Annotated in this window: 52 protein-coding genes (2 of these 52 running past the window's edge); 24 read left to right on the top strand and 28 right to left on the bottom strand. The window is 62.3% G+C overall.

Annotation, left to right across the window (positions count from 1 at the left end; genetic code table 11):
- From A0W34_RS28920 to ggh, 3 genes are all read right to left on the bottom strand, one after another.
- Positions 1-4,628, bottom strand: partial view of an isopeptide-forming domain-containing fimbrial protein gene (locus tag A0W34_RS28920; protein ID WP_156888952.1) — the 5' portion only. The gene continues 1,804 nt to the left of window position 1, outside the view; only the first 4,628 of its 6,432 coding nucleotides appear in the window; its start codon is at positions 4,626-4,628; the stop codon falls past the left edge of the window.
- Positions 4,629-5,607: 979 nt separating this feature from the next.
- A complete protein-coding gene (locus A0W34_RS28925; protein ID WP_370334015.1) occupies positions 5,608-6,303 on the bottom strand; it encodes a glycoside hydrolase family 25 protein in 696 nt (231 codons plus the stop codon).
- Between the two features lie 107 nt (positions 6,304-6,410).
- A complete protein-coding gene (gene ggh, locus A0W34_RS28930; RefSeq protein ID WP_064689015.1) occupies positions 6,411-7,748 on the bottom strand; it encodes a glucosylglycerate hydrolase in 1,338 nt (445 codons plus the stop codon).
- A gap of 110 nt (positions 7,749-7,858) precedes the next feature.
- Here ggh and A0W34_RS28935 point away from each other — a divergent pair, with 110 nt between their 5' ends.
- From A0W34_RS28935 to A0W34_RS28945, 3 genes are all read left to right on the top strand, one after another.
- Positions 7,859-8,557 carry a haloacid dehalogenase type II gene (locus A0W34_RS28935; protein ID WP_007735269.1) on the top strand — a complete coding sequence of 233 codons (699 nt, stop codon included), beginning with the start codon at positions 7,859-7,861 and terminating at the stop codon, positions 8,555-8,557.
- 72 nt (positions 8,558-8,629) lie between these two features.
- Complete coding sequence (locus tag A0W34_RS28940) at positions 8,630-9,541, top strand: cation efflux family transporter (protein ID WP_007735270.1); 912 nt, start codon at positions 8,630-8,632, stop codon at positions 9,539-9,541.
- 119 nt (positions 9,542-9,660) lie between these two features.
- Positions 9,661-11,022, top strand: coding sequence for an HNH endonuclease signature motif containing protein (locus A0W34_RS28945; protein ID WP_081558705.1), 1,362 nt, complete (start codon positions 9,661-9,663; stop codon positions 11,020-11,022).
- Positions 11,023-11,071: 49 nt separating this feature from the next.
- Here the strand turns inward: A0W34_RS28945 and A0W34_RS28950 are convergent, their stop codons facing one another.
- Positions 11,072-12,073 carry a PHP domain-containing protein gene (locus A0W34_RS28950; protein WP_054782181.1) on the bottom strand — a complete coding sequence of 334 codons (1,002 nt, stop codon included), beginning with the start codon at positions 12,071-12,073 and terminating at the stop codon, positions 11,072-11,074.
- A gap of 60 nt (positions 12,074-12,133) precedes the next feature.
- Between A0W34_RS28950 and A0W34_RS28955 the strand changes: the two genes are divergently transcribed.
- Positions 12,134-12,544 (top strand): TIGR03668 family PPOX class F420-dependent oxidoreductase, encoded by a 411-nt coding sequence (locus tag A0W34_RS28955; RefSeq protein WP_030537452.1) that lies wholly within the window; start codon positions 12,134-12,136, stop codon positions 12,542-12,544.
- A gap of 144 nt (positions 12,545-12,688) precedes the next feature.
- Entirely contained in the window at positions 12,689-13,441 is a 753-nt protein-coding gene (locus A0W34_RS28960; protein WP_198035721.1) for a cyclase family protein, read from the top strand.
- On the opposite strand, the gene A0W34_RS28965 is transcribed toward A0W34_RS28960, so the two are convergent.
- From A0W34_RS28965 to A0W34_RS28980, 4 genes are all read right to left on the bottom strand, one after another.
- Positions 13,430-14,986 (bottom strand): GGDEF domain-containing protein, encoded by a 1,557-nt coding sequence (locus tag A0W34_RS28965; protein ID WP_081558707.1) that lies wholly within the window; start codon positions 14,984-14,986, stop codon positions 13,430-13,432. The genes A0W34_RS28960 and A0W34_RS28965 overlap by 12 nt on opposite strands.
- A gap of 119 nt (positions 14,987-15,105) precedes the next feature.
- The gene (locus tag A0W34_RS28970; protein WP_081558708.1) at positions 15,106-16,014 is read right to left on the bottom strand and encodes a metal ABC transporter permease; all 909 of its coding nucleotides are present in this window, start codon (positions 16,012-16,014) and stop codon (positions 15,106-15,108) included.
- 3 nt (positions 16,015-16,017) lie between these two features.
- Complete coding sequence (locus tag A0W34_RS28975; RefSeq protein WP_054186862.1) at positions 16,018-16,749, bottom strand: metal ABC transporter ATP-binding protein; 732 nt, start codon at positions 16,747-16,749, stop codon at positions 16,018-16,020.
- Positions 16,746-17,672: a metal ABC transporter substrate-binding protein gene (locus tag A0W34_RS28980; protein ID WP_081558709.1), complete on the bottom strand. Its 927-nt coding sequence runs from the start codon at positions 17,670-17,672 to the stop codon at positions 16,746-16,748. Before A0W34_RS28980 ends, A0W34_RS28975 begins: the two co-directional genes overlap by 4 nt.
- Positions 17,673-17,749: 77 nt before the next feature.
- Between A0W34_RS28980 and A0W34_RS28985 the strand changes: the two genes are divergently transcribed.
- The 3 genes from A0W34_RS28985 to A0W34_RS28995 all read left to right on the top strand — a co-directional run bounded on the left by A0W34_RS28985 (position 17,750) and on the right by A0W34_RS28995 (position 20,376).
- A complete protein-coding gene (locus A0W34_RS28985; protein ID WP_003942455.1) occupies positions 17,750-18,427 on the top strand; it encodes an SDR family oxidoreductase in 678 nt (225 codons plus the stop codon).
- A gap of 138 nt (positions 18,428-18,565) precedes the next feature.
- Positions 18,566-19,474 carry a TIGR04222 domain-containing membrane protein gene (locus tag A0W34_RS28990; protein WP_054186860.1) on the top strand — a complete coding sequence of 303 codons (909 nt, stop codon included), beginning with the start codon at positions 18,566-18,568 and terminating at the stop codon, positions 19,472-19,474.
- Entirely contained in the window at positions 19,471-20,376 is a 906-nt protein-coding gene (locus tag A0W34_RS28995) for a TIGR04222 domain-containing membrane protein (RefSeq protein WP_081558710.1), read from the top strand. The genes A0W34_RS28990 and A0W34_RS28995 overlap by 4 nt, the downstream gene beginning before the upstream one ends.
- Here the strand turns inward: A0W34_RS28995 and A0W34_RS29000 are convergent.
- Genes A0W34_RS29000 through pdhA form a run of 5 tightly spaced genes read right to left on the bottom strand, consistent with a single transcriptional unit; the run spans position 20,308 to position 26,184 of the window.
- On the bottom strand, positions 20,308-21,411 hold the full coding sequence (locus tag A0W34_RS29000; protein ID WP_081558711.1) for a Glu/Leu/Phe/Val dehydrogenase family protein: 1,104 nt from the start codon (positions 21,409-21,411) through the stop codon (positions 20,308-20,310). The genes A0W34_RS28995 and A0W34_RS29000 overlap by 69 nt on opposite strands.
- Positions 21,412-21,435: 24 nt before the next feature.
- Positions 21,436-22,830, bottom strand: coding sequence for a dihydrolipoyl dehydrogenase (lpdA, locus tag A0W34_RS29005; RefSeq protein ID WP_232329956.1), 1,395 nt, complete (start codon positions 22,828-22,830; stop codon positions 21,436-21,438).
- Positions 22,830-24,053 carry a dihydrolipoamide acetyltransferase family protein gene (locus A0W34_RS29010; RefSeq protein ID WP_081558899.1) on the bottom strand — a complete coding sequence of 408 codons (1,224 nt, stop codon included), beginning with the start codon at positions 24,051-24,053 and terminating at the stop codon, positions 22,830-22,832. The genes lpdA and A0W34_RS29010 overlap by 1 nt, the downstream gene beginning before the upstream one ends.
- Entirely contained in the window at positions 24,050-25,054 is a 1,005-nt protein-coding gene (locus A0W34_RS29015; protein WP_081558712.1) for an alpha-ketoacid dehydrogenase subunit beta, read from the bottom strand. Before A0W34_RS29015 ends, A0W34_RS29010 begins: the two co-directional genes overlap by 4 nt.
- A gap of 2 nt (positions 25,055-25,056) precedes the next feature.
- Positions 25,057-26,184 (bottom strand): pyruvate dehydrogenase (acetyl-transferring) E1 component subunit alpha, encoded by a 1,128-nt coding sequence (gene pdhA / locus A0W34_RS29020; protein WP_081558713.1) that lies wholly within the window; start codon positions 26,182-26,184, stop codon positions 25,057-25,059.
- A gap of 154 nt (positions 26,185-26,338) precedes the next feature.
- Between pdhA and A0W34_RS29025 the strand changes: the two genes are divergently transcribed.
- The 3 genes from A0W34_RS29025 to A0W34_RS29035 are packed head-to-tail and all read left to right on the top strand — an operon-like array spanning position 26,339 to position 28,003.
- Positions 26,339-26,809 carry an Lrp/AsnC family transcriptional regulator gene (locus A0W34_RS29025; RefSeq protein WP_058037572.1) on the top strand — a complete coding sequence of 157 codons (471 nt, stop codon included), beginning with the start codon at positions 26,339-26,341 and terminating at the stop codon, positions 26,807-26,809.
- 46 nt (positions 26,810-26,855) lie between these two features.
- Positions 26,856-27,680 (top strand): DUF692 domain-containing protein, encoded by an 825-nt coding sequence (locus A0W34_RS29030; protein ID WP_058037571.1) that lies wholly within the window; start codon positions 26,856-26,858, stop codon positions 27,678-27,680.
- Entirely contained in the window at positions 27,677-28,003 is a 327-nt protein-coding gene (locus tag A0W34_RS29035) for a hypothetical protein (protein ID WP_030537467.1), read from the top strand. The genes A0W34_RS29030 and A0W34_RS29035 overlap by 4 nt, the downstream gene beginning before the upstream one ends.
- Here A0W34_RS29035 and A0W34_RS29040 read toward each other — a convergent pair.
- The 8 genes from A0W34_RS29040 to A0W34_RS29075 all read right to left on the bottom strand — a co-directional run bounded on the left by A0W34_RS29040 (position 27,992) and on the right by A0W34_RS29075 (position 35,284).
- A complete protein-coding gene (locus A0W34_RS29040) occupies positions 27,992-28,786 on the bottom strand; it encodes a family 1 encapsulin nanocompartment shell protein (RefSeq protein WP_003942478.1) in 795 nt (264 codons plus the stop codon). The genes A0W34_RS29035 and A0W34_RS29040 overlap by 12 nt on opposite strands.
- A complete protein-coding gene (locus tag A0W34_RS29045) occupies positions 28,783-29,841 on the bottom strand; it encodes a Dyp-type peroxidase (protein ID WP_042447536.1) in 1,059 nt (352 codons plus the stop codon). Before A0W34_RS29045 ends, A0W34_RS29040 begins: the two co-directional genes overlap by 4 nt.
- Before the next feature lie 68 nt (positions 29,842-29,909).
- The gene (locus A0W34_RS29050; protein WP_081558714.1) at positions 29,910-30,866 is read right to left on the bottom strand and encodes an SMP-30/gluconolactonase/LRE family protein; all 957 of its coding nucleotides are present in this window, start codon (positions 30,864-30,866) and stop codon (positions 29,910-29,912) included.
- Positions 30,867-30,899: 33 nt separating this feature from the next.
- Positions 30,900-31,856 (bottom strand): alpha/beta fold hydrolase, encoded by a 957-nt coding sequence (locus A0W34_RS29055; protein ID WP_064688072.1) that lies wholly within the window; start codon positions 31,854-31,856, stop codon positions 30,900-30,902.
- Between the two features lies 1 nt (position 31,857).
- The gene (locus A0W34_RS29060; RefSeq protein ID WP_003942502.1) at positions 31,858-32,232 is read right to left on the bottom strand and encodes a nuclear transport factor 2 family protein; all 375 of its coding nucleotides are present in this window, start codon (positions 32,230-32,232) and stop codon (positions 31,858-31,860) included.
- A gap of 65 nt (positions 32,233-32,297) precedes the next feature.
- Positions 32,298-32,978 (bottom strand): hypothetical protein, encoded by a 681-nt coding sequence (locus tag A0W34_RS29065; RefSeq protein ID WP_063315356.1) that lies wholly within the window; start codon positions 32,976-32,978, stop codon positions 32,298-32,300.
- A gap of 54 nt (positions 32,979-33,032) precedes the next feature.
- Positions 33,033-34,463: an APC family permease gene (locus tag A0W34_RS29070; protein WP_051720950.1), complete on the bottom strand. Its 1,431-nt coding sequence runs from the start codon at positions 34,461-34,463 to the stop codon at positions 33,033-33,035.
- A 98-nt stretch (positions 34,464-34,561) separates the two neighbouring features.
- Positions 34,562-35,284: a FadR/GntR family transcriptional regulator gene (locus A0W34_RS29075; RefSeq protein WP_021332595.1), complete on the bottom strand. Its 723-nt coding sequence runs from the start codon at positions 35,282-35,284 to the stop codon at positions 34,562-34,564.
- Positions 35,285-35,485: 201 nt separating this feature from the next.
- On the opposite strand from A0W34_RS29075, the gene A0W34_RS29080 reads away from it, so the two are divergent.
- The 5 genes from A0W34_RS29080 to A0W34_RS29100 are packed head-to-tail and all read left to right on the top strand — an operon-like array spanning position 35,486 to position 40,454.
- Positions 35,486-36,292 carry a gamma-glutamyl-gamma-aminobutyrate hydrolase family protein gene (locus A0W34_RS29080; protein WP_225320216.1) on the top strand — a complete coding sequence of 269 codons (807 nt, stop codon included), beginning with the start codon at positions 35,486-35,488 and terminating at the stop codon, positions 36,290-36,292.
- Complete coding sequence (locus tag A0W34_RS29085; protein WP_063315354.1) at positions 36,276-37,049, top strand: SDR family NAD(P)-dependent oxidoreductase; 774 nt, start codon at positions 36,276-36,278, stop codon at positions 37,047-37,049. Before A0W34_RS29080 ends, A0W34_RS29085 begins: the two co-directional genes overlap by 17 nt.
- Entirely contained in the window at positions 37,046-38,422 is a 1,377-nt protein-coding gene (locus A0W34_RS29090) for a glutamine synthetase family protein (protein ID WP_054781549.1), read from the top strand. Before A0W34_RS29085 ends, A0W34_RS29090 begins: the two co-directional genes overlap by 4 nt.
- A 31-nt stretch (positions 38,423-38,453) precedes the next feature.
- A complete protein-coding gene (locus tag A0W34_RS29095) occupies positions 38,454-39,917 on the top strand; it encodes an aldehyde dehydrogenase family protein (RefSeq protein WP_197487706.1) in 1,464 nt (487 codons plus the stop codon).
- An 18-nt stretch (positions 39,918-39,935) separates the two neighbouring features.
- The gene (locus A0W34_RS29100; RefSeq protein ID WP_007729094.1) at positions 39,936-40,454 is read left to right on the top strand and encodes a hypothetical protein; all 519 of its coding nucleotides are present in this window, start codon (positions 39,936-39,938) and stop codon (positions 40,452-40,454) included.
- Positions 40,455-40,521: 67 nt separating this feature from the next.
- Here A0W34_RS29100 and A0W34_RS29105 read toward each other — a convergent pair whose 3' ends face one another.
- The 3 genes from A0W34_RS29105 to leuS form a co-directional block, all read right to left on the bottom strand.
- The gene (locus A0W34_RS29105; RefSeq protein WP_058037563.1) at positions 40,522-42,027 is read right to left on the bottom strand and encodes an MFS transporter; all 1,506 of its coding nucleotides are present in this window, start codon (positions 42,025-42,027) and stop codon (positions 40,522-40,524) included.
- 151 nt (positions 42,028-42,178) lie between these two features.
- Complete coding sequence (locus A0W34_RS33845) at positions 42,179-42,895, bottom strand: DedA family protein (RefSeq protein WP_442971953.1); 717 nt, start codon at positions 42,893-42,895, stop codon at positions 42,179-42,181.
- Positions 42,896-43,994: 1,099 nt separating this feature from the next.
- A complete protein-coding gene (leuS, locus tag A0W34_RS29115; RefSeq protein ID WP_081558716.1) occupies positions 43,995-46,841 on the bottom strand; it encodes a leucine--tRNA ligase in 2,847 nt (948 codons plus the stop codon).
- Positions 46,842-46,942: 101 nt separating this feature from the next.
- On the opposite strand from leuS, the gene A0W34_RS29120 reads away from it, so the two are divergent.
- Together A0W34_RS29120 and A0W34_RS29125 are read left to right on the top strand one after the other, a co-directional pair.
- Positions 46,943-47,434, top strand: a complete 492-nt coding sequence (locus A0W34_RS29120; RefSeq protein WP_081558901.1) for an SdpI family protein — start codon at positions 46,943-46,945, stop codon at positions 47,432-47,434.
- Positions 47,435-47,439: 5 nt separating this feature from the next.
- Complete coding sequence (locus A0W34_RS29125) at positions 47,440-48,399, top strand: DUF1648 domain-containing protein (RefSeq protein WP_232329957.1); 960 nt, start codon at positions 47,440-47,442, stop codon at positions 48,397-48,399.
- On the opposite strand, the gene A0W34_RS29130 is transcribed toward A0W34_RS29125, so the two are convergent.
- Complete coding sequence (locus tag A0W34_RS29130; protein ID WP_047272655.1) at positions 48,368-49,063, bottom strand: FadR/GntR family transcriptional regulator; 696 nt, start codon at positions 49,061-49,063, stop codon at positions 48,368-48,370. The two genes, A0W34_RS29125 and A0W34_RS29130, sit on opposite strands and share 32 nt — an antisense overlap.
- A 162-nt stretch (positions 49,064-49,225) precedes the next feature.
- Here A0W34_RS29130 and A0W34_RS29135 point away from each other — a divergent pair, with 162 nt between their 5' ends.
- Positions 49,226-50,395 (top strand): MFS transporter, encoded by a 1,170-nt coding sequence (locus A0W34_RS29135; RefSeq protein ID WP_003942549.1) that lies wholly within the window; start codon positions 49,226-49,228, stop codon positions 50,393-50,395.
- Positions 50,396-50,399: 4 nt separating this feature from the next.
- A complete protein-coding gene (locus A0W34_RS29140; protein ID WP_003942582.1) occupies positions 50,400-51,380 on the top strand; it encodes a bile acid:sodium symporter family protein in 981 nt (326 codons plus the stop codon).
- On the opposite strand, the gene A0W34_RS29145 is transcribed toward A0W34_RS29140, so the two are convergent.
- The 3 genes from A0W34_RS29145 to A0W34_RS29155 are packed head-to-tail and all read right to left on the bottom strand — an operon-like array spanning position 51,373 to position 53,001.
- Positions 51,373-51,591: a hypothetical protein gene (locus A0W34_RS29145; protein WP_058227431.1), complete on the bottom strand. Its 219-nt coding sequence runs from the start codon at positions 51,589-51,591 to the stop codon at positions 51,373-51,375. The two genes, A0W34_RS29140 and A0W34_RS29145, sit on opposite strands and share 8 nt — an antisense overlap.
- A gap of 55 nt (positions 51,592-51,646) precedes the next feature.
- Positions 51,647-52,252: a YqgE/AlgH family protein gene (locus A0W34_RS29150; RefSeq protein ID WP_003942572.1), complete on the bottom strand. Its 606-nt coding sequence runs from the start codon at positions 52,250-52,252 to the stop codon at positions 51,647-51,649.
- Between the two features lie 53 nt (positions 52,253-52,305).
- Positions 52,306-53,001 carry a TetR/AcrR family transcriptional regulator gene (locus tag A0W34_RS29155; protein ID WP_003942494.1) on the bottom strand — a complete coding sequence of 232 codons (696 nt, stop codon included), beginning with the start codon at positions 52,999-53,001 and terminating at the stop codon, positions 52,306-52,308.
- A gap of 134 nt (positions 53,002-53,135) precedes the next feature.
- On the opposite strand from A0W34_RS29155, the gene A0W34_RS29160 reads away from it, so the two are divergent.
- The 4 genes in view from A0W34_RS29160 to A0W34_RS29175 are tightly spaced (at most 54 nt apart) and all read left to right on the top strand, a layout consistent with a single transcriptional unit that may run on beyond the window.
- A complete protein-coding gene (locus A0W34_RS29160) occupies positions 53,136-54,077 on the top strand; it encodes an NAD-dependent epimerase/dehydratase family protein (RefSeq protein WP_081558718.1) in 942 nt (313 codons plus the stop codon).
- Positions 54,078-54,131: 54 nt separating this feature from the next.
- Positions 54,132-54,755, top strand: a complete 624-nt coding sequence (locus tag A0W34_RS29165) for a TetR/AcrR family transcriptional regulator (RefSeq protein ID WP_081558719.1) — start codon at positions 54,132-54,134, stop codon at positions 54,753-54,755.
- Entirely contained in the window at positions 54,739-56,376 is a 1,638-nt protein-coding gene (locus A0W34_RS29170; RefSeq protein WP_081558720.1) for an acyl-CoA dehydrogenase family protein, read from the top strand. Before A0W34_RS29165 ends, A0W34_RS29170 begins: the two co-directional genes overlap by 17 nt.
- Before the next feature lie 23 nt (positions 56,377-56,399).
- Positions 56,400-57,671 carry the 5' portion of an MFS transporter gene (locus A0W34_RS29175; protein WP_007729119.1) on the top strand. 36 nt of this gene lie beyond the right edge of the window, so the window shows 1,272 of its 1,308 coding nt (coding positions 1-1,272); its start codon is at positions 56,400-56,402; its stop codon lies beyond the right edge, outside the window.

Consider the following 57,671-nt stretch of genomic DNA (forward strand, 5'->3'; position numbering starts at 1 on the left):
AACGTGAGCGTGTACTTGATGTCCTGACCGGCAACAACATTCGAACCCGACACCGGATCAGAAGACTTCACCACAGCAATCTTCGGAGACAGAACCGGATGCTCCGTCGTCACGGGCGGAGGAGTTATCTCCGGACCCGTCGGCGGCTTCGCAGTACCGGTGACCTTGTTGTTGATCAGAACCCCGCCGGCAACACCGGCATTGATCTTCACCTGGTAGGTCAGAACAACCGACTTACCGGCTTCCAATCCACCGGTCCAGGTGAGCGTCGTACCCGACAGGGTCGGAGCAGCACCGTCGACACCGTCAACAGTCGCCTTCAGCGAACCGTCCACCAACGTCGCGTTGTCGAGAACCTTCGACAGATCATCGGTCAACACCACCGGATCAAGAGTCGTGTTACCCGTATTCGCACCCGTCACCGTATACGTGATCGTCTGACCCGCAGCAACATTGGTACCCGACACCGGATCAGCAGCCTTCGCGACCGTGAACCCCGGAACCTTCACCGGATGCTCGGTCGTCACCGGCGGAGGAGTGATCTCCGGACCCGTCGGCGGCTTCGCAGTACCGGTGACCTTGTTGTTGATCAGAACCCCGCCGGCAACACCGGCATTGATCTTCACCTGGTAGGTCAGAACAACCGACTTACCGGCCTCGAGAACGCCAGTCCACGAGAGCGTCGTACCCGACAGGGTCGGAGCAGTCCCGTCGACACCGTCGACAGTCGCTTTCAGCGAACCGTCCACCAACACCGCGTTGTCGAGAACCTTCGACAGATCATCGGTCAACACCACCGGATCAAGAGTCGTGTTACCCGTGTTGGAACCGGTCACCGTATACGTGATCGTCTGACCAGCAGCAACATTGGTACCCGACGCAGGATCGGCAGCCTTCGCGACCGTGAACCCCGGAACCTTCACCGGATGCGTCGTGCACAGCTGCGTCACCGGATCACACACCTCCGGAGGATCAACCGGCGGAGTCGTCCCCGGAACAACGAAGTTGTTCACGAACACCCCACCGACCACATCGGCATTGACCTTCACCGAATACGTCACCGTCTTCGTTTCGCCGGCCGCCAAGGTCCCCGTCACCGAGAAACCATCACTGCCGACCATCGTCGCAACCAACGGAGCATCAGCAGCCAAACCACTCAATGCACCCTTGTCCACAACCTGACGCAAATCATCGAAGTACGCGACCTCACCCGCACCGTTACCGGTGTTCGTGAACGTGAGCGTGTACTTGATGTCCTGACCGGCAACAACATTCGACCCCGACACCGGATCAGAAGACTTCACCACAGCAATCTTCGGAGAGACCACCGGATGCGTCGTGCACAGCTGCGTCACCGGATCACACACCTCCGGAGGATCAACCGGCGGAGTCGTCCCCGGAACAACGAAGTTATTCACGAACACCCCACCGACCACATCGGCATTGACCTTCACCGAATACGTCACCGTCTTGCTCTCACCGGCCGCCAAGGTCCCCGTCACCGAGAAACCATCACTGCCGACCATCGTCGCAACCAACGGAGCATCAGCAGCCAAACCACTCAATGCACCCTTGTCCACAACCTGACGCAAATCATCGAAGTACGCGACCTCACCCGCACCGTTACCGGTGTTCGAGAACGAAAGCGTGTACTTGATGTCCTGACCGGCAACAACATTCGAACCCGACACCGGATCAGAAGACTTCACCACAGCAATCTTCGGAGACAGAACCGGATGCTCCGTCGTCACCGGCGGAGGAGTGATCTCCGGACCCGTCGGCGGCTTAGCAGTACCGGTGACCTTGTTGTTGATCAACGTGCCACCGGCAACACCGGCATTGATCTTCACCTGATAGGTCAGAACAACCGACTTACCAGCTTCCAATCCACCGGTCCAGGTGAGCGTGGTGCCCGACAGGGTCGGAGCAGCACCGTCGACACCGTCGACAGTCGCCTTCAGCGAACCGTCCACCAACGTCGCGTTGTCGAGAACCTTCGATAAATCATCAGTCAACACAACAGGATTGAGCGTCGTCTTACCGGTGTTCGTACCTGTCACCGTATACGTGATCGTCTGACCAGCATTGACGCCGGTACCCGATGCCGGATCCGCAGTCTTCGCGACAGTGAAACCGGGAACCGAGTGATTCGTCTCCACCGGAGGAGGAGTGATATCCGGACCGGTCGGCGGCTTCGCAGTACCCGTGACCTTGTTGTTCAGGACCGTACCCGCAGCGACACCGTCGTTGACCTTCACCTCGTAGGTCAGGACAACCGACTTGCCGGCTTCGAGAACGCCAGTCCACGAGAGCGTCGTACCCGACAAAGTCGGAACAGCCACGGAAGCTCCGTCAATGGTCGCCTTCAGCGAACCAGGAACGACAGCAGCATTATTGAGGACCGCACCCAGATCGTCATTGATCTGTACCGGATCAAGCTTCGTCTTGCCGGTGTTGGTGCCGGTGACGGTGTACTTGATCGACTCGCCGGCCTGAACCGTCGAACCGGAGATCGGATCGGCAGTCTTCGCCAGCGTAAAACCTGGAACCGAGTGATTCGTTTCCACCGGAGGAGGAGTGATGTCCGGACCGGTCGGCGGCTTCGCAGTACCGGTGACTTTGTTGTTCAGAACCGTTCCCGCGGCAACGCCGGCATTGACCTTCACCTGGTATGTCAGAACAACAGACTTACCGGCCGGGAGATTCGCGGACCACGACAAAGTGCTGCCCGACAGAGTCGGAGCAGCAACAGGAGCACCGTCGATGGTCGCCTTCAGCGAGCCCGGTACGACAGCAGCATTGTTGAGAACCGCACTCAGATCGTCTTTGATCGTCGCGGGAGTCAGGGCCGTCTTGCCGGTGTTGGCACCGGTGACGGTGTACGTAATGGTGTCGCCGGCCTGAACCGTCGAACCGGAAACCGGATCAGCCGTCTTGGTCAGCGTGAAACCAGGCATGGGATGCGTCGTGCAGAGATTGGTTGCAGGATCACATGTTGTGGGGGGAGTTGTAGTCCCCGGAACCAGATAGTTGTTCAGAACTTTGTTGCCGCCGTCTTTGACAGTGACGGTGTATGTGACTGTCCCCTTGCCGCCGGCCGGCAACGTGCCGCCGACCCTGATCTTGTCGGCGCCGTTCAATGCGGCGGTGAGTCCGCCGGTTGCAGCACCGACCGCAACTGTTCCGTCATCAATGACGTCGGCGAGGTAGTCCGTGTAGTCGATCGTTGCCGGCGCAGTGCCCGGATTCTCGAAATTCAGAGTGTAGGTGATTGATTGGCCGATATTGACCGTCTCACCGGTAGGTGGTGACGACGACTTCTTCACGAGAACCGGGGTGTTCTTGACCTTGCAATACACGTTGTCACCCGGTGTAAGTGCTGCCTGCGCAACGTCACCGACCCTGAGGGCCTGGGTCACGCCGTTTACCTGGCAATCCCACGATGTCGCATAGTTCGCGGTCTTGGTCGCCGAGGTAGTTGGCTTCTCCCAGAACGTGACAGGGGTGGGCGTGGTATCTGCGAGGAGCGTCCGCCAGCCAGTCGATGCCGTCGTATCAGTCGCACCGGTCGTGGTGCTCTTGATCTCGGTTGCTGCAGCGGCGCCTGCATCAGCGTGGTGTCCGGTGCTCATGCCGATAGTGAAATCGTCACCGGGGGTGACGCGCGTGAGGTCCTTGTCGATCTTGACCTTCGACAGCAAAACACCGAACGCCAGACCCTGACGAGAGGTGTCCAGAACAGTATTTCCGAACGTCGCCGCGAAGTTGGTCGGAGCGGTCGATGCCACAACCAAAGTGCCTGGCGAATACTCCTTGTTGTTGACCAGGTTCCACGAATCGCATCGGACGGTGGTGGCGGGCATAGCCGTCAGCCCACCGTCACAAGCCCGAATTCCGGGGTAGCCGGGCGCATCCGCACCAACCGTGCGTGCGATCTGGCGGAGAGGCTTGTCAGAATTGAAGGTCAGGAACTCTTTGTCGGTCGACGTGTTGGCGTCAGTCGACTCGGCGTCAGCAGCGACGAGGCCGTAGTTGTAAATCGGGCCGTTCGGCCCGGTCATCACGATGTTCTTCAGCGACACCGTTCCGCCGGATTGACCATTGTCAGCGGACTTCTGATAGATCGCAGGCTTGATCGTCGACGGCACACCCGTGTACGCAGACGAGCCAAGAGCTGCGTAGTGCAGGGTGGGAAGTTCCCTGGTTTCGATCCCCTGGTGTGTCTTTCCCGCTACCGAGTCGGTGAGGAAAGCCTTGAAGTTGATCTTGTAACCGTCGGTGAGCTGGATTTCCATCGACTGCCCTGCCGCAGAAGCAGCCGTTGCCGCATCGAGCGTCGACATATCGATCCAGCAGATGTTCTGCGAGAACGGACCGGTGCCGGGGGCGCTGAATGCGCAGCCTTTTGCAGGCTGTTCATCCGGAAGAACAGCGGCGCGAGCCGGCGCCTGAGCCTGAACGGGGCCGCCGAGCGTCGCGGCCGGCTGCGCTGACGCAACCACTGCCGTCGCGCCGGAGATACCGAGAATCATCGCGATGGCGGTCCATACCACCGTCCACGCTCGCACCCAGGGCGGGAGCCCTGCGGTGAATATGGCCGACCTTGTCGGCGGTATGTCGTTAGGCATTTCTTACTCCCCAGGATGTGCCTGATCGATGTTCGATGGACGGAGATGCGAGAGCGCTGGCGCGAACTCCCGGTTGATCGGTTGGTTCGGGTCGATGCGCCTGTTTTCGGCTGATCGACCTCACACCGGACGCTGTTGCCGGTCCTGTCATTCGAGCTCCTCTTCGGAAACACCTGCGTGTTGGAAGAGCCGCCCTGAACAGGACCTTGGCCCTCGAAATCCGCGCAAATCGAGAGCAACCTTCCAGTTATCAGGAACAAGATAACAGATAACCGGGAGCTTGCCCATCGAAAGTCGGACAAAGCAGACCGATCGACGTTTTTGTTCGTAGATCGGACAAGCTTCGAGGAGCAGTGTTGTCCGAGCGGACAATTCAGCCCTCGGAGTGCGGCACCGCGGCGAACGCGATGACATTCAACGTTTCCGCTGACCAGATCGGGTGACGACCAACCTCGAGGAAAATATGGAATCTGGACAAATGCCCAATATGGATAAGGCCTGTTGGATGCGCCACAGACCCTCGAACGACGGTCGGAAACCCCGTCCTGAATGGAGTCCGATCACCCGTGCGAGCACGTCGAAATTGATCGAATTGATCCAGACCACACTCAGCGACGGCTGCCGGTAACGAAGCATCCCGAGGCTCCGATAATTGGATTGCGAGGCACCAACTTCGCCCGAAACCGGGCGGCCGCCTTCGATTCAAACCCAACTTCAAGTCCGTTTTGTAGCTTTTCAGGCAGAGCAGTTCTGCTCATTTTCTGCCATAGCTATTTTCTGATCCTGCTCAGCTAGTCGAAAGTTCAGCGACCGTGGCTACCGCCCGGCAGAATTCTCGTAACTGACGAGCAACAACCGGACTAACCAGCCAAGCGTCACAAGAGTGCCAAAAAGGGCCCTTCCGCGTGCCTCGAGGCAAATGCATCGAGGGCGAAAGGGCCCGAACCGGGCACCACGGAGCCGAGGGCCCCGCCGCAAACTAGCTGCTGCCGAACCCCACACTGTTGGCGTAGCGATCGAAATCGCCCTGGGCTCCGCTGTAGACGTTGATATCAGTGTTTCCGGTGATTCCGGGGATGCGTCCGGTGCTGGTGTACTGCCAGAAAGTCCAGTTGGACCAACCGCCGGGTAGCGGCCCCGGTGCGTTCTGCCCGTTGTAATCGGCGATCCACAGCGGGTAGTGGTTGAACTCGGTGGTGTTGGCCATCTGAGTACGCCAGAAGTTGGGATACGTGTAAATGATGGGCTGCCGCCCGGTAAGTGCCTGGACTGTATTCAAGTAGCGATGAGTCCAGTCGATGACCTGCCCGGCGGGCAGTCCCTTCGCGTCCTCGAGATCCAGAACGGGCGGGAGGTCACCAGGTCCGTTGATACCCAGGACGATCGCCGAATAGAAGGCGGCCTGGGCTTCGGGGGACTGGCGAACGTCTGCGTAGTGGTAGGCCCCGCGCGAGACGCCGGCAGCACGCATGACCAGGCAATCCTGGATGAAGTACGGATTGACGTAGTTGAGCGACTCGGTGGCCTTGACCATCGCGAACTCGTGCCCTGACGCCTTGACCTGGAACCAGTCGATTCCGGTTCCGTCCACATGCTGCCACGAAGAGACGTCCGGGCCGCGGGGAGCGTCGGCAGCGGCGAGGCCAGGTGCCGTGATCGCGATGGCAGCTGCCATCGCGATCGGGGTGAGCTTGCCCAATGTCCTGACGATCCGTCGCTCGACCATTTCCCGAGACTAAGGTCGACTAGTCCGTTTTGTCCCCTAATTCAGGGAATGTTCACTCAACCGAGCCAATCGAGAACAGCCGCAGCGGTCCACGACTGTTGCATACTGCCCAGCGGCTCACCGGTGAAAGGCTCGTAGTATTCGGCAAAACTGCCATCGCTGGCCTGCCGCAACCCCTCCGAACGCAAGACGTGCGATCTCTCGGCCCACCCCCGACGCGCGAACGCCCACGAGAACAACCACGTGATCACCGGCCACACCGGGCCACGCCAATACTCCCGAGGACGGAAATCGCCGGAAACCGGAGACGTCGACGGTGGGACAGCAAACCGCATGTCCGGGTGACCACAGAATTTGGGCCCCTCGAAAGTGCGCAACAGAGCGCGCTCGGCATCGCGGCTCAGGCCGCCGCACAGCAACGGCGCAAACATCGCGATGGTCTCGGTATGAACCCATCGCCCGGTGCGAAGATCGAAATCCTTTGCTGCACCTGATCGTTCATCGGTGGTGGCAATCACGCCCTGCCGGAATCGATCTGCCCAACCGCGCAGATCACGGACGTCGGAGTTCGGCCGCGAATGCTCCTCACCGATAGTTGCCAAGACGTCGCATGCCATCGAGAAAACCGCACTGACAAACACGTCCTCGACGGCAAAACTCATGGCAGTGGCGAGTTGAGAATCCTCGTACCGCACGGCCTTCATCTCTTCGAGAAGCCAAAGGTAGCGGTCGTATTCGTTATCCGTGGGCCGCTGAGACAGGTCCGTCACCACAGCGAGATCAGCACGCTGATACGCAGGAACTTGTCCCGCAACAACATTCGCGTACGCCAGATCCCACCGCGGAGAGTTGTCCATCCCAGATTCCCACCCGTGATAGAGCGCGATACGGCCGTTGCCGTCGAGATCGCGGGCCTCCGCCAACCACCGGTGCCACCGAACCAGATCGCTCCAGCGCCGGTCGAGGAACTCTTCCGCGACCGCACGCGTCGTACGTCCGTGCCGACGCGAATGATCGAGAATCCGCTGCACCGCGATCGCGTGAACGGGGGGTTGGGTGATTCCCGATGTAGCGGTACCCAAAGGAGCATGCTCTGCCAACGCATTGACATCCCACCGCGTCGGGCCGGGGAAGTAGCCGTCGACACCGTTCGCGAACACGATGTGCGGAATCATTCCGTTCTTCCACTGAGCCGAGAGCAAGGTATCGAGCTCTACTACCGCCCGTTCGACGCTGAGCGGCGCCAGACCTACCGCCACGAACGCGGCGTCCCAGCTCCACATGTGGGGATACAGCTTCGGGGCAGCGCTGGTCATCGTGCCCAGGTCGTTTCCGCGCAGCAAGTAGGCAGCTCGGGCGGCGAGCTGAGTCGGGGTAAATCCGCGGTCTGCCATAGATGTCTATTTTGCGACGCGTCGAGCCTTTGCGCTCACCGAGCACGAATCCGGCGCTGCAGCCGCAATAATGAAGGAAGTCCGTCAGGTGATCTCGGAGTGGAGGCCTAGTGCGCGAGAAGATCAAAGCACTGCTGTTCGACGTCCAGGGCACAGCGACCGATTTTCACAGCACACTGTGCCGAGAGGCCCGTCGAATCACCGACGCCGACGTGGACTGGCCAAGATTCGTCAATCTCTGGCGCGCTGAGTACTTCGCGAACACCTCCGAGGCCGACGACTCCACAGGCGAATGGGTGACAGTACATTCGGTGTACCGCGAGGCTCTGCGCAAGCTGTTGGCCCGCGAGAGCATCGAACTTTCCGATGCCGAACAGGAAGAACTCACCACCGCCTGGAAATTCCTGGACCCGTGGCCCGACACTGTCGCCGGCCTGACAACCCTGCGCCAGCAGTACACAATCGCTGCCTTGTCCAACGCCGACGTGAATGCCGCAGTCAGCATCTCCCGGCACGGAAATCTGCCATGGCATGCCGTCTTCACTGCCGAAATGGCCGGCGTCTTCAAACCAGATCCGAAGATCTACCACCTGGCCGCTCGATATCTCGGGTACGACCCGGCCGAGATCATGATGGTTGCCAGTCACAAATATGACATCCGGGCGGCCAAAGCTCTCGGATTCCGCACAGCCTTCATAGCTCGACCACTCGAATTCGGAGCCAGGGGCAATCCCGATGTGTCCTTCTCCGACGAGTTCGACATCAACGCCGAGGACTTTCTCGATCTGGCAGCGCAATTGGTCCACTGATCCCGTGCCTGCGCGTCGTTGCTGGTATTCCTACGTGAAGGAATATCGAAACGGACAGGCGGTTTGGAATTCATGGGCACCAAGGAAGACAGCGCTACCCGCGAACGCAAGGCCCTGCGGTACTCGCTCGTTGTCGCAACGGCGTTGGCTGTGCTCGCCGCATTCTGGGGCTGGATCTCGCAGTCCCAGGTGATCCTGCTCGACGGTGTGTACGCCCTCATCGGAATGGTGTTGACGGCGATCTCACTGCGGGTCTCGCGGATAGCCGACTCGGGCCCCACCGCACGCTTCCCGTTCGGAAAGGAGGCATTGATCCCGGTCGTCATCGCTGTCCAGGGCATGGCACTACTGGCGACGCTCGCCTACGCCGCAGTCGAGGCAGTTCGTGTCATCCTCGCGGGCGGAGCCGACGTCACCGCGGGGTCTCTGGTGGCATACGGCGCTGTCAGCGCAGTGGTGTCGATCATCATCTGGCGCTACGTCGGACAAGTCGACCGCACATCTGATCTGCTCGTCGCCGAAGCCAGGCAATGGGGAGCGTCGGCTGCCTTCAGCGCGCTGGTCGCAGTCGGTGCTGTCGTCGCAATGATCCTGGGCCGCACCGATTTCTCCGACGCCGACCGATATGTCGACTCCGTCTTGGTCCTCCTCGGCTGCGCGATGCTGGTCCCGCAACCGTACGCACTTCTGCGAACCGCACTGATCGAACTCCTCGAAGGTGCTCCCGGCGAAAACGTTCAGGCCCGCGTGCACGATGCCATCGCCGTCGTCCGCGACGAATTCGGTTTGGACGAACCGACTCTCACCATGAGCAAGGTGGGTCGCAAGCTGTATGTCGAAGCGACGTTCATGGTCGCGCCACACAGCTGGGACATCGACGGTGAAGACGCAGTACGACGCTCGTTCGCCACCAGCCTCGCCGATCTCCCCTACGAACCGTGGCTGAACATCGAACTGACTACAGATCCGGCGCTGATGCTCTAGCGACGGAATCTGCTCTCGAACAACAGAATCACGACGGCCGGGCCCACCTCACCTTCTCGAAACAGCCCTTGACTCGAAAGCATGTTCGAGTATGATGGAAGGCGGAACGGGGGGTTCTCATGACGATCAACATCACCGAAGATGCCGTCACCGACGTGGTCAACAGCTCCGCCGTGGGTGTGCGCGGACGATTGTGGCGGCTTCACCCCAGCGACGTCCGCGAGATCGCCATCACCGCGTCAGCGGAAATCCTTCGCCTGGAAGCCATTCGAGTGGCCGCCGTCGACACCCTGACGTTGAACCCGGACGAACAAGTACTCTGCTACCGCGGCACCGGACAATGGCTCGCGAACCACACCATGCTGCAGATCTCCACCGGCAGAAGAATCGCAGCCCTGGGAAAAGCGCTACGGTCGTTTCCCGAGATCGAAGACCAATTCGATGCCGGTGACCTCACTTTCGAGCACGCAGCACTGATCGTGGCGTTCTGCGAATCCCCACCCAAGGCAATGCCCGACGCCGCACTACCGTACTGCCGCGACACACTCCTCGCCGCAGCATCCGGAACCGAAGCAACCACCGTCAAACTGCGCTACGCCCTCAGCGTCCTCGAGCACATGTTCGAATCCGACGACCCACCACCAAGCGAAGACACCGACCGCAACGAACTGCGCATCTCCCCCACCCTCAACGGAAGAGTCGCCGTCCGAGGCGATTTCGACGGAGTGACCGGCGAAATGCTTCTCTCCACCCTCTCCAACCTCTCCATGCCCACCCCCGCCGAAGACGGCACACCCGACAAACGACCCGCCGCCACACGCAACGCAGACGCCATGGCAGAACTCATCCGGCGCTACCTCGACAACGCTGCCACCGGCATCGACGGCGGCCAACGCCCACACCTGAACGTGCACATCAACGCCAAAGACCTGGCCTACCACCGTGAATGCGCCACAACGAGTGATGGCTCAACACCTGTCCCCTCCGAGGACGACGATCCCGGCATGCTCGATCTCGACTTCCACGATCTCGACAAACAAGATCTCGATGTCGGCCACATGCCCTGGATGGGTCCACTGAGCGTCGGCCGCACCCGCATGATCGCCTGTGACTGCATGCTCTCCAGCGTCCTCCTCGACGGAAACGGTGCCCCACTCGATGTCACCCCACTCAAAAGGCTTGTCACCGCGGCACAACGCACCGCCCTGATCGCCCGCGACAAAGGGTGCGCCTTCCCCGGCTGCGACTGCGTCCCCGCCTGGACCGACGCCCACCACATCAAACACTGGGCCAAAGGAGGACCAACCGTCATGGACAACCTGGTCCTACTCTGCCGAACCCACCACACCCTGATGCACCGAAAACCCGGATTCACCGGACAATGGGAAATCCGAATGGGCACCGATCACCTGCCCTGGTTCATCCCACCACCGGGCATCGACCCCGACCGGAAACCCCGCCGCTCCACCACACGACTCTGAACCCGGAGGTCACCGAGCAAACGCCTCGGTGACCCATTCCGGCATGCTCTCAATTGCCTGCCCACTCCAAAAGATCTTCGGCGGTCCAGGTATTGATCACCCGATCGGCTTCGACACCGCACGTTTCGGCCCGGTCACAGCCGTAGCCCTGCCAAGCCAGCTGACCGGGGGCATGGGCGTCAGTGTCGATGGAGAAAAGACAATCGAGATCGCGGGCCAACTCGATCAAACGCGAAGGCGGGTCACGACGCTCCGGTCGGGAATTGATCTCAACGGCTGTGCCTGATTCGCGGCAGGCCTCGAACACTTTCTCCGCGTCGAACTGCGACTCGGGCCGGGTTCCGCGAGCACCCTCGACAAGACGCCCGGTGCAGTGCCCGAGAATATCGACACGCGGATTTCGCACTGCAGCAAGCATTCTGCGGGTCATCGCCTCGCGTTCGGACCTCAGCTTGGAGTGGACGCTCGCCACCACGATGTCGAGTTCGTCGAGCAGATCGGGATCCTGGTCGAGTGAACCGTCCTCGAGGATGTCCACCTCGATTCCCGTGAGAATGCGGAAGGGAGCCAGTTCGGCATTCAACCCGGCTATCACGTCGAGTTGAGACCGTAGGCGCTCCGCGGACAACCCGTTGGCAACTGTGAGGCGAGGCGAATGGTCGGTGAGGGCGCAGTAGTCATGGCCGAGTGCCGCTGCGCGTCGCATCATTTCTTCGATGGGGCTTCCACCATCGGACCAGTCGGAGTGGGTGTGGAGGTCGCCGCGGAGGGCTTGTCGCAATGGGCTGTCGCCGATGGGCTCAGCCTGCCCCCGCAGTTCCTCGAGATACTCGGGGATGCCGTCGTACGACTGAGCGATAATCGTGGCAGTCTTCGGCCCGATGCCGGTGAGGGCCTTCCAACTGTCGGCTTTCCGGCGAGACTCCTTCTGCTCGTCGGACAATCCTGAAAAGACCTCCGCAGCTCGGCGATAGGCCTTGACGCGGTGCGTTTCAGCGCGTGATCGTTCGAGCCAGTAGGCGATCTCCCGAAGCGCTTCATCCGGTTTCATGAGACCACTGTTCCGTCAGCAGCGGCTCGCGGCAACCCTTGATCCCCTTACGCTGTGAATATGGACGACCCGAGAGCACGATTTGAAGCCGCGCGGGTGGCTCACCTGGCAACGGCAGATGCGGCCGGCGTTCCGCACATCGTGCCGCTGGTATTCGTCTTGGTCGGCGGCACCGTCTATTCCTGTGTCGACCACAAACCGAAAACCACGACCGCTCTTCGCAGGCTCCGGAACATCACCGAGACGGGGCGCGCAAGCCTGCTGGTCGATCATTACGACGACGACTGGTCCGCGCTCTGGTGGGTCCGCGTCGACGGACATGCGGAGGTTCTCGACCCGGGCACCAAGGAGTCCGAGAGCGCGATCGATGCTTTGGCCGCAAAGTATCCGCAGTACGTAGATCACCGACCGCACGGACAGGTCATAGCTGTCCGCGATGTGGAGTGGTCGTCATGGTCCGCAGCAGCCTAAGGTTCTGTCCTAGTGTTCAAGGAACGAAAGTGATTGCAACACTCTCAATTCGGACAAATTGGCGGGGGATCGATGAAACGACGGCAGTTACTTCAGCGCGCAGCCACAGGTCTGGCGCTGGTAGCGGGACCTCAGGTGATCGACATGGGTAGCAGTTCCGGAAGCAGTCAAGACGCAACAAGTCCGTTGAACGAACTGTTGTCGGTTGTTTCGCTCTCACACGTGAACGACCCGGCGACGACGCCGGTTTTTCCAGGCGACCCCGAGTTCACTCTCGACACAGCGGCCACCATCGCAAACGACGGCTACTACCTCCAGTACGTCGAGGAAGGTGAGCACACGGGCACGCATTGGGGCGCACCCGCACACTTCCAGGAAGGCGGCCTCACAGCCGACCAACTCGATCCGGCGGACCTCTTCCTCCCCGCAGTGAAGATCGACATCCGGGACAAGGCTGCCGCCGATTCGGACTATGCACTCACGGTCGCGGACCTGCAGGAATGGGAAACGCGCAACGGAAAGATCCCCGATGGAGCGGCCGTAGTTCTCTGGACCGGATGGGAATCGCGCTGGGGTAGCGAAGAATATGCCAACTCCGATGCCGAGGGTGTCGCCCACCAACCCGGCTTCTCGGTGGACGCGGCGCGGTGGCTGATAGACACCGGCCGTTTGGGCACCCGCGGAGCATTGGGAACCGACACGTTCGGTCCCGACCTCGGAAACGACGAAACCTACCCCGTCTCGACAATCCTGTACGACAAGCATCGAATCAGCCTGGAGAACTTGAACAATCTTGCCGCCCTGCCAACCACCGGGGCTAGCATCCTTGTCGGTGGTGCGATCAACAAGGCCGGATCGGGTTCACCGGCAACGATTTTCGCACTACTACGGCGATAACCATTTGCGACGGTCGCCGTAGACAACGACCGCTCCCTTCCCACTTCTCTTCGCCTCGTACATCGCCGCATCGGCCTGGCGAAGAAGAGTGTGCGCGCTGAGCGGTTCGTCCCCGAACTCGAACTGCGCGGACTCGAAATGCGCGACACCAACGCTCGCACCCACCGACACCGATGTGTCTGCAGTCTGATCGGACCTGAGCGCGTCGACGATCCGGCGAGCCACGACGACGGCGTCGTCGATCGTGCCCTGCAGGAGCACTGTGAACTCGTCGCCACCGAATCGAGCGACAAACGCACCCTCGGGAACCGCTTCGCGCAGACGTGCTGTGAGAGCAACCAGTAACCGGTCGCCGGCCGGGTGCCCGTATCGATCGTTGATCTGTTTGAAGTCGTCCAGATCGACAAGCATCAGCACCCAATCGGAGTTCGTCTGGCGATAGTTTTCGATGGCGCTCGCAAAGTGTTCGTCGAACGCGGCCCGGTTTGCAAGCTCGGTGAGTGGGTCGTGATGTGCTCGGTACCTCAGCTCGTCCTGGGCAGCGGAGATCTGTTGAAGGAGCGCGTCGTTCTCGAGGAGCGTGAGTATTTGGCGCACCAGCGCGAGAACCAACACGCCGACGCCGAGTATCACGACCACGGCATCGAGGTTGCCGACGATCAGCGCCTGAACAGTCACGATCGTCGCGATCACCGCGATCAACAGATACGGCAGCAGCAACTGAGTCCGATCGCTTCGCCACTGCTGCGGCGCGTTGCGGTTCCGAGGCTCGGTTCGCTTCGTCAGCGCCGCCAAGGCGATCAACGGCGGCCCCGCGATGAACCCGGCATCGGCGATCGTCGGCATACTCTCGGCGCCGATCGCCACCAAGTACGCGTACAGGCTGTCCGATAGGGAGAGCATCACCAACCCGCACCCGAGGAACGTCAGCGGTTCACGGATCTCTGCTACGGCCTTCGGTCCGATGACCATCAGCAAGACCATGGCGATCAGAACGAAGTCGGTGATCGGATACATCACCGCGACAAGAAACCCGAGAGATCCCGTCGGACCGGTATGAACGACGGCGCCCAGGGCCGTTGTCCACGTGAGGATGAACAATCCACCGACAACGACAAGACCGTCGAGCGTCAGCACGAGCCAGAGATGGATCGGACCGATCGCCTCACGCCGGGGCGACTGACGCACCAACGACAGAAGCGCCGGCACGGCGAACACCGGGAACATGAAGAAACCGATGTCCGCGATCGACGGCGACGGAAGTGGAACGTGGAGAACCGAGCGGTAGAACGCCCAGAAGAACATCCCGAGAGTCCAGCCGGCCATACCCAGAGCCATCAGAGTTCGCCAACGACGCTCGACGCCGTGATAGCGCAGCGATGTCCACCAACAGACCGCAGTTGCGGTGGCTCCGCCGACGAGCTGGGCGATATCGTCCACCAGAACCGAAGTTCGTGGGCTGAGCAGCCCGGATCCGGCGAGAGCGATGACCGCGACAACGACGCCGAGAACCAGCCACGTGCGTCGCGCTCGGAACTGCGTCATCGAAGAACCCATCGGTGTTCAAGGCGTCACCACCGATCGTCTTGCAGCCGGCATCGTTGCGGCCGGAATGTTGTGGTGACGAATGCCCGTACGAACCTACCCGATTTGGTAGCGGACTGTTAACTGTACGAACGATCAGGAAGGCTCGTACGCCCCGCGGCGCTGTATTCCGCTCGGGTCCTACGCCGCTGCGAGGTCCATTTCGCGATCACCCCTTGCGACGGGCTGAACAGGTACACCAGGGCGAATACGATGCCCTGCGTCATCACAACCATGCCCCCGGAAGCTGTGTCGAGGTAGTAGCTGACGTAGATACCCGTAATCGCGCAGATCGCGGAAACGACGGGAGCTATCACCAGCATCCGCGAGAACTTGTCAGTGAGAAGGTAGGCCGTCGCGCCGGGGATGATCAGCATCGCCACCACCAGCACGACGCCGACGGCTTGCAACGCCACAACGGACGTGAGTGCGAGGACGCCGAGTAGCAGCGCACCCAGGCGCTTGGGCGAAAGACCTATCGCGTTCGCATGGATCGGGTCGAAGGCGAACAACGTCAGATCACGACGCTTGATCAACAGAATGCTCAACGCCAACGCGCCGAGTATCGCGACCTGCAGAAGATCTGACGAGCTCACCCCCAGCAGGTTGCCGAAAATGATGTGGTTGAGATCGGTCTGGCTGGGGGTCACCGAGATGAGAACCAAACCGAACGCAAAGAGAGTCGTGAAGACGATACCGATCGCGGCGTCTTCCTTGACGCGGCTGGTGTTACGGATCAGTCCGATCAGCGCTACGGCGATCAACCCGAAGATCAAGGCCCCGATCGCAAATGGAGCGCCGACGACGTAAGCGAGGACAACACCCGGCAGCACGGCGTGCGAGACGGCGTCGCCCATCAACGACCACCCGATGAGCACCAACCAACAACTGAGCACCGCGCAGACAACCGCTGCCACAACCGCAACGGCCAACGCGCGCACCATGAATCCGTACTGGAGAGGATCAAGTAGGAGTTCTACGAGGTTCATCGATCAGGTCCTGTCCATCACGTCGAGACCGAAAGCCAGGGCGAGGTTTTCCGGTTGCAGCACGGTGTCCGGGTCGGAATGCACCAGGACCTTGCGCATGAGCAGTACCGCCTCGTCGCAGAGTTTCGGCACAGCGTGGAGATCGTGGGTCGAGACCAAGATCGACCGGCCGTCGGAAGCCAACTCTCGTAGCAGCATCGAAATCGTTGCCTCGGAACGCTTGTCGACGCCCGCAAACGGCTCGTCCAGCAACAGTATCGACGCGTCCTGAGCGATGCCGCGTGCGACGAACGCGCGCTTCTTCTGACCACCCGAGAGCTGACCGATCTGACGATCCGCAAATTCGGTGAGTTCCACCCGCTCGAGGGCCTCTGCCACCGCCTCGCGATCTGCACGCCGCGGACGTCGCAAGAATCCGAGGTGGCCGTACCTGCCCATCATCACGACGTCACGGACGCTGATCGGGAAGGTCCAGTCGACGTCTTCACTCTGCGGCACGTATCCGACGCGGCCGCTCTTGCGCGCAGTGGCTGCGTCGAGACCGGCGATTCTGACAGAACCGTTGTCCGGCTTGATCATCCCCATGATCACTTTGAACAGAGTCGACTTTCCTGAACCGTTCATGCCGATCAGTCCGCAGACGCTACCCGAGTTCAACGTCAGATCGACGTGGTCCAGTGCGTGGACCTCGCCGTAGTGAACGCTGACGTTTTCGACGCGAATGGCTTCGTTCATGATTTACCGCCGGTCAGACCGCCGAGGATGACGTCGGTGTCGTGGCGAATCATGTCCAGATAGGTGGGCACGGGACCGTCGGCTTCGGACAGCGAATCGACGTACAGCGTTCCGCCGAACTTCGCGCCGGTCGCCCCGACAACCTGCTGCATGGGGGCATCCGAGACCGTCGACTCGCAGAAGACGGCGGGAACGGAATTGGCTCGGACGAAGTCGATCGCGGCGATGATCTGCTGCGGCGTCGCCTGCTGCTCGGCATTGACCGGCCAGATGTACGCCTCGCTGAGTCCCGCGTCCCTGGCCAGATAGGAGAACGCACCCTCGCAACTGACGAGTGCACGCTGACCTGCGGGCAATGCCGCCAGCCCACTGACCAGGCCGTCCTGAACTGCTTGCAGTTCCGCCTTGTACTTCGCGCCGTTCTCCGCAAATGCCGAGGCGTTGTCCGGGTCGAGGTCGCTGAAAGCAGTCACCATGTTGTCGACGTAGATCTGCGTATTCAACGGAGACATCCATGCATGCGGATTGGGCTTGCCCGCATACGCGTCGCCGGCGATCGGAATGCCTTCGACGCCGTCGCTGACCACGACGTGTGGCACGTCCAGTCCGTTGACGAATTTCGCGAACCACGCCTCGAGGTTCATGCCGTTGTCGAGGATCAGATCGGCTTCGCTCGCCCGCCGAATGTCTCCGGGCGTCGGCTCGTAGCCGTGAATTTCGGCCCCCGCCTTGGTGATCGACTCGACGCGAAGATGATCGCCGGCAACGTTCTGGGCGATGTCCGACAGCACGGTGAACGTGGTGAGCACCACCGGGCGGTCGTCGTCGGAGCCAGAACTCACCGCAGAACAGCTGGACAGAAGCAGGGCGGCGAGGGCGGCAATTCCCAGGCGGCGGAAGTTCTTCGCGTCGCGTATCGTCATGGTCGAACTCTAATATGTGGGTAAACAAATACACAAGTTCGTCTAGCCGAACAATCCTCACTCGATAGGCTCGCACCATGCGTCCTACTGCCTTGATCACCGGTTCCAGTCGCGGCCTCGGAGCTGCCATCGCACGCGAACTGGCGCCGACACACGACCTGCTGCTCGGTGCACGATCCGCACAGGCCCTCGAGCCGATCTGCGCCGAACTGCCCGGATCGACGCCCCTACCCCTCGACCTCACGGACTACGACGCCGTCGCCGCCGCCGCCTCGTCCATCACGACGCTCGACGTGCTGGTACACAACGCCGGCGTGGCCGACATCGGAACCATCGAGGAATCCTCGGTCGATCAGTGGCGACGCACCCTCGAGGCAAACGTCATCGCCGTCGCCGAACTCACGCGGGTTCTCCTGCCCGCGCTTCGTGCGGCTGGAGGTCACGTCGTGCTGATCAATTCGGGTGCCGGACTGCGCGCCAACGCCGGTTGGGGCTCGTATGCGGCCAGCAAGTTCGCCCTGCGCGCTTTCGGAGATGCGTTGCGCCTGGAAGAGCCGGCACTGCGGGTCACCTCCATTCACCCCGGACGGATCGACACCGACATGCAGCGCGACATCGTCGCGGGTGAGGGCGACGAGTACGACCCGGAGCGCTTCCTGAAAGCCTCCACTGTGGCGCGTGCCGTACTCACTGCCGTCCAAACACCGTCCGACGCACACCCCACGGAGATCGTGCTTCGACCTACCGGCCGGTAAATCCCCAGTTCGGCGGTAACGGAATGGTGACGATGGCCATCCGGATATCGCTTTTCCGGGCACTGGACCGATACTGACATCAGTTGTCGGACAAAGAGACTGGACTTGTCTCAGGAGTTCATCGAGAGGTGGTGTGCGATGCATGATCATACGGATACATGGGGGATCCCCAGCCAGACTTTCCTTCAGTGGTACCTGGTGGCGGCTGCCGTCGCGATCGGACTCTCGCTGTACAGCCGAATGACTGCGCGCCGGTCACCGGTGGTCGTCGACGCTGTCCGTCGGCCGCTCACTCCTCCCGAGATCGGTGCCTTGACCAGTGACTACCAAGCGGTGCTGGCGTCGATGGCTATTCTGCGCAGCGCCGAGCTGATCAGCACCGAAGGCAAGACCAAGCTGGCACTCACTGCGGAGGACAAGAATCGTCTCGACTGGTTCACCCGTACGGTGCACAAGCGACTCGGCAACGGAAAGGTCCCGCTGCGGCAGGTGCGTCTGATGGGACGGCTGAACATCGCACTCGCACAACTACGTACGACGTTGATCGACGAGGGATATTTGCAACGCCAGCAGGACGGTCTGACCGCTGCCCTTCGGACCGTTCCGATCGTGGCGGTAATTGCTCTCGGCTTGGTCCGTCTCGTCGCCGGAATCGCCGGCGGTAAGCCGGTCGGGTTCCTGCTCCTCACCATCATCGTTCTCGCTCTGATGATTCCACTTCTTCGCATCAAGCGTCGTCGGACAGCTTTGGGAGACAGCGAGCTTCGACGACTCAAGCACGAAAACTCGTACCTCTCACCGAAACTGCGGCCCGCGTACACGAGCTACGGTCCCTCGCTCGCCGGGCTCTCGGCGGCGCTCTTCGGTGCGGGCGCTCTGGTTCTGATCGATCCGGCGCTGGCGGGAGCGGTAGCTGCGGGCGCCGCGTACAGCCCGGGTGGCGGAAGTTCGAGCTACTACAGTTGTGGCTCCTCATCCGGATCATCCGGTTCGGACGGCGGTGGCGGCAGTGGGAGCAGTTGCGGCGGCGGGGGGTGTGGGGGATGAGCACGCATGCAGCCGACACTTGGGGGATCCCCAGCGAGGATTTCCTCTACGGCTACATAGCCGTTTCGGCCACGCTCATGGTTCTCACTCTGGGGTGGCGTCTGATGATCCGGGCACCCCGGCACGGGTACTCAACCGAGCACGGGTATTCCGCCGAGCAACTGACGCCTCCAGAAGTCGGAATGCTCACCGGCGAGTCACGCGCCATCGCAGCATCATTGGCAATCCTGCGTAGCGCTGACCTGATCACCACCGACGGCGCTGTCCTGCGCCCGTTGGGCCCTGGCGACGAGACCCTGGACTTGTACACCCTCACCGTGTACCAGCGCCTGGCCCAGCAGGCTCTACCCCATCGTCGGCGCCAACTCGCCGAGCGTATGACGGTGGAAACAGCTCGCCTACGAAACTCTTTGGCGGACCGGGGATACCTGACCTCCGACAGCGCCAGGCGTTCAATCTTTCTCTCCACAGTTCCGCTGAAGATCCTGGTGGCCGTGGGTATCGTCCGCATTGCTTTCGGACTGCACAACGACAAGCCCGTCGAGTTTCTGATTCTCGCCGTACTCGTCACCGGGTTCAGCATCCCGCTGCTCGGGCTCAACTTCGATCGAACCACCTCTGGCAAGGCGGCACGTTCGGAACTGACCACGGCACACGCCTACCTGTCCCCGCGCAACAAGCCTGCCTTCTCCGCCTACGGACCGCGTTTGGCGGGAATGTCCGCTGCTCTCTTCGCCGGTTCGGCGATGCTGATGATCAATCCCGCCTTGGCCTCCGCCGCCGGAATCGGTGCCGACGGCAGCGGAAGTAGCGGGGGTTCGGACGGTGGCGGTTCAGACGGGGGAGGCGGCAGCTGCAGCGGGGGTGGCGGATGTGGCGGCGGCGGTGGATGCGGGGGATAGCCGCGCCCGGGCGAGCATAAGCGCTGCGGCCTCGGTAGTGATGCCACGTTCCTCGCTCAACGAGTACACCTCGTCCAAGGTTCGACCGATCCCGCGGGTTCGTTCGACGACGTCGTCTTCGTTCCACCCCAAGACTTCTCGCCCCACGAGGTGAAAGGCTCCGCCTGCGTTCGCGACGAAATCAGGGGCACAGAGAACCCCGCGGTCTCGCAGAACCTCACCGGCAGCGGCATCGGTCAAGATGTTGTTTGCTGCGCCCGCCACGGCCAGAGTCGGAATCGACGCAGCCGCAGCGAAATCGATGATGCCTCCCATCGCGCAGGGGGCAAAGAGGTCACACGGTGTTCGGAGGACCTCGCCGGCAGGAACGACCGTGTGCCCCGCGAGAGAAGCCGCCTCGAGGCGCTGCGGGTCCGTATCGGCAACCAGCAGACGTGCGCCAGCCTGCGCTGCGAGACGGACGACGTCGCCGCCGACGGCGCCGAGCCCCTGTACCAGTACCGTTCGGCCGTCGAGTGTTCCGAGTCCTCGGCGACGCGCCGTGGCCTTCATCGCTTCGAACACACCCAGAGCGGTGGCGTGCGCGCTGGAACCGGCGCCACCGTTGCCGACCGAACGCCCGAAGACGTATTTGGTGGTGCGGCTGAGCTGATCCATGTCGGAAGAGTTGGTGTTGACGTCAGGACCAGTCCAGTAGTTTCCTTCGAGCTTGTCGATGTTCTCGGCGTGGATGTCGAGGATACGGGTCCAGGTTGCGGCGTCGATCTGATTGCGCGGTGCAGGTAGCGCTATTACCGACTTCCCGCCACCCATCGGCAGATCGGAGACCGCCATCTTTAAAGTCATTGCGCCGGACAGCTTCCCGGCGTCCGCCAATGCGTGACCGATGGAGGGATAGTGAGCGGCCCGCGTGCCACCCGACGCCGGTCCCAGACGGGTGGAGTCGATTCGAATCACGAAAGTCGTGCCGGTCTCCCGATCATGGCGTGTGACGGTCAGTTCACCGTCCCAGCGCAGTTCGTCGTCGATACTCATTGAATCTCCTTTTCTGTCTCCGGGTCAGTTGTGGGCGTGCAGTGGTGTTCCCGCGAGTGCGAGCATGGCCTCGCCCAACGCTTCGTTCTGACTGGGGTGCGCGTGGATGAAACGCCCCACTTCATCGGGAAGTGCTTCCCAGGCAACGGCCAACTGCGCCTCACCGATCAGTTCGCCGACGCGGTCTCCCACCAGGTGAACTCCGACAACAGGGCCTTTCGTTCCGCTTCGAATCACTTTGATTCCGCCGGTAGTTCGCAGGATCTGACTCTTGCCGTTACCTGCCAGGTCGTAGATGACGGTGGAGACGTCGGTGTACTGCGTGCGCGCCACCTCTTCGCCGAGCCCGACCGATGCAACTTCGGGATGTGAGTACGTCACGCGAGGAATCAGGTGTTCGGCGACCGGTATCGGATCCTTGCCGGCAATCTGTTCAGCCACAAAGATTCCTTGTTGGAAACCTCGGTGCGCCAACGCAAGACCGGGCACGATGTCGCCGACCGCGTACACACCGTCCACGGACGTACGGAGGCGTTCGTCGGTGACGACAAATCCCTTGTCGAGGCTGATTCCGCGTTCTTCGAAACCGTTACCGTCCGTGCGAGGTCCGCGGCCGACGGCGACCAACAGTAGGTCGGTGTCGAGTATCGTTCCGTCGCTTAGTTCGATGCGGACGGAACCGGCTGCTTCTTTCGCGGAATCGACCTTTGTGTCTGTCTTACAGACGATTCCACGTTTCCGGTATGCCCGCTCCAGCTGCTTCGACGACCACGGATCCTCGGCGGCGATCAGTCGGGGGAGTGCCTCGACGATCGTTACTTCGGCGCCGAACGAGCGCCAGAGGCTTGCGAACTCGACGCCGATGACACCGCCACCGAGTACCGTTGCGCTGGTGGGCACCCGGTCGAGTTCGAGTGCCTGGTCGCTGGTGACGATCCGTCGGCCGAGTTCGATGCCGGGGAGTTCCCGCGGATACGAGCCGGTGGCCAGAACGAGTGATGTTCCGGTGTAGCGGGTTCCGTCGACGTCGATGCTTCGCCCACCGACATACGTCCCGTATCCGTTGACGATGGTGATCTTGTGTTGCGCCAACAAGCCTCGCAGACCGCTGTACAGCCGCTCGACTGTCCCGTTCTTGTAGTCGTGCACCTGCGCGACGTCGATGCCGGCAAAAGATGCCCGGACACCGAATTGCTCACTGGTGCGTGCCGAATCGGCCACCTCGGCGGAATGCAGCAGTGCCTTGGTCGGGATGCATCCGCGGTGCAGGCACGTTCCGCCGACCTTGTCCGCTTCGATCAGCGTGACCGACAATCCGAGTTGAGCGGCGCGGATGGCGCAGGCATAGCCGCCCGATCCTCCACCGAGGATCACGACGTCGCTGTGGGGTTCTGCAGTTGTCATCGGAGCCTTGGTCATCAGAGCCTTCCCAGGACGCGGATCGGGTTCTCGATGTAGTCACCGAACAGCCTGAGGAATCCGCCGGCTTCGCCTCCGTCACAGACGCGGTGGTCGAAGCTCAACGAGATCTGAGTGACCTTACGAACGGTCAACTCGCCGTTCACGACCCACGGCTTGTCGATGATGCGTCCGATCCCCAGAATTGCCGCCTCGGGGTGATTGATGATCGGAGTCGATCCGTCGACCCCGAATACCCCGTAGTTGTTGAGCGTGAACGTGCCGCCGGTCAGGCGGGCGGGTTCGAGTTTGCCGTCGCGCGCAAGGTCGGTGGTCACCCGAAGTGCTTGTGCGAGTTCGACGGTGCTCAGGGCGTCCGCATTTCGAATGACCGGTACCATCAATCCCTTCGGTGTCTGCGCGGCGATCCCCAGGTGGGTGCGGGCGTGTCGAACGATCTCGCCTCGAGCAGTATCGACCGACGAGTTCAGTTCGGGGTACTGCGCCAACGCCGCGATGGTCAGCCGAGCCAGGAGCGCCATCAGGCTGATCTTGTCGGAATCGGGCAGTGACTTGTTGATCTCGGCTCGCGCCGCCAACAGTTCGGTGGCGTCGACGTCGACCCAGGTTGTCGCGTCAGGGATCTCGCGGCGGCTGGTGGACAGCTTGTCGGCAACTACCTTGCGTAGCCCCTTGATCGGAATTCTTTGGTCGGTCGCGTGTGACGTTTCCGTTTCCGGGCCGAAGTTTGCCCCGGCCTCGACGTCGGCGCGCGTGATGACTCCGCCAGCGCCCGATCCGGAAATCGTGGCTAGGTCGATACTGTTGTCAGAGGCCAGTTTACGAACAATCGGCGAGATCACACGTACCGACGGAGCCGCTCTGCGGCGGCGCAGAGGAGCATCCTCGCTGGTGCCGTAGCCGATCAGGACGTTGCCCGAACCGGCGCGTTCCTCTTCGCGGTAGCGCTCGTGGTTGGCCGAAACGACCGCGTCGACACTCTCGCCACCACTCACAGTGATCAGCGGTGTGCCCACCTTCAGGGTGTCTCCGTCTTTGCCGTGTAGTTCGATCACGGTCCCGGCGAACGGGATGGGCACATCCACAGCAGCTTTCGCAGTTTCCACCTCGACGACGATCTGATCGATGGTAACCACGTCGCCTACCTTGACGTGCCACTCCGCGATGTCGGCCTCCGCCAGTCCTTCGCCGAGGTCGGGGAGCATGAAAACCTGATTGCTCATGCCGTCACCGCCCAACGGGTGTCCGGAGTGTCGTTCCACTGCAGACGGTCGAGGGCGTCCAGGACACGGTCGACGCTGGGCAGGTGGTGACGCTCGAGCTTGGGAGCGGGGTAGGGGATGTCGAAGCCGCTGACCCGGAGCACCGGGGCATGGAGATGGTGGAAACACCGTTCCTGCACTCGGGCAGCAATTTCTGCACCCACACCGGCAAAACCTTGCGCTTCCTGGATGACGATGCAGCGTCCGGTCTTTCGCACCGATGCGGTGACCGTCTCGTCGTCGAACGGCACTATCGAGCGGATGTCGATCACCTCGATATCCCGGCCCTCGGCTGCAGCGGCCTCGGCGGACCTCAGTGCAACATCCACGGACGGACCGTAGGCAATGAGCGTCGCGTCACGACCGCGGCGCCGGACGACGGCGCGACCGATCGGCTCACGTGCGGTCAGGTCGACATCTGCTCGCGCGAAGTACAGCTTCTTGGGCTCGAGGAAGATCACCGGGTCGGGGTCCTCGATCGCCGAACGTAGCAGCGAGTACGCGTCTTCCACCGTGGACGGCGCCACAACCTTCAGTCCGGGTGTGTGCGCGTAGTAGCCCTCACTGGAATCACAGTGATGCTCCACCCCGCCGATACCGCCGGCAAAAGGAACACGAATGACTATCGGAATCGACAGCGCGCCCTTGGTGCGGTTGCGGATCTTCGCGACATGGGAGGCGATCTGCTCGAATGCCGGATAGGCAAACGCGTCGAACTGCATTTCCACGACCGGACGAAAATCGGTCATGGCCATGCCGATTGCGAATCCGATGATGCCGGACTCGGCGAGGGGAGTGTCGAAGCATCGGTCGTCGCCGAAGTCGCGGGTGAGGCCGTCGGTGACGCGGAAAACGCCGCCCAGGGTGCCGACGTCCTCACCGAAGACGACAACGTTGTCGTCCGCAGCCAGAGAGTCGCGTAGCGCGGTGTTGAGGGCCTGAGCCATCGTGAGCATGGGCATGGTCAGTGTCCCCCTGTGTCAGCGGCTTCGGCGGCAAGTTCGGTTTCGAGTTGGGCTTGTTGCTCACGCAATTGCGGTGTCTGCTCGGCGAAGACATACCGGAACAGATCGAGCGGATCGTGCGGGCGGTCGACGTTCATGCCGGCGCGTAGTGTGGCGGCCTCTGCTTCTGCCTCTGCGGTCAGTGATTCCACGAACGCGTCGTCGATCAGATCGTGTGCGCGCAGATACTTTTCGAGACGCGGCAACGGATCTCGCCCGAGCCAGGCTTCCACCTCGGCGCTGTCGCGGTAGCGGGTGGCGTCGTCGGCATTGGTGTGTGCGTCGATGCGATAAGTGTGTGCCTCGACGATCACCGGTCCGTTTCCGCTGCGGACGAAGCGTGCCGCCTCGTCCATGACGGCCAGCATCGCAACGGGATCGTTGCCGTCGACCTGCTCGCTGCCGATCCCGTAGCCGACGCCCTTGTGCGCCAACGTCGGTGCTGCGCTTTGGCGCGACAGTGGCACGCTGATCGCAAATCCGTTGTTCTGCACCAGAAAGATCACCGGCGCCTTGAAGACGGCGGCGAAGTTCAGCGCCTCGTGGAAATCGCCCTCACTGGTGGCGCCGTCACCACAGAGCGCCAAGGCGACGGTGTTCAAGCCCCGTCGAGACTCCCCGTAGGCCACCCCCGCTGCATGCAGCAATTGCGTTGCCAGCGGGGTGCACTGCGGCGCACTGCGCAGTGCGACCGGGTCGTATCCGCAGTGCCAGTCGCCGGCGAGCATGCTCAGAATCTGCACCGGATCGACACCCCTGGCGGCCAACGCCATCGAATCCCGGTAGGTGGGGAAGAGCCAGTCACTCGGCTCCAGACTCATCGCTGCCGCGATCTGACATGCCTCCTGCCCTCGCGAGGACGGATACACGGCCAGGCGCCCCTGTTTGGTCAGTGCCGTCGCCTGCTGGTCGAAACGCCTGCCCAGGAACATCTTTCGATACATCGCGATCAGGCGATCGTCGCTCGGTTTCGCGTAGCGGGCCTCGCTGCGCGTCAGTTCTCCGGCAGGGTCGAGGTACTGCACCGCGGAATCGGCCGGCAGGAACTTCCGATACCGCAGTTCCCCCAAGGGTTCGACAAGTGTCACTTCTACCTCCAGAAGACGTTGTGTCCATCAGTATTCGCACTTCGGCGACGTAATGGCAGCAAGCGTCGAGGATTCAAGACAAACGGCCTATCATGAGGATTCGGGCAGCAATATGTCCATCAACCGACTCGACTACCGAAGCAGGAATGGACAGATGGCCACCGAACCGCACACTCTCGATGCGATCGACCGCCGCATCATCGCCGAACTGGTCGCAGACAGTCGCATCTCCATGCGTGCACTGGCTGAAAAGGCGCACATATCCCGCGCTCACGCCTACGTCCGCATCGAAAGGCTCGAGGACGCCGGAATCATCACCGGATTCACGACGCGGATCGCCCATGAGAAGGCCGGACTCGGCTCCTCGGCATACGTGGCACTCTCGATCAGGCAGCACTCGTGGCGAGGTCTGGCGGCGTCCTTGAAGGCCCTGCCGTTTGTCGAGCACTTCTCCCTCCTCGGCGGCGACTTCGACGTTCTGGTGCTGGTTCGAGCCCCGGACAACCAGGAACTACGCCACACCGTTCTCGAAGAACTCCAGGGACTCGACGGGGTTCTCTCGACCAAAACGTGGCTGATCTTCGAAGAAGGCAACGGTCCGGGACCCAACTGGTTGCCCGGCTGATCCGTCTATAGTCGCCGTTAGCAGTTGCACACGGGAGGTGACTCGAATGACCCTGCACGGCCTGGGAATCGGTTGGCGCCCCGAGGTCTCCGGAATCATCGCGCAACTCGACGGCCTGGCATTCTGCGAAGTCATTGCCGAATCCGTCGGAAACGAGATACCGCCGCACCTCGGCTCGCTGGGAGTTCCGGTGATCCCGCACGGAATCTCGCTCTCACTTGGCGGGGCCGAGGCGGTAGATCAGGCACGGATCGATCACCTTGCGCGTGCATCCCAGCTACTGGGCGCTCCCTTGGCGAGCGAGCACATCGCATTCGTGCGTGCAGGCGGCATCGAGGCCGGGCACCTGCTCCCACTTCCGCGCACCTACGAAGCCGTCGACGCCCTGGTACGCAACATCACCCGGACTCAGGACGGTCTACCGGTGCCGTTCGCCGTCGAAAACGTTGCCGCCCTGTTCGACTGGCCGGACGACGAGTTGACCGAAGGGGAGTTTCTCGCGGAGATCGTCGAGCGCACCGGAGCCCTGCTGGTTCTCGACATCGCGAACGTCTACGCCAACGCTCTCAATCGCGGGCGTGATCCCTGGACCGAGCTGAGCCGGCTGCCACTCGAACGAATCGCCTACTGCCACATCGCCGGTGGCAGTCTCAGCGACGGAAAATACCACGACACGCACACCGACCCGGTGCCCGAAGCCGTGCTGGAACTCCTTGCGCAGTTCACCGCCGCCGGTCACCATCCCGCGATCATGCTCGAGCGCGACGGAAACTATCCGCCGGCACTGGAATTGCTCGACGAGCTCGATGCCATCGCCGACGCAGCTGGTCTGGATCGCATCACCGCGGGCACCGACTGGTCACGCACATGAGCACGCTCGGTGAGCGTCAAGAGGCGCTGATTCGCGCACTGGTGGCGGGTGGCGAACTGCCCGAAGGCTTCGACAAAGACGAAGCCGCCGTTGTCTCGGCGGCACTGCTCCGAAAGCGCGCAGGAGAAGTGGCGCACCACCTTCCGGTCGTGCGCCACACCCTCGGCGATCGTTATCTTCAGTTGTTCACAGCGTGGGCGGGCGGACGGCCGAAGACGTCTTCGCGTTCGGATGCCCAGGCCTTTGTCGCCCATCTCCAGGACATCGGCGAACTGCCTCGCCCGCCCTGGTATCAGAGGTTTCGAAAGCTCTCACGCAAGTGAGACAACAGCTTCGCTGGTGTACATGAGGAACGTCATCGATTCCTGGAAGTACAGCTCGACGGAGTTCGCATCGTGCGAGAGATAGCCGATGGACAGGTCCTGGCCCAGATGCAGTTCGTAGTCACCGCCACGCGTCGACAGCAGGAAAGCGCCGTCGATGGCCGGGGCCCAGATGATCTCGCCGTCGAGGACGCGTCGCAGGTGCTCGCGGATGGGGTAGCCGTGATCGGAGGTCTCGTTGATCGCGGTGAACGCATCTGCATTCAAGAGCAGTGAGTACGGTCCGTTGACACCGGCCAAGCGCAGCGACGTGATCGCCTGGCTGATGGCTTCCGGGTAGTCCTTGGCGTCGATGGGTAGCTTCAGTTCCGGGTTGGAACCGCTGGCCCGCACGCCGGTGATGCTGGCTGCGGGGTATCCCTCGAAGATGGCGCGGTCCTCGGCGAACGCGATCTGCTTGGCCGCGTCCTTGACGGGCTGCCAGTCGGAGTCCTTGGCGCCGCGTTCGACGTCGTCGATGGCCTGGCGGCTGACGGTGAACGGGACCCGCAGTTCGATGATCGGCTGGGACTGACGAGCATGTGCGATGACGCCGTCGGCCAAGGGATTGATCGGCACCTGATGCCCGAGTGGGATGGCCGCGAGATCGTCACCCGACGGTCCCTCCACATCCACGACACGACGACCGGCGACGTGACGCTTGAAGGTACGGCTCGCCTCTTCCTCGATCTCGGCCCAGGCTGCTGCCGAAATGGGTGCTAGGTCGCGGTGCAGGTTTGTCATTGCTGGGCACTCCTTTTGAGGCTGCCGATTCCGAGAGAACCGTCAGAGATGGGCGCTGTGAACGTCGCTTCGGGAACGAGCCTGGTCGGCAAGTCCGGGGGATCGTCGAGAAAGTCCGCCGTCGGAACGAAGAAATTGATTCCGGTGACGGCGGTGGAGAAATCGAGAATGCGGTCGTAATTGCCGACGGGATTCCCGATGAACATGTTGGTGAGCATCTGCTCGGTGACCGTCGGCGACGCCGAGTAACCGATGAAATAGGTACCCATCTCAGCGGAGCCGACGTGGCCGAACGGCATGTTGTCCCGCAGAATCTGGATCTGCTCACCGGATTCGTCCTCGATGACGGTGAGTGCGGTGTGGGAGTTGGCCGGCTTGGTGTCGTCGTCCATCTCGAGATCTTCGAGCTTGGAGCGTCCGATGACGTTCTCCTGCTCCTCGACGGGCAGGGAGTTCCACTCCGACATGTCGTGGAGGTACTTCTGGACGATGACGTAACTGCTGCCTGCGAAATCCGGATCCTCGTCACCGACGGTGACCGCGACGTAAGCGGCCTGCCCGGACGGGTTCTCGGTACCGTCGACAAAACCCATGAGGTCGCGTTGCTCGAAATACTTGAACCCGTGGACCTCGTCGATCACCGACGCGGCCCCGGCCAACCTGTTGGTCACGACCGTGGCGAACTCGAAGCACAGGTCCATCTGACGGGCCCGGATGTGAAACAACAGATCGCCCGGCGTGCGCGGGGCGTGGTGTTTGTCACCGGTCAACTCGACGAACGGATGCAATTCCGCCGGCCGTGGACCGTCGAAAAGTCGGTCCCACGCATCCGAACCGATGCCGACGACGGCAGCCAAGCCACCGGCGGGAACCCGGAATCCGATCGAGCGTTGCAGCCCGGAAATATCCGCCAAAACGTCGTGAACTGCCTGCTCACCACCCTCGTCGATGGTGAAGACCAGGAAGATCGCAGCTTCCGTGAGCGGGGTCAGCAACGGCTGCGGTATCGCGGGAAGGGCCACTTCGGCCTCGTCGATCTCACTCGTTTCCGCCATGCAGACCAGTATGGACGATTCCGGCAGTCCCGGCATCAGTAGTGGGTAAGTCGCGTCAGGGTGTCGCGTCAGGGGGTTGCGGCCTGGGCGCCCGCGTCGAAGCCGGCCGGAATCTCGAAGATCTTTCCGTCGAACCCGGCGCGGTAGAGATGCCCGGCCGCGAACCCGGAATTGCCACGCCCGTAGGTCAACACACTCGACGCTTGCAGTCCGCTGGTGAGCGAGCAGTACTGGCCGGGTCCGTCGATCCGCCACACCTCACCACTGATGTCCGTGGGAATAATTGCGCGATCTCGCGAGTCCAAGGTCAAACCATCTGGGGCAGAAAAGGTTTCGAAACCACCGAGATCGACCAACGACTCCGAATAAACCGGATTGTCCACGGAGATGCGGCTGACACCCGGGTTTGCGAACGTGCGCGAAACGTAGAGCCAGCGATTATCGGCGCTCAGGGCAGCGCCGTTTGCACTCGGGAAGGTTGCCCACGCCGGGTCGACGGAACCATTCGGGCTGACCTTTCCGATCAGCGAACCGAAATCGTTGGTGGCGTAGATCGTCCCGTCGTGCGCGACAGCAAGGCCGTTTGCAGCGCTCAGACCACCGGCTATCGGCGTCACGGCGCCCGAGTTCACGTCCACCCGCGCGACCGACGCAGCACGCGTCAGATCGCCGATCAGCACGCCGGCGTTTGCTCCGGTACCCACCAGCAGTGAACCGTCCGTGCTCCACGCGAGTGCGCCCGCACCGCCGGGAACCGTCGCGATCGGAACTGCGGCCTGACCAGGCCCGTCGACGCGGAAGATCCGCCCACTCACCAGGTCGGTCGTATACAGGCGCCCTTGCCCGTCCACCGTGACACCCTCGAGGGCAGCACCCGGAATCTGGGCGCTGAGTATGGCGGGTGACGATCCAGGGCAAGGCGGAGCGGCGGCGGCACCGGACACGCCCAGAGCCAGAAGCGAACCGGCAACAAGAGCACCGGTGATACCTACCCGAATACCGCGATCGAAGATCCTGGTGCGCATCTGCGCAACGCTAGACCTTCGGCCCGATTTCGCCTAGAGCGACCGAAGGAAAGAGATCAAAAGTTCATTGACCTCGGCAGCGTGTTCTTGTTGTACGAAGTGCCCCGCACCGCCGAGGAGATGTACACCCCGCAGGTCGGGGACGGTGTCCTTCATTCGGTCCAATGCCTTGGGACCGCTCATCGCGATGACCGGGTCTTCCGCGCCCGCAACGAAGAGCGTCGGGACCTCGATGTGCGCTCCGTCCAGATCCGCGCTGCGTTCCCAATTGGCGTCATACGCTCGGTACCAGTTCAAGCCACCGGTGAAACCTGTTGCAGTAAAGGCCTTTACATAGACATCCAAATCATCCTCGGTGAGCCACGACCACGGCAACGCCGGCGCCTCGGGAAGTACGTCGAGATAGCCGTTTCCTTCGGAGGGGTTCTTCCACACATCGAGGTACCGGTAGGCCCCGGACAAGGCGTGGAAGAGCCGCTGAAGGAATTCACTCGGACGGGCGTCGAGTTCGCGCTCCGCGACACCCGGTTCCTGAAAATAGTGAATGTGCAGAAAGTGCTTTCGCGCCAAGGCGGCGTAGATCGTCGAGGGCTTGGCCGGGAATCTGTCCGGCGCATAGGGAACCGCCAAGGAGACCAGTCCCGCAACGCGATCGGGGTGACGAAGCGCTGTCGTCCACGCGACCGGAGCGCCGAAATCGTGTCCGACGAACACCGCTTTGTCGATTCCGAGAGCGTCGAGTAGGTCGATCAGCCGGTTCGCGACGGCGTCGTTGGTGTAGTCCTCGATCGCGTCGGGGCGGGTAGTGCCGCCGTAACCGGGCATGTCGAGTGCAATCGACCGAAAACCCGCTTCCGCCAACGCTGCCGACTGATGGCGATAGCTGTATCCGAGGCCGGGAAAGCCGTGGCACATGACCACAGCTGTCCCGGAACCGGAATCGTCGATCTGCCAACGGAATCCGTCGACGTCGATCGTCTTGACCGTCATGTCAGGCGGTGATCATGTCTTCCTGGTTCCAGAATGCGCGCATCGACAGGATCTTTCCGTCGTCGTCGAAGGTCATGACGTCGATGGGTGCGATGGTCAGGGTCTGCTCGCCGAGCTTGGTGATCAGCGAGAAGTGGAATGCCGCTTCGTTTCCGGCGATGCGGAGGGTCTGAAGGTGAGCTTCCTGGTCGAAATTCTCGATCACGGAGTAGAACTCGAGAATGGACTCGCGGGTGGTGCGCACGTCGGTACCAACCGGGTCTTCGACCGTTGCACCCTCTGCGTACAGGGCCACAACCTGGGCAGCAGTGCCCGTCGCAACGGTCTCGATGTAGGCGTCGACGGTCTTGCGGATTACCTCTGCGGACGGTGCCATGGTCTACCCCTCGTAGTTAGAACAGGTTCTAATTCTGAGGATAACCTACGACTCTGTTCCACGGGTCAGCTTTCGAGCACCTTGCGCAGGCGAGCCTTCTTCCGGTTCTCCCGCACGATCCAGACGACATCGGTGTCGTCCGACGCCCCCAGGGAGACGAATGCCGGCAGGGCATTCTCCGGATCCGCCGCAACCGCGACACTCCAGCAGTATCCAAGCGCCTGCCGGAGAGTCCGTGTGTCGGCCTCGCGACGAGAATCAGCTGGTTGCGAGACGATCCACTCGGTAGCGTCTCGGCACACCTGAACGGCCAGCGCAGCGTTGGTCTTGTCCTTCAGCAACCGTGGCTCGCAGATCCCCGCAGCCGCTGCGCGCAGCGTCAATGGATGGGCGGACCGTGACCACTGCTCGATGATCGCCCGCAATAATTGCGGATCCGTGTCACCTATCGCCTGAACGGCCATCGCGGCAGCTTCACGTGCGCGCCACGACGCACTGGTGGTCGCCTCCGTCAAGCTGCGGAGAACGGATCGCTCGTGCGAGCGAACGAAGATGAATCCGAGCCCGACGATCCCACAGCAGCGGATGTATTCGTCCTCGGACTCCGCTGCCAGCAGGATGTCGCCGTCATCGGCGCCGCGCGCGAACTCGAGCATGAGCCCAAGGTTCGCGCGCGGGCCGGGCAGTCCTGAACGCTCCGTCAGGTAACTCCACAGTTCATCGCCGTCCAGATCCGCGAACGTCATGGGAGTCCTGCTTTCTCGAGTGCGGGTGCACCCATCATTTCACCGAAAGCCCTCTCACGACGGGAGTTCGAAGCTCACTTGCTTCCGTCGTCGCGCATAGAGGAATCCACCGACAAACGCGAGCACCAGCACCCCGGTCATCACCACGGCCAGAATGTTGCCGCCCAGTAGGAGCGGAAGGTTTCCGGCAATGGCGATCGCGAATCCGATCAGCCCGACAAGGCCCAAGCTCGGGGCAAGTTTGGTGTGCCAGAATCGCTGATCGACCTTCGTACGATGAAAGAAGACGAGCACCGCAAGGCACGTGAGCAACATGAGAGCCACGATCCCCACCGTTGCAACGCCGGCGAACCACGCGAAGATCTGTGTCACCGGATCCAGACCGATGACGATGCAAGCTCCGAGAAGTACCAAAGCACAGCAGGATTGCACCACTGACGCGATGTGCGGCGAACCATGCACGCGGTGCGTCCGCCCACCTGCGCCCGGCAGAACGCCGGTGTTCGACAGAACGAAGATGTATCTGGCCAAGACATTGTGGAGAGACAGAACTGCGGCAAAGAGACTGGACACCAACAGAATTTGAATCAGGTGGGCTGTCACCGTTCCGGCAAAGTCGGTGGCAGTGGTGATCAGCATGCCGTCGGGGTCAGTACCCGCAATGTCCACTGCACCCTTGTCGCCCCAGGCTGTCACAACCGCCCAACTGGAGAGAGCGTAGAAGCCGCCGATGAGGATCAAGGCGGCGTATGTCGCTCGCGGGATAGTCCGCGCGGGATCCTTCGCTTCGTCACGGAAGATCGCCGTCGACTCGAACCCGATGTAACCGGCAAGCGCGAATACCAATGCGACGCCGGGGGATCCGGAGAATATTTCCGACGGAGAGAACATTGCTGTCGACGGGCCTTCCGGACCACCGTCGGCGACGATGAAAGCGTCGAGTACGACTACGATCCCGACCTCTGCGATCAACAGGATGCCGAGCACCTTGCCCGACAATTCGATATGACGAAATCCGAGGACGGCTACCAGAGCCAACGAGGCGAGCGAGAAGATCCACCACGGCACCTCCGGACCACCGTAGGAGGTGATCAACGAACTCATTGCCGGGCCGAGGTAGCCGTATACGGCCAATTGCACTGTGCTGTAACTGACGAGGGCCAACATCGCACTGCCGACGCCGGCACCACGGCCGAGACCATGTCCGATGTAGAGATAGAACGCTCCGGTTCCCGGGATGTAACGCGACATCGCGGTGAACCCGACGGCGAAGAGCAGAAGTACACCGGTTGTCACGGCGAAGGTCATGGGGAAGCCCGCACCGTTGCCACCGGAAATACCCAGCGGCACAAGACCACTGATCACAGTCAGGGGAGCAGCTGCGGCAACGACCATGAGGACTATCGAGCCGGTACCCAGCGAGCCTCGAAGAGTTCGGTCATCGCCGGATGCATCACGTGAAGCATTGACGGAAGTATGGGTCATACGGGCGATGTTAGAACCATTGAAGTCGATTCGGGACCCAATTCACAAAACTTTTACTTGCGAAAAACGGGACGAACCGTCCGTTCGTCGCGCTCCCGTCAGCCTTCTTCCTGCAGCGCCAAGCGTTTGAGCTCGTCTTTTGCGTGCAGAATGTGACGTTCCATTGCCTCCGCCGCGCGAGCGCTGTCGCCCCGCTTGATCGCCTCGAAGATTTCCTTGTGCTCCACCCTCGAAGCCTCGACCTGGTCTTCGAACACGAGATGATCGACGGGGACGAACATTTCGCCGCGAGCCTCGACCACAGCGGCCTCCAACCTGCTGTTTCCCGCCGCTCTGGCGATACCGCCGTGGAACCTGGCGTCACAAGCCCGGAACGATCCCCGACTTCCGGAAACCCCCAATTGCTCAATGGATTCGAGCAACTCGAGAAGATGACGATCGGTTCGCCGGACCGCCGCGAGGCTTGCCGTGCGCATTTCCAACCCGATACGGAGGTCGACGATCTCGTCGATGTCTGCTTCTCGCGCTTTCAACTGGCCAACCCAGTCTTCATAAGGCCTGGTCAACTCCGAAACGAACGATCCGCCCGTGGCTCCTCGCCGCACCTCGATGTATCCCATCGCCTGAAGGATTCGGACCGCTTCTCGCACACTGACTCGACCGACTTCGAGTTGCTGAGACAGTTCACGCTCGGACGGCAGGCGATCACCGGGGCTGAGCGCGCCGCTGTGAATGAGCAGTCGCAAGCGTCGAGCGATATCCTCCCCCAACGTCGGTGCACTGACCATGAATTCGATGGCCGGCAGCTTGTCGATCTGCACGTCTCGTACCCCCTACTCGGTGCCTGGACCGACTCTTCAGCTTCGTCCTCGTACGCTTCGTCACGGGCTGCAAAATCGAACGCTCCCATTCGCAACTGTCCTTGAATAGATACAGCAGCGCGCGGCACTTCGAACCCGTTACCCCAACTTTACAAGCCAAACTCTAGCGAAAAGCCATTCAATGGTTCTATGCTCGCTCCTATGACCCAATTCACGATGACGGCGGAGGCACTCCCCGCCATGCCCCTGATCGGAGTCACCGGCCGCGTCGACCGCGGCGGGCCGTCACTACCCAACGTCGTCGGCGACGCGTTGATGGAAATGTTCTTCACCGATTTTCCGTCGAAGATCCGCGCCGCCGGTGGTCAACCGATCCTGCTGAGCATCCACAGTGATCCGCGCCGAATCGTCGAGCATCTCGACGCCCTCGTCCTCAGCGGTGGTTCCGACGTGGACCCCAGGCGATACGGCCGCACCCCCGGCCCCAACTCGTCACCCATCGACCCCGCTCGGGACGAATTCGAGTTCGCCCTGGTCGATGCGGCCTGGGAAATCGGACTGCCAATCCTGGGAGTGTGCCGAGGACACCAAGTCGTCAATGTCGCCCGCGGCGGCACACTGGTTGCCGACCTTCCGACCGACGCCGGTGAGGCGCACAGCTTCTTCGGCTATCCGCGTTCCTACCGACCACAACAGGTCGCCCTTGAATCCGGCTCCATCCCATACAGTCTGTACGGCAACAGCATTCACGTGAACAGCCTTCACCACCAAGCCGTGGACACCCCGGGGAGCGGGCTTCGGATCGTCGGACGCGCGCTCGACGGCGTCGCCGAAGCCATCCAGGCCGCCGATCGCCCCGTGGTGGGCGTGCAGTGGCACCCCGAATTCTTCGTCGAAATCGACCCGCTCTTCTCGTGGCTCGTCGACGCTGCAACCTCCCGTCGGACCAATTCTTCTCACCAGATCGATCATCACAGAATGGAAGACAACAATGTCACGTACGCATGAGAACAAGGTTGCCCTGATCACCGGTGCAGGCTCCGGAATCGGCCGCGGCATCGCGCTGCGCCTCGCCTCCGACGGTGCCCGCGTCGCGGTCGTGGACCTTCACATCGAAAGTGCAAAGGAGACCGTCGCACTTATCGAATCGCAGTACGGCACAACCGCGCTCGCCCTTGAGGCCGATGTGCGCGACCGCGCCGCCGTGAGCGCCGCTTTCGAAGCCACCGTCGCCGAATGGGGACGCTTCGACTACCTCGTCAACAACGCCGGCCTGATCACGATGAGTTCTCTCGAGAACCTCACCGACGAAGAGTGGGACCTCGTCCTCGACGTCAATCTCAAGGGCATGTTCATCGTCACGCAGATCGCCACCCCGTACTTCCGCGACGGCAACAGCGGCGCTGTGGTGAACTTGTCGACGGTGGAAGCGGACGTGGTCGTGTCCTCCCAGGGCTTCGCACAGGTCCACTACAACGCGTCGAAGGGTGGAGTGAAGATGCTGACGAAGGCTCTGGCCGTCGAACTCTCGCGGTACAACGTACGAGTCAACGCGATCGCCCCCGGGCCGGTCCCCACCGCCTTCCTGCCTGGCATCGACGTCTCCTCCGGCGAAGTTCTCGACTTCATGAAGTCCAGGCTCCTGGTGCCGCGCGTCGGCCGCCCCGAGGACATGGGTGCTGCAGTCTCCTTCCTGCTCTCCGACGACGCCTCCTACATCAGTGGAGTCCAGCTGCCCGTCGACGGCGGATGGCTTGCCCGATGAAAGGCCGGCTCACCACGGCCGAGCTCGCCGAGTCCGACATCGACACCGTCCTCATCGCCGGTATCGACCTCTACGGACGGTTGATCGGCAAACGAGTCCCGACGCGAATTTTCCTCGCGAACATCGACGAGGGTCTGCATGTGTGCACCTGTGTGTATGCCTGGGATGCCAGCCAACGCATGGACAAACTCGTTGTCGACTACGCCGGCGGACACACCGGCTGGCATGACTTCCGCCTGCAACCTGACCTGGGAACACTGCGACGCGCGTCGTGGCTCGAGTCCACTGCCATCGTCATCGCTGACTCGGTCGACGAACATACCGGCGAGATGGTCCCGATCGCACCGCGCACGATCCTGCGCAAACAGATCGACAAGCTCGAAGCTGACGGCCACACCGTCTACGCGGCAACGGAACTCGAGTTCCACCTCTACCGAGGTACCCCCGACGCATTGCGGCGCAGCGGCTATCGGGATCTCGAACCCACCACCCTGGTGCCCTCGGATTACACCATCACCGCCGGCAACGCGATGGAACCTTTCTTCCGCAAGGTACGAACCGCGTTGGAGGAGAGCGCGATTCCCGTGGAGGTCTCTCAGGTCGAATACGGCCTGGGCCAGTGGGAGATCAACCTCGAATACGGAACCGCCCTCGAGATGGCCGACCGCCATGTGCTATTCAAGCAGGTCGTCCACGACGTCGCTGCGGCAGAAGGGCTCACTGCTACCTTCATGGCACGTCCGAGCACCGACGGCATGGGCTCGTCGTGTCATATTCACGCGTCCATGCGGAGCGACGACACCTTCCCATTCCACGACGAAAGCGCAGAAAACACCGCGAGCGCCGAGCTGCTGCACGCCGTCGGCGGAGTTCTCGAGCACTGCCCGGAACTCATGCTGTTCTACACGCCGACCATCAACTCGATGCGCCGGACCAGAGCCAGCCACGATTTCTCGGGGAACGGCTTGACCTGGGGTTTCGACAACAGGACCACCACCTGCCGACTCATCACCGGGGCACCGTCCGCCAACCGTCTCGAAATGAGACTGCCAGGGGCGGACGCAAATCCGTATCTCGCACTGGCCGCAGTCTTGGCATCGATGAACGACGGTCTGACACGAAAGCTCGATCCCGGCGCACCGGTACGACGCGACGGGTACAGCGACACAGACACACTCGAGAAGGTGAAGCAACAACCGCTGCCCGGCACACTCGACGAGGCGGCGCGTGCGCTCGAGGCCAGTGAGTTCGCACTCGCGGCGTTCGGCGCCGAGGTCGTATCGCACTATGCGGCGGTCGCCAAGGACGAATGGGATTCCTTCATGTCCGCGGTCACCGACTGGGAACGCGAACGCTACCTCGACAACATCTGACCTACAAACGATTTCGCCACGAAGGACAGTCATGACCACTTCATGCTCACTCGTGCCCCAGAACAACACGATCGACGGAAACGTCGAAACACCGGCTATCGACCTCGGCGAATTTCTCACCGATCCCGACACCGGAGAGAAACTGCAAGCCCAACTCTCGTCCTCCACCGAACAGGTGGAGAGGGCGATCACCGCCGCGACAGAACTTCACCGATCGGGTGTCTGGACCCGTCGATCGGTCGCCGACCGGGTGCGCCTACTCGAGAGAACGGCTGAACTTGTCGAAGAACGGACTGCGGCGATCGCTCGTGAGGACTCCAAGAACAACGGCCTTCCGCTTTCGATCAGCACACTTTTCGCCGGCGGACTTCCCGATCTGTTCCGCAGTGCTGCAACGCATCTGAAGAACTCCTCCGGGTTCGAGCAGTTGCCGTCAGGTGCACATTTACATCGGCTGGCGTGGGGCCCGACCGCTGTGATCGCACCGTGGAACGCACCGAGCTTCATCACCGCCAAGAAGACCGCATTCGCTTTGGCCGCAGGTGCTCCGGTAATCGCCAAGCCCTCCAACTGGGCACCGTCGGGTCCCAACGTGCTTGCCGAGGCGATCTCACGTGCCATCGCCGAAGTCGACGCGCCGAAAGCTCTGTTTCAACTCGTTCACGGAGGCGGGGACGTCGGGCATCTACTGGCCTCCGATCGACGAATCCGAGCACTGGCGTTCACCGGCGGCCGAGCGGCCGGTAGTTCCATCGCCGCTGCAGCTTCTACCGATTTCAAGGCTCTTCAACTCGAGCTCGGCAGCAACAACCCCGTGATCATCCGCGCCGACGCCGACATCGATCTGACTGCCGCCGCACTCGTCGACGGGTTCACCAAACTCAACGGGCAATGGTGTGAGAGTCCGGGAAGCGTCTTCGTGCCGCCGCACCTTCACGACCGGCTTGTCGACGCAATACTCGACCGCACGGCCGAAATCGCACTCGGCCGAACCGATGACGCCAACACCACGATGGGTCCGCAGGCGAACGAGCCTCAACTCCAACGGATGCGGGATACCGTCGAATTCCTCCGTGGCGTGGGCGGCACGGCCGTCTCGAGCACCCCCGTGCCTGACGATTCCGGATGGTTCTTCCCACCGACAGTGGTGCACGGAATCTCGTCGGAGCAGACCAAATCGGAGACCTTCGGGCCGATCCTGACGGTGCACCGAGCATCAACCGACGAGGAAGCTCTGCTCGAGGCCAACGCTCTCGATACCGGCCTGGCCGGATACGTGTTCGGCGCCGACGTCGACGCCGCTCGTGAACTTGCGACCCGAATCGATTGCGGTGAGAACAAGATCAACAGCACCAGCCTCCTGGACCTAGACGACCACTCGACCCAGAGTTTCTGGGGCGGAAGCGGTATCGGCGCACACGGCGACGCAGAGCTTCTCGACTTCTTCCGGGGATCGAGAATCATCGGGGTCGATGCGCCCGGACTTCCTCTCTAGGCGGAGGAGGTCGAGGAAATGGGTGAAGCGGCTCGGGTGGGCACCGATACGAGTCGGGTGGGCACCATGGTGGTCGAATGCCACGATACCGCGGCGGTTCTCGCACGTATTTCGTCGCTGGGGTGGAAGCTCGGCGTCGAGGTCGTCAGCCTGTCTACATGGGTATCCGTGACATCGCCGGGAGTCACCGGAATGTCGATCGCGTACCGTTGCCCGGCAACGATCTCCGACGCCATGTTGATCAAGCGTCTCAACAAGATCATCGGGATAGTTCGCATCAAGACGGACCACGGCCCGTTCGTTCCGGTGACACCACAGGTCGGCCTACACGTCACCGCGACTTTCCAACGCGTCGATCCAGTGGCGCTGGTGGCGTACCGGCACGGCGCAACTGTGTGCAGTCAAGCGAACAATGTTCTGTCGGTACAACTCACCACCACCCGATCGATCGCGGACACATTCGTATCTGATCTGGCACAGGTCGCAGAGCGTCCGCTGCGGGGTGAGATCTCGCTGCAGGAGATTCATCTTGCATGACGTCGAAGTGCCACCACGGCGATGTGCGGCTACGAACGTTGGCCAGTAGCCGCACATCATCGTGTGATCAGTGAGCAGGGAGGAGGGACGTCTCCTGCTGCACACCGTCTTCTGCGCCGATCTGGACGATGTTTCGAGGCAGGAACACGGCTGCGATCGCGCCGAGAACTGCTGCAGCAGCACCGATCAGGAACGCGATACGCATGCCCTCGTCGGTGTAGAACACAGCGCCCTCCATCGCCATCGCGATGTGCGAGTTCAAGACCGTGAAGGCGATGACGGGAAGCACTGCGGGGAAGATGCTCTGAAAGACCGCAACCATGCTCGCCGTGGTTGCCTGCAACTGCGGCGGCACTGCCTCGATGAGCAGGTTCGGGATGGAGGCGTAGCCCATACCCATACCGACACCGAAGATTCCGGCAAAGATGATGAGCAGAGGCTTGTTGTCGTGAATGGTGGCCGTCAACGTGAATCCGACTGCCATGAGTATCATTCCGATGATCATCAGCAGACGGGGCCGGATGTTGCGCCCCACGAGGAAGCCCACGATCAAACCACCGACCACCACCATGCCGCCAAGGGGCGCCTGGAAGATCGCGAATCCCTCTGCCGTCACGCCGAATCCGTATCCCAGGCCGAGAACTGCTGGGGTCATCACCATCATCGGCAGCAAGATCGTGAAGACTCCCGACGCGCCGTAGCAGAACCCGGCACCGACGGCGGTGAGCATCACCGAACGCTTGCCGAAGTAGCGCAGGTCGATCAAGGGCTCGCGGATGGCTCGGGCAGAGGCAACCCAAGCCACCAACAGTGCGACGCCGCCGATCAGGTAGGCCAGTGTCGAACCGTTCTTCCAGCCCCAGGTCGGTCCGAAGCTGACGCCGATCAGAATTCCGGCGATGCCCGACCCGAGCAGTACCGCACCGATCAGGTCCAGCGAAGAGCGAAGTCGGACAGTTGATTCCGCCGTCGAAGCGAAGATCATGCCGCCGAGGAGAACCAGCCCGACGACAAAGAACCAGAAGATGCTCCGGAACCCGTGGTTGTCGATCAACCAACCGGTGAGGAACGGCGCCGGGATCGCAATCAAACCCATACCGGAAGTCGCGATACTGACGGCCAAGGCAACAGTTTTCGGCGGAAAAACATCTCGAATGAGGGAGTAACTCAGGAACAGGCAGGGAACCAGCAGACCCGTCAGCGACCGGCCCAGAATCAGGATCGCGTAGCTCGGCGCTATCGCCGAAATGAAGGATCCGACCGCCGCGCCGGCGACAGCCAAGAGCAGGACTTTTCGTTTGCCGTACATGTCGGCGAGCTTGCCGAGCAGAGGAGACGCGACCGCCCCCAGCAGCAAGAACGACGTGAGCAGCCAAGCTCCCTGCGTCGTTTGATAGTGCACCGAGATCGCAGGGAGAGCAGTGGAGATCATCATGTAGCTCACTGCGAGCATCTCGAGAAGTAGAACAATCGACGCCAGGGAGAACACCAGTCGCGGAGTCCACCGCTCCGGTATCGATGTCGGTTCGGGCAAACTGGGAGACGAACCGTCGCTGTGGACATGAGACGCCATGGCTGGAAGATCCTTTCGGGAACACCTACGAATTCGATTGACCCTCTGTCGAATACCGTCGACGGGGGCCTAGCCGGGAAGTGCAATGGAACGACAGCTACCGATCTCGGTAACGTGTTACCTGCATCACAGCCCTCGCGTCGACCGCGCGCTACAGAATGTTCCGCGGAGCGGGACAATCAGGACAACGACTGATTGGCGACGGTGCACCAAAAGGACTGCGGCGGTTCGATTGTGAGCAAAGGCAACTACTCTGCGGAGTCGACGCGCGATTAACCCGGGCTGAAAAGCAGTGACTCACGCTTGCCCACACCACCACAGACAGAAATGTCAACGCCAGCGCCAGCAGTCCGACTACCCCCACTCCTGCAGCTACGCGCTCGTACGCCGCTCCAGCTACTGCCCCGACTGACATCCACGTGCACACCCAGGCCATCGCAGACGGCACTTGCGCAACGGCAAACCTCCGATAGCTCGTCCCGACGGATCCCACCAGACGCGGTGTTACGGTCCGGACTCCAGCCATCCACTGACACAGAACAATCGCTGCAGCGCCATGCCGTTCCACCAGGCTCAGAGCCCGTAACTCCATCGATTGAGAGAGTTCCATCAACCGCGACCATGCCCGCGACCGGTCGGCCCCACGGGCTCCCGTTCCCGCGAGTGGACTCACTCTCCTGAACCGGCGAGCACGTCGGCCTCGCACGTAGGCAATATGCCCTCCGGCAATTTCACCGGCGATCGCGACAAGACACGCTGCGACTGGGTGAACGGCACCCGTGCTTCCGAGATACCCGAAAGCAAGGACCGCCGTCACACCAGGAAGAATGATCCCGACCAACGTGCCCACTTCCGCCATGATCAGCATCCCACCCGCCGCGAGCAACCAAACCGGGGGCAGCCCGGTCAAGAGGTCAGCAGAAATTCGCACGAGTCATCGGCTGCCCACATCGGTACACAACCGCCGGCGGTGCGTTACGCCAAATAACCGGTCCACACGAGACGTCGGTGAACTTTTCGTTCAGTGCAATTCGGAATCCCTGGGCTCTCGGTAGCCAGCGCGCGTGGGGGTAAGCGAGAAGGCTCGCCTGCCCGCCATCCGTGAGCAGGGTCGCAATTTGATCCAGAATCAGACACTGCTTTCCGAGATCGATGAGCGACCACGGGAGCGCACAGACGATTGCGTCAACGCGTTCTACTCCAGCGGATTTCAACAGGGCGATCAGATCACAGGCGTCGCCCCAAATCGCCTCGATGCTTGGCCTCGTCCGACACAGATGCCTCACCAGTTCACGATCAACCTCGACCGCGATATGACGGCCGCTCCTCGGTATTCGTGAGGAGATGGCGTCCGAGACAGAACCTGTCCCCGGACCCAACTCGACGATCACAGGCGCGCCGACCGCTGGTACGACCGCCGCCAGTTCCGCTGCGACGGAGGGAGAACTCGGCGCGACCGCGCCCATGGTAAACGGCTTCCGGAGAACAGCTTTAGTGAATTGCCAACCTATGTTCTGGTTCGATGTCATCGCGTCAACAATCCTCAGAACGAGCCGCGCCCACATCGTCCCCTGGGGTTGAAATTCACACGATTCGCTCGGGGCTTGCCCCTAAGGGCCGATACCTAAGGGATTGAAACACTCTCTCAGGGCATCGCCTAAGGGTCACAATATAATTCATCAATAGTGACTCCGTAATACCCGGCGCTCCCCTGCTCGAACAGATCGAAGTGAGGTGGTGTTCGCGTGCCGCGAAGCGATGACACTCGTTCTCCAAGTGGAGTATTCAGATTGTTCGAAGATCGCAGCTTGAATCGGAAACTGGATCGGAGATTCGATCCGGGCGATCACCCACGACGCCTGTGAAGACTGGCAGCACATCTGTGGCGCCCAGATACGCACCCAGATACGACTGTGCGCCGTTTCGGTAGCGGTTACTACCAAAACGGCGCACAGGGGCCGAAGGCCCTACAGAACTATGTTCACCATCTTGCCCGGCACAACGATCACCTTGCGGGGTGCGTTGCCCTCGAGCAGAGCGACGATCTTCTCGTCGGCCAGCGCAATCTCTTCGACAGCCTTGCGATCGGCATCCGCCGGGACGCTGATGCGGCTACGAACCTTGCCGTTGACCTGGATCGGGTACTCGACGGTATCCTCGACGAGCCACTTCTCCTCGACTGCCGGGAAGGGTCCGTGCGCAAGGGATTCCGTGTGACCCAGACGCGACCACAGCTCTTCCGCGAGGTGCGGCGCCAGGGGAGCGAGCATCAGCACCAGCGGCTCGACAGCAGCACGCGGCGCACCGCCCGGGAACGCCTTGGTGAGGTGGTTGTTGTACTCGATCAGCTTCGCGGCGGCCGTGTTGTCGCGCAGCGCCGTGTAATCCTCGATGACACCGGAAATCGCCTTGTTGAGCGCACGCAGCGTCTCTTCACCAGGAGCTTCGTCGGTGACACGGGGCTTGCCGGTCTCCTCGTCGATGACGACGCGCCACACTCGCTGCAGGAATCGCGCAGCACCGACGACGTCCTTGGTAGCCCACGGACGCGAGGTGTCCAGCGGACCCATCGACATCTCGTACACACGCAGGGTGTCTGCACCGAACTCGGCGCAGATCTCGTCCGGCGCAACGGCATTCTTCAGGCTCTTGCCCATCTTGCCGTACTCGCGGTTGACCTCGGCGCCCTCGAAGAAGAACTTGCCGTCACGCTCGACGACCTCTTCTGCCGGCACGTAGACGCCGCGGGCATCGGTGTACGCGAATGCCTGGATGTAGCCCTGGTTGTAGAGGCGACGGTACGGCTCGCTCGAGGACACGTAGCCCAGGTCGAACAGAACCTTGTGCCAGAAGCGCGAGTACAGCAGGTGCAGCACTGCGTGCTCGACGCCGCCGACGTACAGGTCGACTCCACCGGGATCGTTGGGGCCGTGCAGTTCCGGACGCGGGCCCGTCCAGTACGCCTCGTTCTGCGGGTCGCAGAAGGCGTCCTGGTTGGTGGGGTCGATGTAGCGCAGCTGGTACCACGAGCTACCTGCCCACTGCGGCATGACGTTGGTGTCGCGGTGGTAGGTCTGCAGACCGTCACCGAGATCGAGCTCGACGTTGACCCAGTCGGTCGCCTTGTTCAGCGGGGGAGAGGGCTCGGAGTTGGCGTCGTCCGGATCGAAGGACACGGGTGCGTAGTCCTCGACCTCCGGAAGCACCACGGGCAGAGCCGAATCCGGCAGAGCGTGTGCGTTGCCGTCCGCGTCGTAGACGATCGGGAAAGGCTCGCCCCAGTAACGCTGACGCGCGAAAAGCCAATCGCGCAGCTTGTACTGGATGGTGCCCTTGCCCTGGCCGCTCTCCTCGAGGCGACTGATGACGGTCGCCTTGGCCTCGGCAACGTCCAGCCCGTCGAGGTAGTCGGAGTTCACCAGCGGGCCGTCACCGGAGTACGCAGCCTCCGAAACATTGCCACCGGCAATAACTTCGAGAATATCCAGACCGAACGCGTTCGCGAACTCCCAGTCACGGTGATCGTGTCCCGGAACTGCCATGATCGCACCGGTGCCGTAACCCGTCAGAACGTAGTCGGCGATGAAGATCGGAACCTTGTGTCCGTTGACCGGATTGACGGCGTAGGAACCGAGGAAGACGCCCGTCTTCTCCTTGTTTTCCTGGCGCTCCAGGTCGGTCTTGGCGGCAATCGACTTACGGTATGCAGCAACAGCTTCCGCCGGAGTCGTGGCACCGCCAGTCCAGCGCGCGTCGACACCTTCGGGCCACTCGTCCGCGACGAGCTTGTCCACCAAGTCATGCTCAGGAGCCAGCGTCACATAGGTGGCGCCGAACAGCGTGTCGGGGCGCGTCGTGAACACATCGACGCCGTACTGGCCTGCGGCAAAGGTAACTTCGGCGCCATAGGAGCGTCCGATCCAGTTGCGCTGCATCGCCTTGACCTTGTCCGGCCAATCCAGGTACTCGAGATCGTCGACCAGGCGATCGGAGTACGCGGTGATGCGCATCATCCACTGCTGGAGGTGCTTACGGAACACGGGGAAGTTTCCGCGGTCACTACGACCGTCGGCGGTGACTTCCTCGTTGGCCAGCACGGTACCCAAACCGGGGCACCAGTTGACCATCGAATCCGACTGGTAGACAAGGCGGTACGAGTCGACGACCTTTGCCTTCTCGGCGACTGTCAGCGACGCCCACTCGCGTCCGTCTTCCAGAGCGCGCTCACCGGAATCGAACTCGGCTTCCAACTCGGAGATACGACGGGCCTTGCCTGCAGCCTTGTCGTACCAGGCGCCGTGGATCTGCAGGAAGATCCACTGCGTCCAGTGGTAGAAGTCGACGTCCGTCGTCGCGAGGCTACGACGCTCGTCGTGCCCCAGACCCAGGCGTCGCAGCTGGCGCTTCATGTTGGCGATGTTGGACTCGGTGGTCGTCCGCGGGTGGGTACCCGTCTGCACGGCGTACTGCTCGGCCGGGAGACCGAAGGCGTCGTAGCCGAGGGTGTGCAGGACATTGCGCCCCTGCATGCGATGGAAGCGCGCGAAGACGTCCGTAGCGATGTATCCGAGCGGGTGACCGACGTGCAGACCCGAACCCGAGGGGTACGGGAACATGTCCTGAACAAAGAGCTTGTCGGCGGGAACACCGTCGGGCGAGGAGAGCGGACCGACCGGATTAGGCGCGTTGAACGTGCCGTCCTCACTCCAGCGGTCCTGCCAGTGCTGCTCGATCTGGCCGGCGAGCTCCGCGGTGTAGCGGTGCTGCGGAGTTGCGTCGGCTGGTGAATCGGGGGACTGCGGAGACTCGGTCACTGTGGTCGCTATCTACTTGGCTGACGGAAATACCGATAACCAGGGTAGAGCCTGTGCGACCCGGGCATACCATCAACTCCACTCGCGCCTATCCTGTATGGGTGATCGTTGTCGCTGTGGTGCTATTCGTGCTCGCTGTCGCCGTCGGTGGAGTTGCTGTCGCCGGACTGATCGGCAAACTCCCGCGCAACCGCTGGGCCGGTGTCCGCACCGAGGATTCCCTGCGGAGCGAGGAGTCGTTCGCCCTCGCCAACAAGGTGGCCGGTCCGACCATGCTCGCGGCCGCTGGAATGTTGGTCATCGGCGGAGTCGCAGCACTGACCATCGGCGGAGTCTTCGGCATTGCCGTCGCGATCATCGCCGTCGTCGTCGCCGTCCTCACTGCCGGTTTCGGTGGCGGCATCGGCGCCCGCGCTGCCGCCGCACTCCCGCAGCAGAGCGGATGCGGTAACGACTGCAACTGCGGCGGACACTCCGAGCCTGTCGCCGAGCCGGTGGCGGAGACCTCCGAGGCCAAGGCGAACGCTGCCGCTTGCGGCACCGCTTCCTGCGGTGCCTGCGCGCTCAAGGATGCTTGCCAGCCGGCTCATTGATTCACGTGAAACATCGCGTGGTCGACCCGGCCGGGGTCGTATTCGGGCTAGTCGTTCCGCTGTTGTGTGCGGTCTTCGGCTTCGTCCTGACAAAAATTTGGGAGCCCCGCCTCCCGGAACAGATCGCGACTCACTGGACCACCACCTCGCCGGACGGATTCTCCACCCCGTCGGCCAACGCCTGGACCATTGCACTTCTGACGCTGCTCTTCGGTGGCGGCCTGAGTGCGATTGCTGCTCTTGCTCCCGCGATGCTGATGATGCGCCGATTCATGTTGGTTGTCGGGCTGAGCGTGGTCGGGCTCATCACGACAGTGAACTTCGCTTTGCTCTACACCCAACTCGATGTCACCGATCCATCCACGACGTCACTCCCGCTGTGGTCTATCGGTGTCGGCTTTGTCATCGGCGGGGTGCTGGGGTGGATCGGCGCCTCGTTCCTGCGTGACTACCGCGTCCGCACTCTTGCCACGATCGAACCCTCGGCCGGGTTGCCGCGAAGCCCCTGCGCTCTCCCCATCTCCGACGACGTCGGATTCAGCACCAAGGGGTCGGTGATCCTCACTGCGATCACTCTGGCGCCCGGAGTCATCATGGCGTTGGCGATGCGGTCACTCTGGCCGCTGTTCATCTTCGGGGCACTCGGACTGCTCGTCGTCAGCCTGGTTCGCTTCCGGGTGATCGTCGACGAACGGGAAATCCGGGTGATCAACATGGGGATGGCTGCGATGACCTACGGCATCGAGGAAGTTGTCGGAGCCGACGTCGCGGAGATCAAACCGTTCGCGGACTTCGGCGGCTGGGGACTCAAGACCAAGGGTCGTCGTAACTACGGCGTCGTCACCCGCACCGGGCCAGCGGTGGTCATCACGTTCGCTTGTGGCGACCGACTCACGATCACGACACCCGGAGCCGAAGACATCGCCGGGTCACTCAATCGATTGGCCGACGCCCGGACTCGGTAACCGCCGAGCCTGAACCGATCGCTTCCTGAGTCTTCTCGAGATACCCACACGCCGCAGCCCTGGCTTTGGTGACATCGCGTTCGGCGATGGCTTCGGCAACTCCCTGATGATGCGAAGACGTCAGCGACGGCGGATGCACCCCTTCGGTCACCTCGTAGGTGGCTCGAACTGTTTCGAGGATTCCGGCAAACAGATCTTTCAGCACGGGATTGTGGGCGGCATCGACAACGGCAATGTGAAACGCGAGATCGACGTCGACGAAGTTCTCGGCCGGGACGTCACGCTTGGTGGCCAGCTCACGAAGTATCCGGACGTCGTCGTCGCTGCGACGCTCACACGCCAACCGGACCGCTTCCATCTCGAGCGCACGACGCACTTCGAAGACGTATTTCATCTCGTCGACGGACGCGTGTCTGCCGAGCAGTCCGCCGATGTCGGTCCGAGCGCGCACGAAGGTCCCCGATCCGCGACGGATCTCCAGGACTCCCGTCGAGGTCAATGTCTTGATCGCTTCGCGCACGGTGTTCCGGCCGACGCCGAGAACACTCATCAGCTCCGGCTCGGTCGGAACACGATTGCCCACTGTCCAGACGCCGTCGGAGATCTGCGCGCGCATCCAGTCGAGGGATTGCTCGTACGCGGACTCTTTGCGAACAACGGTCATCAGCTCATCCTCACAGCATTAGCGGCGATCATTCCACTCACCTACGATACGTAGGACGACCCATGTATTTTCGCACTCTGTCTTCAGGAGGGGCTTCCCACGTCCGCCACAGCTGTCGCCACCGAAGAACGCACACGCCGCACCAATCGACACTTCTACGGCGTGGGCTACGTCCTCACCGTGATCCTCTTGGGCGCGAACATGCCCACCTCCGTCTACGGGCTCTACCGGACCGAGTTCGGATTCACGCCCACCATCCAGACGCTGATCTACGGCGTCTACGTCGCCGGCCTCGTTCCGGCATTGCTGTTCTTCGGACCGCTGTCCGACGCCCTCGGCCGACGCACCGTGCTCCTTACTGCACTCGCTCTGAGCGTCGTCGGCACGCTCGTTCTGGCATTTGCCGACGCGACGGTGTGGTTGTTCGTCGGCCGGATTGCCCAGGGAATCGCGGTGGGCGCGGCCAGTGCGGCGGGCAGCGCCGCATTGGTGGAGCAGGAACCGAAGTTCGATCACCGACGAGCAGCGCTCGTATCGACGGTGACGGGCGCGTTGGGCGGTGCGCTCGGACCACTCGTGTCCGGTGCAATCGCCCAGTACCTTCCACAACCGCTGCGGTTGCCGTATCTGATCTTCCTCGTCGCGTTCATCCCGGCACTGATCGTGTTGCTGCTACTTCCGCGGATCGGGGACGTCACACGCCCGAAGCGGTTCTTCCAGATGCCACATGTTCCCGCCGCCATTCGCGAGACTTTCTGGCTCAGCTCGCTCGCCGTCGCGCTGTCGTGGGGCGCGGTCGGGCTCTTCCAGTCGGTGGTCCCGTCGTGGATGACCAGCCTGCTGAACATCGACAACCTTCTACTCGGCGGCGGGGCGGCCGCACTGGTGATGATCTGCTCGGTGGTCGCGCAACTCGGCGGAAGCCGCATGGACCCGCGCACGTCCGTCACCGCCGGCCTGGGAATCCTCGCTCTGGGAATGATCGGCCTCCTCGTGGTCGACCTCGTCCCGAGCCTGGCACTGCTTGGCGTCATCACCGTCGTGGTCGGCGCCGGGCACGGTCTGGCGTTTGCCGGCGGCATGAAGCGCGTCAACGCCGCCGCCCGGACCCACGCCCGCGAGAGCCACGGCGGAGTTCTGGCCGCGTTCTTCACCGTCAGCTACGCGGGACTGGCGATCCCGTCGATCATCGCGGGTATCGCCATCACCCTTCAGGGAATGCAGACGGCCATCATCGAGCTGTCGATCATCGGGACGCTGCTGTGCCTGGCGGTGATGGGCTTCAACCTTCGTGGGGCTCGAGAGCCCGCCGAAGCTCGCCGTTATCCTTAGCCAGGTGAAGTTTCTCAGTAGGTTCTACATCGACGGGTTCATCCTCGGCATCATCATCGCCGGCGTGCTCGGAAGTGTGTTCCCGGTATCGGGTACCGCGGAGAGCATTCTGAACTGGGCCACCAAGATCGCCATCGGCTTCTTGTTCCTGCTCTACGGCGCACGGCTCTCGCCGCAGGAAGCCTGGAAGGGCGTCAAGCACTGGCGACTGCACACCGTCGTCCTCGCCGCGACGTTCGTGCTGTTCCCACTGATCGGCCTAGCACTGCGATTCCTGTCGCCGACGCTGATCAGCGACGAGCTCTACACCGGCATCCTCTACATGTGCCTGGTTCCGTCGACGGTTCAGTCTTCGATCGCGTTCACCTCGATCGCCAAGGGGAATGTCGCGGGCGCGATCGTCAGTGCGTCGTTCTCCAACCTGATCGGCGTCTTCGTCACACCGCTGCTGGTGGTTCTGCTGATGAACACCACCGGCCAGGCGACGGTCGACTTCTCGTCGATCCTCGACATCGTCGTGCAGTTGCTGATCCCGTTCATCGTCGGTCAGCTGATCCGCCCGCTGGTGATCGGATGGCTGCAGAAGTACGCCGAACCCACCAAGTACGTCGATCGCGGATCGATCCTCCTCGTTGTCTTCGCCGCCTTCAGCGAAAGCATGAAAGAGGGGATCTGGAGCACCATCACGATCTGGCAGATCGTGATCCTCACAATCGTGTGCTGCCTGATTCTCGCGCTGGTTCTCGGCGTGACCACTCTCGCGGGGCGCAAGCTCGGGTTCGATCTTCCCGATCAGATCGTCATCATCTTCTGCGGGTCGAAGAAGTCCTTGGCAACGGGCCTACCGATGGCGGCTGTACTGTTCGCGGGCCAGCCCGTCGGCCTGATCGTGTTGCCGCTGATGATCTTCCATCAGATCCAACTGATCGTGTGTGCTGCGATGGCGCAACGCTTCGCGAATCGGGATCCGGTCAGCGTCAGCTAGCGAGCAACTCGCCTCGGGTCGCGTCGACGCAGCCACAACCGCCCTGCAGTTCAGCACAATCGATGGACAGCGCATGGCGGACCGATGCCAGGTCGACGCAGTTCGCGCCGGTGCATTCGAGTGATCCGTCGGCATGCCGCAGCAAAGAATCGTGGCAGTGATCGACATCCGAAACACAATCCGCGCACTGGATCTGACGCTCAGCGATCATTGCTGCCACCTCTCTCGAAAACGATGACACAGGAATATCATCGACCTCCGACAAGTCAGTTTCGTTCCACCTCGATGGGGTGGCTGGCCAGCATCGCAACGGGTAGCGGCTGGCGTCGTAGCACCCGTGCCCAGACATCGACTCGTGGCGGCGTCAGCACATCCGACGGCAGCGAGCTGATCACCATCCAGTCTTCACGCTCGAGCTCCGAATCCAGCTGGCCCAGAGTCCAACCCGAGTACCCGGCAAAAATGCGGATCCCTTCGACCAGAGGAGCAATGACCTCCGGGTCCGAGTCCAGATCCACCATGACTACCTTGCCGTCCACCCGCCGCAGGCCGGCGACGCCGTCGATCCGCGCACCGTTGCGAGCGATGCCCAGGCAAAGCGCCGAGTCACGCTTGACTGGTCCACCGATGTACAGGGCCGAAGGATGCGCGGTCAGCGGTGACCACTGCGGCAACACGTTCTGCACGGCCGTCTCACTCGGCCGATTGACGACGACGCCCAGGCTCCCGGCGTCGTTGTGCTCGATCATGTAGATGACGGTGCGGCGAAATGCGGGTTCCGTGAGATCGGTCGACGACACCAACAAACTGCCCGGACGAACCTCCGGTTCTATCCAGGCCATTCGATCCTCGGGTTCTTCTGCGTGCGCCACAAGAACATCATCTCACCGACAACTGCGCGCGGAGGAACGAGACACAAGCGTGTTCAGGTCAGACCCGCCACATCGGCAAGTAGTGCCAAATGCCGCTCGAAAATCTCGCTCGCGTCGGTGAACGTATCGCTTCCGTACTGCCCGAACACCTCGAAGTTCACCGAACCGAACAGCGATACCCAGACGAGAGTTGCGCGCACCGCGGCATCCGGCGGCAGGTCGGTACCCAGTTCATTCCGCACTCCCTCGAGGTCCGCTGCCAACGTGTCACTCAGGCCCGGACCCTCTCGCACCGTCAGTGAACCCGCGCGATGGGCGGCGTCGATGATCCCGATCAGCCGGGTCACGACGAGGGTGCCGGGGCCGGTGGTCTGCTCGCCCGGAGCGTCGTAGCCGGGGACGGGGCTGCCGAACAACAGACCGTAGCGGGCCGGCTCCCGGATCGCCCAGCTGCGAACGGCGCGCCCGAGAGCAATGAACTGTCCGCGAAAATCCTCTGCTGCAACGGCATTCACGGCGGCGTCCACTTCCGCGCCCAGTTCCGTGTACCCGTCGACCACCAGCAAGGTCAGCAGTTCGTCCCGACTGGCGACATAGCGGTATACCGCTGAGGACACGACTCCCAGGTCACGCGCGACGGCGCGCAGGGACAAAGCGGCAGCGCCGACGGCAGCGAGATGCTCGCGTCCGATACGGGTGATGTCCTGCAGCGTCTGTTCGCGCGCCCGCTCACGGGGAGTTCCAACCATGAGTCCATCTTGCCCCATTCCCGAGAGCAGCATCAACAAAAGAGAGCACTGCTCTTGACAGCGTTCGGGTGCAGGTGCATTCTTGAAAACGAGAGCAGTGCTCTCAGTTCACTCGAAACAAGAAGGAGCACACCATGTCGAACCTCGAAATCGTCACCGGAGCAGGACCCGTCGGATCCGCCGTCGCACTACAGCTCGCCGAGCAGGGAATCAACGTCCGCATCCTGACCAGGTCCGGCAGCGGGCCCGAGCACCCGCTGATCGACCGCCGACGCGTCGACGTCTCGGACGCCGAGGCCCTGCGCTCGGTCAGCGAGGGCGCCACGGCCATCTACCACTGCATCCACGCTGCTTACAACGCAGCCGATTGGGAGCGGGAACTCCCGGCGGCCGAGAAGGTTGTGCTCGACGCGGCCGCATCCATCGGTGCCGTCGTGGTCTTCCCCGAAAGCCTCTACGCCTACAACTCCGACACCCTGATGACCGAATCCGATCCACGCAACGCCACCGGTGGCAAGCGTGGCGTGCGCACCGCGCTGCTGCGCGCTCGCGAGGCCTCTGCAACACCCACCGTCAGCGTCGTGGCCTCGGACTTCTTCGGTCCCCGCGTCCGCACCGCCCACGCGGGCGGGCGCATGGTTCCGAAAGTCATGGCAGGTAAGAAGATTCGTGTCATCGGTTCCGCAGATCAGCCGCACTCCTTCACCTACATCCCCGATCTCGCAGCAGCGATGATCGCGGCGGCACACAACCCCGAACTTTGGAACTCCGTCCTCCACGCACCCACCGGCCCCGCGCTCACTCAGCGCAAGATCGCCGAGGCCTTCGCCCGCGCCGCCGGGGCATCCCCCGCCAAGGTGGGTGTACTCCCCGCCTGGGTGCTCGACGCCGTCGGCAAGATCAACACCGACAGCCGCGAACTCGCTGAGATGAACTACCAGTTCACCAAGCCGTTCGTCATGGACTCGAGCGCCAGCGAAGTGCTGCTCGGACTCTCGCCGACGCCGCTCGATCAGGCCGCCGAAGCGACCGTCGCGTGGTGGCGCGAGGAACAGTCTCGCGCCGCTGCTGCCTGAACCTGCAGGTGGGGGCTCTTGACGCAAGAACGGAACGGGTGTTCACTTCTTCACATGGCCTATCGCCGCACTCCGGCAGTACAGGAAAGATTGGACGCCCAACGCGCCCGACTGCTCGAGGCCGCCACGACGGCAGTGGCAACCCACGGCTATGCGGGATGTTCCATCGCCGCGGTGGCCAAGAACGCCGGCGTCGGCACCGGGACGCTGTATCGACATTTCGACGGCAAGGGCGAATTGTTCGCCGAAGTGTTCCAATCAGTCTGCAGCCGTGAGGTATCCGCAGCTCGGGACGCCGGAGACAGCGCCCGATATCTGGAAGGCAACCACCGCTCCGCTGTATCAGCGTCGGTTCGGACCTTCGCCGAACGTGCCATGCGCGCACCGGTTCTCGCCTATGCACTGCTGGTGGAACCGGTAGATCCTCTCGTCGACGAACAGCGTCTCATGTTTCGCGAATCGTTCCGAGACTGCTTGGCCACCGCAATTCGTTCGGCAGTCGACACCGGTGAGATACCGCCACAGGACGCCACTCTGACGGCAGCGTGCATCGTCGGGGCAATCGGCGAGGCCCTGATCCTTCCACTGCGCGGAGGCACCACCGATCCCGCTGCGATCGACGCCATTCTCGCCTTCACCCTTCGATCGTTAGGGAGCTTCGATGACACCCACGCATGAAGTCACCAATCAGGTTCCGCCCCTGATCGATTACGACGCAGCCGAATACGCGCCGATCCTCGAGGCACTCCACCGTGAAGGCGCATCGGATGCACTCGAAGAGGTTCATCGAGTAGGGGTCCGCGCCGGAAGCGCGCAGGCCCAGGAGTGGGGCGATCTGGCCGAGGAGCACCCACCCGTCCTGAGAACCCACGATCGCTACGGCAACCGTATCGACGAGGTCCGCTACGACCCCGCCTATCACCAACTCATGAGCACCGCAGTGGAATTGGGACTGCACGGCGCTCCGTGGGTTGACCCGAATCCACACGCACACCTCGTCCGCGCCGCGAAGATGGCCGTGTGGGGTCAAACCGATGCCGGCCACGGCTGTCCCATCTCCATGACGTACGCCGTGATCCCCGCGCTGCGGCACAACGCGGATCTGGCCGCGCAGTACGAACCCCTCCTGACCACGCGGCACTACGATTCGGCGCTGAAAGCTCCCCTCACTAAACCCGGATTGATCGCCGGTATGTCGATGACGGAAAAACAGGGCGGTTCGGATGTTCGTGCCGGAACCACAAGGGCAGTGCCACAATCCGACGGCAGCTACCTGCTGACGGGCCACAAGTGGTTCACCTCCGCGCCGATGTCGGACGTGTTCCTCGTCCTCGCCCAGGCACCGGGTGGTCTGTCGTGCTTCTTCCTGCCTCGGGTCCTGCCGGACGGCTCGCTCAACAACATGTACCTGCAACGCTTGAAGGACAAGTTGGGCAATCATTCCAACGCGAGCAGTGAGGTCGAGTACCTCGACGCTCTCGCATGGATGGTCGGCGAGGAAGGCCGGGGCGTGCGCACCATCATCGAGATGGTCAACATGACCCGGTTGGACTGCACGATCGGCACGGCCACCGGCATGCGCGTCGGCACCATGCAGGCAGTTCACCACGCGACGCATCGAAGTGCTTTCGGCGCCAACCTGATCGACCAACCCTTGATGCGAAACGTTCTGGCAGATCTGGCTGTGGAATCGGAAGCGTCGACCACCGTCGCGATGTGGCTGGCCGCTCTGACCGACCGCGCAACCGCAGGCGATGCCCACGCCAGCGCACTACGACGCATTTCGTTGGCTGTGAGTAAGTACTTCGTCTGCAAGCGCGGACCGATCCACGCTGCCGAGGCACTCGAGTGTCTGGGCGGAAACGGATACGTGGAGGAATCCCGGATGCCGCGCCTCTATCGCGAGGCTCCGCTGCTTTCGGTGTGGGAGGGTTCCGGCAACGTCGCGGCGCTCGACACACTGCGGGCGATGGCCAAGCAACCCGAAACACTGCAGGTGTTCTTCGACGAGCTGAAACGAGCCAGTGGAGTGGACGGCCACTTCGATCAGGCCGTGCGGGATCTCCAGGTGGCATTCGGCGATTTCGACGACATCGAATACCGGGCACGAAAGATCGTCGGCGACATGGCGCTCGCTCTGCAGGCCTCGCTGTTGCTCCGCTACGGGCACCCCGCGGTGGCCGACGCGTTCTGCGCGAGTCGGCTCGGAAACAGCTGGGGGAGTGTGTTCGGAACGCTGCCGAGGGGCGTCGACGTCGCGCCGATCCTCGAGCGGGCCACCGTCAAGATCGGCGCCTGACCCACCCACTACAGTTTCCGCTTATGAACCGAGCCTCGAACCGCCGCGAGGCCTGGCAGCGCGTACTGCACACCCTGCGTGAATCACCCGGCCTCGGAAGGCTGGCGCTCGTCCGCTTTTCCAGCCAGTTCGGCGACGGAATGTTCCAGGCCGCGCTCGGCGGCGCAATCCTCTTCAACCCGGAACGCGAAACCGATCCGGTGGCGATAGCGGCCGGCTTTGCCGTACTGCTCCTTCCTTATTCGGTGATCGGCCCCTTTGCCGGCGCTCTGCTGGATCGTTGGGACCGCCGCCTGGTGCTCCTGTGGGCGAGCGTGCTCCGCGGGCTCTTCATCCTGACCACTGCGGTGCTGCTGGTCGCCGGCGGCGGTGACACTCTGTTGTTGACCTGTGCGCTTGCTGCAATCGGAGTCAGTCGCTTCGTCGGGGCAGGCGTATCCGCAGCCCTGCCGAAGGTCGTCCGACAATCGTGGCTGGTAGCAACCAATTCCGTTCTCACAACGGCTGGTTCGGTGGTAGCCGCTCTTGGTGCTTCGGCAGCGGTGGCGATCATCGGCATGATCGGCGCGGGGGATCGAGCGTCAGGCGCCGCCGTGGCCATCGCAGCACTGGGATCGGTGATCGCGGCCCTCGCCGCGGCCAGGTTCACGGCCCGCTCACTTGGTCCGGTCGCCGACGAAGTGGTCCGCGCCAGTGCCGTCCGTTCGGTGACGGCCGGACTGCGCACCGGGGCAACCGCTGTCTGGGAGGCGCCCGGCGTCACCACGGCGATGATCGGAATCGGAGCGCACCGCATCTGCTTCGGCATCAACACCCTCATCATGGTGCTGGTCCTACGCGACACCTCGAACGGCTCCCAATTACCCGGAGGGATGGCCGGATTCGGCGTCGCCGTCGGCGCCACGGCAATCGGAATGCTGATCGCGGCATTGATCACACCGTTCCTCATCCCGCGGATCGGTCGCTCACGGACGATCACCTACGCCCTGGTGTGCGCGGTTCTCGTCCAGCTCGTCTTCGTGACCACGCTGACTCAGGGGTCGCTGCTGATCGCCGCTTTCCTGCTCGGCATCGCCGGCCAGTCCGTGAAACTCAGCGGCGACGCGGCCATGCAGATCGACATCGACGACGACCGTCGAGGTCAGGTATTCGCCCTGCAGGACACCGTGTTCAACGTCGCGTTCATCGGTGCGATCGCGGCAGCGTCGACGGTGATCGCACCCGACGGCAAGAGCGTCGGCCTGGCCGTTGCCGGTGCGGGTGTCTATGCCGCCGGATTGTCAGCGGTGCTGATC

Origin of the sequence: Rhodococcus sp. BH4 (genome assembly GCF_002079265.1) — a bacterium.
GTDB lineage: Bacteria > Actinomycetota > Actinomycetes > Mycobacteriales > Mycobacteriaceae > Rhodococcus_F > Rhodococcus_F qingshengii.

Bases quoted from the DNA above. Each gene is read 5' to 3' on its own strand.
- A0W34_RS28925 (WP_370334015.1), bottom strand. From the start codon at position 6,303: ATGGCAGCTGCCATCGCGATCACGGCACCTGGCCTCGCCGCTGCCGAC.
- ggh (WP_064689015.1), bottom strand. From the start codon at position 7,748: ATGGCAGACCGCGGATTTACCCCGACTCAGCTCGCCGCCCGAGCTGCC.
- A0W34_RS28940 (WP_007735270.1), top strand. From the start codon at position 8,630: ATGGGCACCAAGGAAGACAGCGCTACCCGCGAACGCAAGGCCCTGCGG.
- A0W34_RS28945 (WP_081558705.1), top strand. From the start codon at position 9,661: ATGACGATCAACATCACCGAAGATGCCGTCACCGACGTGGTCAACAGC.
- A0W34_RS28950 (WP_054782181.1), bottom strand. From the start codon at position 12,073: ATGAAACCGGATGAAGCGCTTCGGGAGATCGCCTACTGGCTCGAACGA.
- A0W34_RS28955 (WP_030537452.1), top strand. From the start codon at position 12,134: ATGGACGACCCGAGAGCACGATTTGAAGCCGCGCGGGTGGCTCACCTG.
- A0W34_RS28960 (WP_198035721.1), top strand. From the start codon at position 12,689: ATGGGTAGCAGTTCCGGAAGCAGTCAAGACGCAACAAGTCCGTTGAAC.
- A0W34_RS28965 (WP_081558707.1), bottom strand. From the start codon at position 14,986: ATGACGCAGTTCCGAGCGCGACGCACGTGGCTGGTTCTCGGCGTCGTT.
- A0W34_RS28970 (WP_081558708.1), bottom strand. From the start codon at position 16,014: ATGAACCTCGTAGAACTCCTACTTGATCCTCTCCAGTACGGATTCATG.
- A0W34_RS28975 (WP_054186862.1), bottom strand. From the start codon at position 16,749: ATGAACGAAGCCATTCGCGTCGAAAACGTCAGCGTTCACTACGGCGAG.
- A0W34_RS28980 (WP_081558709.1), bottom strand. From the start codon at position 17,672: ATGACGATACGCGACGCGAAGAACTTCCGCCGCCTGGGAATTGCCGCC.
- A0W34_RS28985 (WP_003942455.1), top strand. From the start codon at position 17,750: ATGCGTCCTACTGCCTTGATCACCGGTTCCAGTCGCGGCCTCGGAGCT.
- A0W34_RS28990 (WP_054186860.1), top strand. From the start codon at position 18,566: ATGCATGATCATACGGATACATGGGGGATCCCCAGCCAGACTTTCCTT.
- A0W34_RS28995 (WP_081558710.1), top strand. From the start codon at position 19,471: ATGAGCACGCATGCAGCCGACACTTGGGGGATCCCCAGCGAGGATTTC.
- A0W34_RS29000 (WP_081558711.1), bottom strand. From the start codon at position 21,411: ATGAGTATCGACGACGAACTGCGCTGGGACGGTGAACTGACCGTCACA.
- lpdA (WP_232329956.1), bottom strand. From the start codon at position 22,830: ATGACCAAGGCTCCGATGACAACTGCAGAACCCCACAGCGACGTCGTG.
- A0W34_RS29010 (WP_081558899.1), bottom strand. From the start codon at position 24,053: ATGAGCAATCAGGTTTTCATGCTCCCCGACCTCGGCGAAGGACTGGCG.
- A0W34_RS29015 (WP_081558712.1), bottom strand. From the start codon at position 25,054: ATGCCCATGCTCACGATGGCTCAGGCCCTCAACACCGCGCTACGCGAC.
- A0W34_RS29025 (WP_058037572.1), top strand. From the start codon at position 26,339: ATGGCCACCGAACCGCACACTCTCGATGCGATCGACCGCCGCATCATC.
- A0W34_RS29030 (WP_058037571.1), top strand. From the start codon at position 26,856: ATGACCCTGCACGGCCTGGGAATCGGTTGGCGCCCCGAGGTCTCCGGA.
- A0W34_RS29035 (WP_030537467.1), top strand. From the start codon at position 27,677: ATGAGCACGCTCGGTGAGCGTCAAGAGGCGCTGATTCGCGCACTGGTG.
- A0W34_RS29040 (WP_003942478.1), bottom strand. From the start codon at position 28,786: ATGACAAACCTGCACCGCGACCTAGCACCCATTTCGGCAGCAGCCTGG.
- A0W34_RS29045 (WP_042447536.1), bottom strand. From the start codon at position 29,841: ATGGCGGAAACGAGTGAGATCGACGAGGCCGAAGTGGCCCTTCCCGCG.
- A0W34_RS29050 (WP_081558714.1), bottom strand. From the start codon at position 30,866: ATGCGCACCAGGATCTTCGATCGCGGTATTCGGGTAGGTATCACCGGT.
- A0W34_RS29055 (WP_064688072.1), bottom strand. From the start codon at position 31,856: ATGACGGTCAAGACGATCGACGTCGACGGATTCCGTTGGCAGATCGAC.
- A0W34_RS29060 (WP_003942502.1), bottom strand. From the start codon at position 32,232: ATGGCACCGTCCGCAGAGGTAATCCGCAAGACCGTCGACGCCTACATC.
- A0W34_RS29065 (WP_063315356.1), bottom strand. From the start codon at position 32,978: ATGACGTTCGCGGATCTGGACGGCGATGAACTGTGGAGTTACCTGACG.
- A0W34_RS29070 (WP_051720950.1), bottom strand. From the start codon at position 34,463: ATGACCCATACTTCCGTCAATGCTTCACGTGATGCATCCGGCGATGAC.
- A0W34_RS29080 (WP_225320216.1), top strand. From the start codon at position 35,486: ATGACCCAATTCACGATGACGGCGGAGGCACTCCCCGCCATGCCCCTG.
- A0W34_RS29085 (WP_063315354.1), top strand. From the start codon at position 36,276: ATGTCACGTACGCATGAGAACAAGGTTGCCCTGATCACCGGTGCAGGC.
- A0W34_RS29090 (WP_054781549.1), top strand. From the start codon at position 37,046: ATGAAAGGCCGGCTCACCACGGCCGAGCTCGCCGAGTCCGACATCGAC.
- A0W34_RS29095 (WP_197487706.1), top strand. From the start codon at position 38,454: ATGACCACTTCATGCTCACTCGTGCCCCAGAACAACACGATCGACGGA.
- A0W34_RS29100 (WP_007729094.1), top strand. From the start codon at position 39,936: ATGGGTGAAGCGGCTCGGGTGGGCACCGATACGAGTCGGGTGGGCACC.
- A0W34_RS29105 (WP_058037563.1), bottom strand. From the start codon at position 42,027: ATGGCGTCTCATGTCCACAGCGACGGTTCGTCTCCCAGTTTGCCCGAA.
- A0W34_RS33845 (WP_442971953.1), bottom strand. From the start codon at position 42,895: ATGCTGATCATGGCGGAAGTGGGCACGTTGGTCGGGATCATTCTTCCT.
- A0W34_RS29130 (WP_047272655.1), bottom strand. From the start codon at position 49,063: ATGACCGTTGTTCGCAAAGAGTCCGCGTACGAGCAATCCCTCGACTGG.
- A0W34_RS29145 (WP_058227431.1), bottom strand. From the start codon at position 51,591: ATGATCGCTGAGCGTCAGATCCAGTGCGCGGATTGTGTTTCGGATGTC.
- A0W34_RS29155 (WP_003942494.1), bottom strand. From the start codon at position 53,001: ATGGTTGGAACTCCCCGTGAGCGGGCGCGCGAACAGACGCTGCAGGAC.
- A0W34_RS29160 (WP_081558718.1), top strand. From the start codon at position 53,136: ATGTCGAACCTCGAAATCGTCACCGGAGCAGGACCCGTCGGATCCGCC.
- A0W34_RS29165 (WP_081558719.1), top strand. From the start codon at position 54,132: ATGGCCTATCGCCGCACTCCGGCAGTACAGGAAAGATTGGACGCCCAA.
- A0W34_RS29170 (WP_081558720.1), top strand. From the start codon at position 54,739: ATGACACCCACGCATGAAGTCACCAATCAGGTTCCGCCCCTGATCGAT.